Raw genomic sequence first — 57,671 nt, 5'->3', positions numbered from 1 at the left:
ATAAGATTCTGAAAAAAATGAAAATTTAAAAATCCGTTTAAGATATTTTATCGTATATAACCGAAACCCTTAATTAATAACTTAAAATATCTTAAAATGAAAACAGTTACTAAACTTTTTGCAACGACATTAACAGCTCTTGCAATTTTAACCACATCTAATTTAAAAGCACAAACAATGAGTTCTACCGAGCCTATGACGACAGGAAGTGGTATGGCTTTCAAAATTGGTGTAGGTGTAAACTATGGTATATTTCCTGATAAATCTGAAATGGATTACGGTTATGGTGCTGATGTTAAACTTCAGTATGATTTGAGCCCTTACGTAGCTGTTACAGCATCTGGTGGTTATACCCGCTTAAAATGGAAAGGAAGTCCACTTAAATTCGAATTTATTCCATTATTAGGTGGTGTAAGGGTATTCCCGATCGAAAGAATGTACCTTGCTACTGAATTAGGTTCTGGTTTAGCAATTAAAGACGGTGCTAACATGAACTTTATCTACACAGGTGGTTTAGGTTACGAATGGAAAAACGGTTTAGACCTTGGCGTGAAATATGAAGGTTATGTAAACAATAGCGCTTCAGATCTTTATTTCATGAAAACAGGACAATTTAACCTGAGGTTAGCTTATAATTTTAAATTATAATTAAAAGATCATATAATATTGAAGTCTCGATGAAAATCGGGACTTTTTTGTTTATTTACCATTTTAATTGCTAATTTGAGCCGAAAACCAAATACAATGAAAAGAATATTCGGAATAGCAATACTCACCATTTTAATGGCCTGCAATCAGGTTGATAAAAAATCCACAGTAAAAGATTCCACAAAAACAGATTCATTAACTGTTAAAAATGAGGTTTCGATAAAAGACAAGCAGAAATCTGAAATATTTAGCCAATATGTAACCTTAAAAGATGCATTGGTGAAATCAGATTCAGCCGCTGCCCAAAAATCTGCTTCTCATTTACAAACCAGCTTGGCTGCCTATAAAGGTTGCGAACCTACTGCTGGTGTAGCCAGTAAAATTGCAGCCAGTAATAACCTTGTTTCACAACGAAAAGATTTTACCGTTTTAAGTGCCGATTTAATTGCTTTGTTAAAAAATGCTGAAATCGAAAAAGGCACAATTTATGTTCAACACTGCCCGATGGCAAATAAAGGTGATGGAGGAGACTGGTTATCAACAGAAAAGGAAATCAGAAATCCTTATTACGGAAATGAAATGCTGGAGTGTGGTAGGGTTGCAGAAGAGATCAAGTCAAAATAGATAGCAGAAGCCGTTAAATTAAGCATGATTGTTACGTCATTTTGACCAATTATTCATATTAATTTAACAGATTTGTTATGCATGTATATTAATTTTATATAATTTAGAAGCTATAAACACAATACAATAATATGTCAGATATTGCAGAGATTAAAGTTGATGGTAAAACAATAGAATTGCCAGTAATTACAGGAACAGAAGATGAAAAAGCCATTGATATTTCAAAATTAAGAGATCTTACGGGCTTTGTAACTTTAGATACTGGTTTTAAAAATACTGGTTCTACAAAAAGTAAAATCACTTTTTTAGATGGTGAAAAAGGCATTTTAAAATATAGAGGTTATTCTATCGAAGAACTTGCCGCAAAATCAAGTTTCTTAGAAGTAATTTACCTGATCATTTATGGTGATCTTCCTACGCAACAACAATTGGAAGATTTACAGGCTGATATCAGCAAGCACACGTTGATCCATGAGGATATGAAGAAATTTTTTGATGGTTATCCATCAAGATCTCATCCAATGGGGCAACTTGGCTCGTTAATTTTCTCTTTATCTACTTTCTATCCAGAGTGTTTAAAGCCAAATCAAACTGCAGAAGAACAGGATTTAACCATTATTAAACTTTTGGCTAAATTCCCTACCATTGTATCTTTTGTTTATAAAAAATCATTAGGTCATCCGCTTATTTATCCAAAAAATAAATATGACTATGTAACCAATTTCCTTTGGATGACATTTGGACAACGTACAGAGGATTATGATGTAAATCCGATTGTTGTTAATGCGATGAACAAATTGCTTATTCTGCATGCAGATCACGAGCAAAACTGTTCAGCATCTACAGTCCGTATTGTAGGTTCTTCTGATTGTAATTTATATGCTTCTATCGCTGCAGGTATTGCTGCACTTTGGGGGCCATTACATGGTGGTGCTAACCAGGCTGTTATCGATATGCTTGAGCTAATTAAAGCAGATGGTGGTGATACAGAAAAATGGATTGCAAAGGCAAAAGATAAAAACGATCCTTTCCGTATGATGGGCTTTGGTCATCGTGTTTACAAAAACTTCGATCCAAGAGCAAAAATCATTAAAAAGGCTTGTGACGATATTTTAGAGAATTTAGGTATCGATGATCCAATTTTAGAAATTGCTAAAAAATTAGAGGAAGCAGCTTTAACTGATCAATATTTTATCGACCGTAAATTATATCCAAACGTAGATTTCTATTCAGGTATTATATACCGTGCTTTAGGTTTCCCTTCAGAAATGTTTACTGTTCTTTTTGCGCTAGGCCGTTTACCAGGATGGATTGCACAATGGAAAGAAATGCATGAAAACAAGGAACCGATTGGTCGTCCCCGTCAGATTTATGTTGGCGAAACGGATAGAGAATTTGTTGAATTGAAAGACAGAAAATAATACTGTAAAACATATAAAAAAACCACTCGGATATTTCGAGTGGTTTTTTTGTGTGTTATTTTTTATCAAGCGACCCTTATACTGATTTTATTTCTTGCTTAATCGCGCCTTGAATAAATCCAACGGTTACATAGGTTGAATATAAGAATTTATGTTGCTACATAATAAATCAGGTTGATCATCACCATTTCTGATAATTTGAAAGCAACCGCATAAAGGATCAATATCCAGAATATTTTAAAAATTGTACTCCATGTTTTACGCTGGTAGAAGACTGTAAGTGCCTTAAACATATACCAGAATAAGTATACAGTAACTGCAATTTCAATAATATTACTCATTAAAGAACTTTCACCAAACACATGTTTCATGATGGGTTGAGTAAAAATAGACACGATAAAGTAAACCATCATGCCATGAATGGTAAAAATCAGGTGATCAAGGTAATAGATATGGTTTTTCCTGAAATTGAGCATAATAAACCACGCCAATAGTGGCATCAGCAAGAAAAATTGTTTTGGCCGGTTGTGTTCCAAAGTTTCCTGAATTACTTCCGATTTTTCGCCAATTGTTATTGCTCTCTTTTTAATTAATTTCTCATACCAACCATCTTGTTCAGAAATCGGTAATTTCTTCTGTCTGGATAAATAAGCAGCATAAGTGCTATCATTCCTTTCGATATGGATATCATTGTATTCTTCAATAATATCCGCAAGTGAGTCTGATTTTAACTTTGCATTTTCTGCATGTAATCTGCTCAGTTCTTTTTCCTGATCAGTAAAACCAAGCTTTACAAATTCTTGCTTTTTAATGGCCTCATCTATTGTAGTTGTTGCTTTAGTAGCAATCTCTTTTGAGATTCCACTCAGTTTCAATGCTTTTTTTACACTATCGCTAACATTCCGGTCCTTTTTGTTTACAATATTGACGTGGTTTTCATCCGAATCTTTTGTTACATGCTTTGGAGAATAAACCACGAGAAAGTATACAATCGATACGAAAATATACATGCTCACCGGGTTAATGTACCGGGCTCTTTTACCAGCCAGGTAATCAAGTGTAACCTGCCCAGGTTTAGTTAAAAGAGGAGAGAGGGTTTGAAAAAATTTATTGTCGAAATGAAAATAATGCGCAATACTATGGCTGATAAAGCCCCAGAAACTCTCTTTTAATTCTAAATTTGGTTGGCCACAATCACTGCAATAATGTTTCTCAACGTGCGAACCGCAGTTTAAGCAATTGTGTTCTTTTCTATACTTACCGGCTGACATGGGATAAATCGATCTTATAAATGGTTAATGGCTTCTACTTCGGCTCGCGTATGTTTGTGTTTAAATATAATTACAAAAACTATTGCAATAACCAGTACATAAATGGTAAAAGACAACCAGATGTTGTGCCAGTCTTTTACATCCAAAGCGCGGCTTAAATCTCCATTTTGTAAAACACTTATCCCTTTATCATTTAAAAATTTAAGCAGGTGCACATTGTCTGCTTCGCTTTTAACATATTTTGATAATGAACCCATATTGCTGTAATAGGTGGTAAAATATTTATTAATCATCCATCCGGATACCAAGCTACCAAATACAGCACCAAAGCCATTGGTCATCATCATAAATAAACCTTGTGCTGATGATCGATTTTTAGGCGTAGTTGATGTTTCTACAAACAAAGAACCTGAAATATTAAAGAAATCGAAAGCCATACCATATACAATACATGAAGTAATTATCATCCATAAATTGGTAGAAGGATCGCCGAATGCAAACAAGCCAAAACGCAATACCCAGGCAAACATCGCGATTGCAATTACCCATTTAATCCCAAATCTTTTTAAGAAAAATGGAATTGCTAGAATAAACAATGTCTCAGAAATCTGGGAGATGGATAAAATAATTGTAGAATATTTAATTACAAATGATTCTGCAAAAACAGGAAAAAGTTTAAATTCATCTAAAAATACATCTCCATATGCATTGGTTAATTGCAAAGCCGCACCCAAAAACATCGAAAAGATAAAAAACAATGCCATTTTGTAATCAGAAAATAATTTAAAAGATTCTAATCCGAGTTTTTGTGCAAATGTTTTTTTCTCGCTAATTAAGTTAAGTGGCTTACATGCCGGAAGTGTAAATGAATATACACCTAAAAATAAGGCACTTATGCCGGCGATATAGAATTGATTTGCACTTGCTTTATTTCCTGTTAAATTGGTAAGCCACATGGCAGCAATAAAGCCTACTGTACCCCAAACGCGAATAGGAGGAAAATTCTTAACTACATCAAAATTACCATTTTTTAAGGTTGTATAGCTAATGGAATTGCTTAATGCTATGGTTGGCATATAGAAACACATGGCTACCAGCATTACCCAAAAGAAAGTATGCGGATTTTCTACCTGAGGCAAGTAGAACATGGTAGCAGCATATAGAATATGTAAAATGGCGTAAAGTTTTTCTGCGTTAATCCATTTATCGGCAAGAATACCGGTTATGGTTGGCATAAATAACGAAGCAATACCCATTGTAGAAAAGATGATTCCGAAATCTGCACCATCCCATTGTTTGGTTCCAAACCAGTAATTTGCAATCGTAATTAACCAGGCAGCCCACACAAAGAATTGCATGAAACTCATTATAGTTAAGCGAAACTTAACGTTCATAATAATAGTTTAGTTTGATTTATTGAAAGTAAAAGCTGAATATAGAACTATTTTGAATCATAATCCAAAATGAGCCCAAATTATTTTAAACAATTTGGGCTATTTTGAGATTTGGCTTTTTATTTAGTGATTTTTAGAAAAAATCTCATTGGATTTTGTAGAAAATGTCTTTTTTAGTCAGTTTAAGAAGTTCCGCGTTTGTTAAGTTCATCTCTTAGGCGTGCAGCTTTCTCATAAGCTTCATCAGCAATGGCTTCCTGTAATTTTTGCTGAAGTTCTTCTAAGGTAAGGTCACCGTAGCCTTGTTGTTTGGTAGAGGTTGGCAAACTATCGGCTTCAGGCTCTTTGGCAATAGAATCCATATTTTCGAGAAAAAGAAAGTCATTTCCTTCAATAACGATTCCGGCGGAAGCCAAAATAAATTCGTAGGTATAAATCATGGCATTAAAGCGAACTGCCAAAGCAATTGCATCAGATGTCCGGGCATCAACTTCATGTGTATTTTTACCATCGCTACAAATCAGTTTGGCATAAAACACACCATCAACGAGGTTGTAGATAATTATTTCCTGAATATTGATATGAAAAGTATCGGCCATAGATTTAAATAAATCATGTGTTAATGGCCTACTTGGAGTCATTTTCTCAATTTCTATAGCAATGGCCTGTGCTTCAAAGGCTCCAATGATGATTGGCAACCGGCGACGTCCATTTACTTCTCCTAAAACAAGGGCATAAGCACCAGATTGAGTCTGGCTGTAAGATAAACCTACAATATCTAATTTTACTTTTTTCATATCTGTTTTTCAAACCTCGCAGGTTTAATTCTGATGATAAGTCTCTTTTTCTAACTCATTGAAGGCTATCGCCATTTTAAAACTGCGAGATTTAAAGGTTTATTTTTATCCCTTATGCGCTTTTAATGCTTCAATTAATTTTGGTACAACTTCAAAAGCATCACCAACAATACCATAATCTGCCACTTTAAAGAAAGGTGCTTCCGGATCTTTATTGATCACTACAATAACTTTTGATGAACTTACACCCGCTAAATGCTGGATTGCTCCTGAAATACCAATGGCGATATACAAATTAGGACTGATTGAAATACCTGTTTGTCCTACGTGCTCTGAATGTGGTCTCCAATCAGCATCCGAAACTGGTTTTGAACAAGCGGTAGCTGCACCCAATAAACCTGCTAATTCTTCAATCATTCCCCAGTTTTCCGGTCCTTTAAGCCCTCTGCCTGCTGATACAACTAATTCTGCATCAGGTAACGATACCTTATCAGCTGCTCTTACAATATCTTTAATAACAGTACCCAGATCTGATTGTTTAATATCAGCTGTAAAGTTCTCTATTGTTGCATCAGTTGCATTTTCTTTAACGCCAAAAGCATTTGGGTTTAAGGCAATAACTTTATTTGCAGAGGTTAATTCAGTGATGGCAAATGCTTTACCTGAAAATGCGGTTTTCTTAACTGAAAATTTACCATCATTGCTAGGCAACTCAACTGCACCATCGGCTAAACCAGCTTTAAGTTTTACTGCAATGCGTGGAGCTAAACCTTTACCAGAAAATGAATTAGATAAAACAACGATATCAGCACCTTCTTTTTCAGCTGCTGAAGCAATAACACTTGCATACGCTTGATTTACAAAAGTTTTTAATTGCTCGGTACTTACATTTAAAACGTTTGATGCACCATATTTACCTAGTTCTTTTAATTCTGTTTCTGCAACATCACCAATAGAAATAGCGGTTAAATGAGTTGATTGCTGATCGGCAATGGCTTTGGCATAAGATACTGCTTCGAAAACAGATTTCTTAAATTTGCCCTCAGCTTGTTCTACATACACTAATACTGACATATATTTTATTCCCTAGATTCCCTTATATGGGAATTTACATTAAATTAATTCGATTAACTATCTCTTTTTTAACTGAAAACTCCGGGCTGCCAACTAAATTACCTTGGCTTCGCTGTGTAATAAGCTGACTAACTGTTCGGTTTGATCGGCAGCAATAAGCTTAACAGTTCCGCGTGGGGCAGGGGTTTCATACTTGGTTACCTTGGTTACTTCTTCTATAGAAACTGCTTCTACAACGTTTAAAGGTTTTGTTCTGGCACTCATGATTCCGCGCATATTCGGAATTTTTGGCTCCGCTACACCTTCTGCACAACTGGCAACAAATTTGCCAGAAACAGTTAAAACTTCTTTACCGCCTTCAATTTCTCTTTCTATTGTTGCAACATCACCATCAATTTCTAGTTTCTTAATGATTGAAACCGATGGAATGTCTAAGAATTCGCCAACCATAGCCGCAACCTGGTTACCATTATAATCAATAGATTCGCGACCAGTTAAAATCAGGTCAAAATCTTTATCTTTTGCGTATTCTGCAATTTGTTTCGCTACAAAATAAGCATCTCTAGGTACAGCATTTACCCTTACCGCATCATCGGCACCAATTGCGAGTGCCTTCCTGATGGTTGGATCGTTAGCCGCTTCGCCAACATTAATTACCGTTACCGTTCCCTTACCACCTTCAGTTAACTCAATTGCACGTGATAAAGCGATTTCATCGTATGGATTAACAATATATTGCACTCCTGACGTATTGAATTCGGTATTATCATTAGTAAAAGTTATTTTTGTCGTCGTGTCTGGCACGTTACTGATACAAACTAATATTTTCATATGTTAATAGTGGTTTTTATTGCTATGAACGATCTAGAACTGTAATTGTTTAGTTGTTGATCGGTTCATATATGATATCATTATTATATAAGGTCTTTCTGCAAATTTAATTAAAAAAGCAAGGAATTAAAATGTCATCCACCCGTTTAAGTAAGTTATTAGAATTTTTAGAGAGTGATCCTAACGATCCATTTATACTATATGCCTTAGCTACAGAGTATAACGCTCAAAATGATAAGGAAAAAGCCTATTCTTTTTACCTTCAGTTAACTGATAAACATCCAGATTATGTTGGAACTTACTATCATTTTGGCAAATTATTGGAAAAAGACGATCAAAAAGAGAAAGCAATTGAAATTTATCAAAAGGGAATGCAGGTAGCCAGAAATAAAAGAGATATGCATTCATTTTCAGAATTGCAGGGTGCATACAATTCTGCCACAGGATTGGATTACGAAGATGATTAATTCCATTTGCAGTTATCAATTTTCAGTTTGAACCCATGCAGACCAAACCCATTGCCGCTAAAAAACAGTGGCTGTTCATTAGAAACGTAGTCTTTTTTACCTTTACTTCTTTTGGCGGTGCGCAGGCCCATTTAGCCTTGTTGCATAAATATTTTGTTCATAACACTAAGTTTATTTCTGAGGAAGAACTTTTGGAACTTAATGCCCTTGCACAAGTACTGCCAGGGCCAGCCTCTACACAAACTTTGGTGGGTATAGCCTGGAAAGTAGGGAAACTGAAACTCGCCATTATTACTTTCCTCATCTGGATTTTACCTACTGCAGCTGTTATGACTTTTGCGGCCATAAGTTATGCATTGCTCGATCAGAAGCAAAAGTTTAATGATATTTTAGAATATATCCAGCCAATTGCATTGGGGATTGTGGCTTATGGTGCCTGGAAACTAGGCAAAAAGGTTTTATCATCCCAGGTTTCTATATTTTTAGCTATAGCCTCAGTTATTGCCACTTTGGTGTTAAGAAATGCTTATGTATTTCCATTATCCATATTAATCGGGGGTATGATTTCATCTGCCATAGAAACACCAAAAGAAGAAACGGAATTAAGGGTTAAACTTTTTTCAAACATCAACCCTAAAAAACTGATTTACTTTATTGGTGCCTTGTTGTTATTTGCTTTGGTGGGTGCAATTATTAACCGTACTTCTCCTTTCAGCTTACCTATCCGTTTGCTTGAAAATTTTTACCGTAACGGAATACTTGTTTTTGGAGGCGGACAAGTACTTGTACCATTGATGTTTACAGAGTTTGTAGAAATGAAACACTATTTGCCTTCATCAGGCTTTTTATCTGGTTTCGCACTGCAACAAGCTTTGCCTGGACCTACGTTTTCATTTACCAGCTATTTAGGGGCGTTGAGCATGAAAAATTTCGGTTATGGGATGTGGGGACAGATTTTAGGAGGATTAATTGGCGTAATCGGCATCAATTTACCTGGATTGATCCTCGTTTTGTTTATTGTTCCTTTTTGGGACGATCTTAAAAAGATTTCAAGAATCCGTCATAGTCTTTCGGGAATAAATGCAGTTAGTGTTGGTTTTATTATTGCTGCATTTGTATTGTTGTTAATCCCCATGGGCTTTAACTGGGTATTTTTAGGCATTATGCTGGCAACATTTTTATTGCTTAATTTCACTAAAGTAAGTCCGCCAATTATTGTACTTGCGGGAATTTTGATTGGGTATTTGTTTTAGTATTGCTTTTTAAATTACAATATAAATAATCAAGTAGCAGTTAAGGTTAATACAGTCCGCTGGCACCGCTTTTCCTATGAAAATAGTGTCATTTCGACCGTAGTGGAGAAATCTTTAAATTTGATTTTATAGTTTGCTTCAAAGATCTCTCCATTCCGTTGCACTCCAGTCGAGATGACGATCCTTAAATTAAAGACAGACCTTTTTGACAAAATGTTAGGTTGCGCGATATCGTCATTCCCAACACGATTGGGAATCGTAATGCATGCGCTTTAAGATTCCCGCCTACGCGGGAATGACGACCGTGCTAAAGGATTATATTTATGATAATTCGATTTTAATTGCTTGCTTCAAAGATCTCTCCATTCCGTTACACTTCAGTCGAGATGACGACCCTTAAATTAAAGACAGACCTTTTTGACAAAATGTTAGGTTGCGCGATATCGTCATTCCCAACTCGATTGGGAATCGTAATGCAAGCGCTTTAAGATTCCCGCCTANTAAAGACAGACCTTTTTGACAAAATGTTAGGTTGCGCGATATCGTCATTCCCAACTCGATTGGGAATCGTAATGCAAGCGCTTTAAGATTCCCGCCTATGCGGGAATGACGACCGTGCTAATGAATTCTATCTATGGTAATTCGATTTTAATTGTTTGCTTCAAAGATCTCTCCATTCCGTTACACTCCAGTCTAGATGACGATCCTTAAATTAAAGACAGACCTTTTTGACAAAATGTTAGGTTGCGCGATATCGTCATTCCCAACTCGATTGGGAATCGTAATGCAAGCGCTTTAAGATTCCCGCCTANTAAATTAAAGACAGACCTTTTTGACAAAATGTTAGGTTGCGCGATATCGTCATTCCCAACTCGATTGGGAATCGTAATGCAAGCGCTTTAAGATTCCCGCCTACGCGGGAATGACGACCGTGCTAATGGATTCAATCTATGGTAGCGTATTCTAAGACCTTTCCATAAATCGTCATTTCGACCGTAGTGGAGAAATCTTTAAATTTGATTTTATAGTTTTCTTCAAAGATCTCTCGATTCCGTTGCACTCCAGTCGAGATGACGATTCTTAAATTGTAGAATATATCGTTAAAGTTTATTGAAGGACAATAAAGCTGAAAACTTAGTAATTATTACTAAAAAGGTGGATCATCATCGCTATAATCGTCCATTTTTGAAGGACGGATAATTACGTTACTTTGTTTTTCAAAATCTTGAGATGGATACATACCTGCTGATGGATCTGCAGCAAATGAATTCGGCGGTGCATTAAAATCATCTTCCAAATCGACGAATTTCACAAATTTACCAACGAATTTAAGTGGTACAATTCCGGTTTCACCATTACGGTGTTTTGCAATAATAACTTCACCAATACCAGCCTGCGATCTTCCTTGTTCATCTTCGGTAATACCATAGTATTCGGGGCGGTAAAGAAACAATACCATATCCGCATCCTGCTCAATGGATCCCGATTCACGTAAATCGGATAACATTGGTCGTTTCCCTTGTAAACCTGGCCTGCTCTCAACCGCACGACTTAACTGCGATAGGGCCAATACAGGAACATCAAGTTCTTTCGCAACGGATTTTAATGCCCTCGAAATACTACCAATTTCCTGCTCACGGTTACCGCCACCTTTTCCTTCGCCTTTACCATGCATCAACTGCAAGTAATCGACAATTACAAGTTGTATATCGTATTGAGACTTTAATCTCCGGCATTTTGCCCTGAATTCGAATATATTTAGTGCAGGCGTATCATCAATTAATAGGGGAGCTTCGGTTAAACGGCCTATTTTACTGTGTAATTGCTGCCATTCCCACTCCTGTAAATTTCCTTTTCTGATTTTTTCCTGCTCAATTTCTGCTTCACCGGAAATTAAACGATTCACCAACTGTACAGATGACATCTCCAGTGAGAATACTACGGTTGGTTTAGCAAAATCTACGGTTGCATTTCTTGCACACGTTAGTACGAATGCTGTTTTTCCCATCGCCGGACGAGCTGCAATAATTACCAAATCCTGCTTTTGCCATCCACCGGTAATCCGATCCAACCCAGTAAAACCTGTTGGTACACCTGTTAAACCATCTGTTTTGGTACGAAGTTCTTCCAGGGTAGCTAAAGATTGCTTAATGATATCGTCCATCTTTTGTGTATCTCTACGCAAGTTATTCTGGGCAATTTCGAAAAGACCTTTTTCTGCCTGATCCAATAAATCAAAAATATCGGTTGTGTCTTCGTAGGCATTTGTGATAATTTCGGTTGAGATCCGAATTAACTCACGCTGAATATATTTCTGAGAAATAATACGGGCGTGAAACTCAATATTGGCTGCAGAGGCAACGCGGTTTGTTAAATTTGTAATGTAATAAGCACCACCAACAATTTCCAGCGAACCTAAGGTACGAAGCTCGGCTGTTACGGTCAAAATATCAACCGGTCTCGATTTCTGAAATAAAATATGGATCGCTTCAAAAATTTTTTGGTGGGCGATATTATAAAAAACTTCTGGTTTTAAAACGTCGATTACCGCCGAAAGGGCATCTTTTTCGAGCATTAATGCGCCTAAAACAGCTTCCTCAAGGTCTAAAGCCTGAGGTGGGATTTTACCCTGTGAACTAATCGTATTGCTTAATCTGCTTTTTCTAGCAGTCATACTGTTCTTTCCGCCTTGTTCATTATCGCTACTCATGCTACAAAAGTAATTAAATTTTGACGTGGTTGTTTGAATTAGTTACTAGGTGTTTGTTAACAAATTGAAGCATAATCAGATTAAATTTTATAGGATTTTAAAAATTCAGAGAATTTTTAAACAATTAAATGTTAATAAGGATGAATATAGATTAGGGCTAAAACATTTATTTGAATACTTTTGCCTAACAATTTCAAAACATGGATAATTTTAGAAGACCGCAACGCGCAAAAGAGAATAATGAGTTTGTATTTGGCATTAGAGCCGTAATAGAAGCCGTTAAAGCAGGAAGAGATATTGAAACAATTTATCAGCAACGCGGTCTGGGTGGTGAATTATTTTTAGAACTAAAGGCACTTTTAAAAGATACTTTAATCCCTTTAAATTCAGTTCCGATTGAGAAGCTGAACCGCATGTCACAAAAAAACCATCAAGGTGTAATTGCGGTAATTTCACCTATAACATATCAAAATATTGAAGATATTGTTCCTGCTGTTTTTGAAAAAGGAGAGGTACCCCTAATTTTGGTTTTAGATAGCGTAACAGATGTCCGTAATATGGGTGCAATTGCGCGCACCGCGGTCTGTGTTGGCGTTCATGCCATTGTTGTACCCTTAAAAAATGCTGCGCAAATTAATGCTGATGCCATCAAAACCTCGGCTGGTGCTTTATTCAGTATTCCAATCTGCAGACATGCCAATCTACATAAAACCTGTTTGTTTTTACAAGAAAGTGGTTTACAGATTGTTGCATGCACAGAAAAAACAAGCGACTTTATTTATGCTCCGGATTATACCATGCCAACCGCAATTGTGATGGGATCGGAAGATGAAGGGATATCAAACGATCTTTTAAGGGTGGCAGATCACTTGGCCAAAATACCAATGGCAGGTAAAATTGAGTCGTTAAATGTTTCTGTTGCTGCTGGTGTAATTTTATACGAAGCAGTTAGACAAAGAACTGTTTAATGAAAATAATACAGTTTTTTTTATAAAAAAAGGAAGATTCGTCTTCCTGAAAAATTTCATCCTACCAGAAAACTCGTCTTCCAGAAAAATTTCATCCCCCTAAAAAACTCGTCTTCCTGAACTTGTTTCAGGATCTTTTTAAAAAAAAATAATTTGAGATCTTAAAAAAATGGTCTAAAACAAAAATGGATGATTAAACAAGGTTTAATCATCCATTTTACTTTCTAAATTATTTGCATTATATAAACTTATTTCCAAATCTGGATTTAACTTCTGCAACAAATTCTTTAACTTTTTGCTCTTCATCGCGTGGACAAATCATCAGCATATTGTTATTTTCAACTACTATATAATCATGAAGCCCCTGGAGAATAACAAGTTTATCTTTTGGTACGTTTACCATGCAATTTGATGAATCGAACATAATTACCTGCTCTGATGGAATAACCGCATTACCAACATAATCTTTTTCGGCCATTTCATAAATAGATGCCCAGGTACCTAAATCAGACCAGCCAAAATCGGAAGGTAAAACGTAAACATTTTCTGCTTTTTCCATAATTCCAAAATCTATCGAAATATTTGTGCATTGGAAATAAGCATTATTGATGAATTCTTTTTCACCGGCATTATTTAATTCAGACCTACCAACATTAAATATTTCATACATATCAGGCAGGTGTTTTTCAAAAGCATTTAAAATTGATTTTGCCGACCAAATAAATATACCGGCATTCCATAGGAAATCACCACTCTGTAAAAATGATTTTGCCAGTTCAAGGTTTGGTTTTTCTGTAAAAGTTTTAACCTTATGCAGGTCGGTATCCGTATTGAGTACGTAATCGGTATGTTGTATGTAACCATAGCCAGTATCAGGACGATTTGGTTTAATCCCCAGCGTGATTAAACAATCGTTTTTAGATGCAGCCTCTAAAGATTGTTGAATAGATTCTACAAAACCGTCAATATTGGCAATAGTATGATCAGATGGTGCAACCACAATAGTGGCATTTGGATTTAACTCCGCAATTTTTAAACTACCGTAAGCCACACAAGGTGCTGTATTCCTCATTAAAGGTTCAGCCAGAATTTGATTATCTGTTAACTGGGGTAATTGCTCCTTAATTAGATCTGAATATATCTCGTTGGTAACAATAAATATGTTTTCAGGAGGGCAGATGTTCAAAAATCTTTCGTAGGTACTTTGAATCAGCGTTTTTCCAACACCAAAAAAGTCAATAAATTGTTTTGGGTATTCTGTTCTGCTTACTGGCCAAAAGCGGCTACCTACGCCGCCAGCCATAATTAATGCATAATAATTTTTGTTCATTTTTATTTTAAAAATTACACTATGCCTTCATTAAGGAGATCGTGTAAATGGATAATGCCAAAGTAAGTATTTTGTTCTAGAACTAACAACTGTGTAATGTTATTTTGTTTAATAATGTCTAATGCTTCAACTGCCAGGGCATCAAATTGTATGCTTTTTGGTGTTCTCCCCATTATATCTTGGGCTTTTAAATCAGAAATGGAATTATTGTTTTCCAACATTCTTCTAATATCGCCATCTGTAATTATGCCCAATACTTTATTTTCGTTATCAACAACAACCACAGCACCCAAACGGTTTTTACTAATTTCTATCAATACATCTTTTACCGGAGCAGAGGGGCTTATGGATGGTTTTTCGTTAGAAAGCGCTAAATCCCTTGCTTTTAAATAAAGTTTTTTACCCAATGATCCACCTGGATGAAATTTGGCAAAATCAGATTCGTTAAATTCCCTGCACTCAAGTAAGCAGATCGCCAATGCATCGCCCATGGCCAATTGTGCAGTAGTACTTGTAGTGGGGGCTAAATTATGCGGACAAGCTTCTTTTTCGAAAGATGTATTTAAAATTAGGTCAGCCTGTTCTGCTAAAAAAGAATTTAATTCGCCAACCATTCCAATTAAAAGATTATTGGCCGTTTTTAATAAGGGAACCAACACTTTAATTTCGGGCGTGTTTCCACTTTTAGATAGGCAAATAACAATATCATCCGTCTGGATCATTCCTAAATCACCATGAATGGCATCTGCAGCATGCATAAAAATTGCCGGTGTACCTGTAGAATTAAAGGTGGCCACAATTTTTTGTGCAATTATGGCACTTTTTCCAATGCCCGTAACAATTACCCGTCCTTTGCCATGTAAAATGCTCGATACGACTTTTTCAAAATCGTGATTAATATTCTTCGCAACATTTAATATTGCCGCTGCTTCAAGCTCTAAGGTGCTTACAGCCGATTGGATAATTGATTTTTTACTTTTCAAAGAGAAAATAATTGTCTGTTAATACTTGAAATTCTTGTAAAATTATGTTATTTTGGATACAAAAATAGCATCGCATATTTTATTACACAAAATGGACGTGAAAAAGTCGTTATTTGATAACCTACAAAATTTCTTCGGGTTTGATAATTTCAAGGGTGATCAGGAGTCGATCATTACAAATATTTTAGAAGGCAATAACACTTTTGTTATTATGCCAACAGGCGGAGGGAAGTCTATTTGCTATCAGTTGCCCGCTTTAATGAGCGAGGGAACGGCAATTGTAATTTCTCCGTTAATTGCATTGATGAAAAACCAGGTAGACCAATTAAGGGCTTTTGGTGGAAATGACAGTATTGCTCATTTTCTAAATTCATCTCTAAATAAATCTGAAATTACTCAAGTAAAATCTGATCTGTTAAGCGGACAGACTAAGTTATTGTATGTTGCGCCCGAATCTTTGGCGAAGCAAGACAATATTGAATTTTTAAATCTGATTAAAATCTCTTTCGTTGCTGTTGATGAAGCACATTGTATCTCTGAATGGGGACATGATTTTAGACCGGAATACCGTAAGATTAAACAAGTTATTGCTGGTTTAGGCAACAATATTCCAATTATTGCTTTAACCGCAACTGCCACACCAAAAGTGCAGCAGGATATCATGAAAAATCTTGGAATGACGGAAGCAACTTTGTTTAAATCTTCATTTAACAGGCCAAACCTGTTTTATGAAATCCGCCCGAAAAGAGATATTACTAAAGAAATCATAAAATATATTAAGTCTAATCCGGGAAAATCGGGTATTATTTATTGCTTGAGCCGTAAAAAGGTAGAGGAAGTTGCAGAAGCACTAAATCTTAACGGAATTAGTGCATTGCCCTATCACGCCGGCTTAGATCCAAAGGTGAGGGCAGAAACCCAAGACAGGTTCTTAATGGAGGATGCGGAGGTTATAGTAGCAACTATAGCCTTTGGTATGGGCATTGATAAACCAGATGTCCGTTTCGTTATTCACCATGATGTACCGAAAAGCATGGAAGGTTATTACCAGGAAACAGGTAGGGCAGGCCGTGATGGAGGCGAAGGTGTTTGTATTGCTTTTTACGCCCAAAAGGATGTAGATAAGCTGGCAAAGTTTATGAAAGATAAACCCGTTTCTGAACGCGAAATTGGCACACAAATATTAAAAGAAGTAATCGATTACGCCGAATCCGGCGTTTGCCGACGTAAGCAAATCCTTCATTATTTCGGTGAGAATTTTAACGAAACGGGCTGTAATTGCATGTGCGATAATTGCAAAAAGCCTAAAAAACAATTTGATGCAGAAAGTCAGTTATCAACCGTTTTAAAATTTATCGAAAAATCAGGCGAAAAGTTTGATGATGCTCACTTGCTTAACGTTTTCTTGGGTTTAGAAACCGCTCAAACCATTGCCTACGAACATAGTAAAATTCCTGAATTTGGAATTGGAAAAGAAGAAGGCGAACTGATGTGGAAATCAATTATCCGCCAGGCTGTTTTAAATAATTACCTGTATAAAGATATTGATAATTACGGCTTATTAAAGTTAACAAAGCAAGGCAGAGATTTTATCGTTAATCCTTACAGCCTTAAATTCATTTTAAATGAACCGATAGAAAGCGGCACAGATGATGATGATGACGATGTAAAACAAGGTACAGGTGCCTTGGATACGCATCTGCTCTCGTTACTTAAAGATCTGCGTAAAAAAATCGCCAAACAGAAAAGTGTACCCCCATTTGTGGTATTTCAAGATCCATCTTTAGAGGAGATGTGCACGCATTACCCAATTACGATGGAAGAACTTCGTCAGATTTCTGGTGTAGGTTCGGGAAAAGCGATGAAATTCGGCAATCCCTTTCTTGAATTAATCAAAAAATATGTTGAAGATAATGATATCGAACGTCCTATTGACCTGATTATTAAAACCCAGGCGAATAAATCGCAGATGAAAGTTTCCATAATCCAAAACATAGACAGACAAATTGGTTTGGAAGATATTGCAGATTCAAAGGGCATTACTTACGAAGAAATTCTGAAAGAAGTAGAGTCTATTGTAAACTCTGGCACAAAGCTTAACCTTAACTATTTTATCGATGAAGTAATTGATGACGATCGTCAGGATGAAGTTTTTGACTATTTCAGGGCTGCAGAAAGTGATTCTATTGATGAAGCACTTAATGAACTGGGTGAAACCGACTATACCCGTGAAGAAATTCAACTGATGCGGATAAAATTCATGTCAGAACTAGGAAATTAAAAATTAGATGAGAGACATGAGAAAAACTCAAATCTCTCATCTCAAATCGTAACTATGTTAAACTACTTAGATAAATTAAAAAATACAGATTCAGGAAATTTCTTTTTAATGGCAGGTCCATGCGCGATTGAAGGCGAAGACATTGCGATGAAAATTGCTGAAAAAATTATTACCATAACTGATAAACTTCAAATTCCATATATTTTTAAAGGCTCGTACCGTAAAGCAAACAGGAGTAAAGGAAGTTCTTTTACTGGCATTGGCGATGAAAAGGCTTTACGTATCCTGGAGCGTATAGGCAGAGAATTTGGCGTACCAACGGTAACTGATATCCACGAAAGTGGCGAGGCTGCAATGGCTGCTGCTTACGTAGACGTGTTGCAGATTCCTGCATTTTTATGTCGCCAAACAGATTTATTAATTGCTGCCGCAGAAACCGGAAAAGTGGTGAATGTTAAAAAAGGGCAATTTCTATCGGCAGGTTCGATGAAATTTGCTGTAGAAAAAGTAAAAGAAGCCGGAAACAATAAGATCATCTTAACAGATCGCGGCAATACTTTTGGTTACCAGGATTTAATTGTTGATTACCGTGGTTTACCAGAAATGCAAAGTTTTGGCGTTCCGGTAGTAATGGATTGTACCCATTCTTTACAGCAACCCAATCAAAGCAGCGGCGTTACAGGTGGCAAACCTGAATTGATATCTACCATTGCCAAAGCTGCGATTGCAGTAGGAGCGGATGGCTTATTTATCGAAACACACCCTGACCCTGCAAATGCAAAATCAGATGGGGCTAACATGTTGCATTTAGATTTACTGGAAGAAACATTAACCAAGCTGATCAGAATCAGACAAGCAATACTATAATTTTGAATAACTCCAAAGTGTTTCTCACAGCCGAATGGCGCAAACTTGCTTTGGCACAGTACGCTGTACCGCAAGAAATACTTTCAAAATACCTGCCTCCGAATACAGTACTCGACGATTGGCAAGGCAAATATTATGTCAGCTTAGTCGGGTTTATGTTTCTTGATGTTAAACTGCGTGGTTTTAATATCCCCTTTCATACCAATTTTGAAGAGGTGAATCTGAGGTTTTATGTAAAGTTTAAAGAGGGGAATATCTGGAAGCGTGGAGTGGTATTTATAAAAGAAATTGTGCCTAAACCTGCAATTACTTTTGTTGCCAATACACTTTATAAAGAAAATTACCAAACATTGCCAATGAAACATCTCTGGGTTGAACAAGAGCACCAGTTGGAGGTGAATTATTATTGGAAAAATAAAAATTGGCATAACTTTTCAGTCACGGCAGATCCGGAAGCAAAGGAAATTTTAATAGACAGTGAGGAAGAATTTATTACCGAACATTATTGGGGTTACACAAAAATCGGTTTAAACCGCACCTCTGAATATGGTGTTGAGCACCCACGCTGGGAAGCTTACCCGGTGAGAGATTATACCATCAATGTTGATTTTGGTATTAATTACGGAGCGGATTTTACTTTCCTCAACCAAGCAAAACCAGATTCTGTAATGCTGGCAGAAGGTTCGGAAATAAGGGTGTTAAAAGGGAAGAAGTTTTAAGATTGTAAACTTTTTTTTCTTACTTCTAAAAATTATAAGGGCATTTAGGAGCAAAATTATATTCTATGGTAATCTCCACGCCAATTTTTAATGGCTTTTTTTATTTCGTCGGAAGATAAATTTTCTGAAACAGCTCTATCTGTCAAAGCTAAAAACTCTTCATCACTTGCAAAACGTAAAGCTAAAATCTGACTCAATTTAATACTGCCGGGAAATGGTTTTTGAGCAAGGATAAAATAACGAAGACTTTCTTCAGCACGTATTGCCCTATCTTGTGCTTTTAAAGCAAATGTTCTCGCCATAATTGCAACGATGGTTATTAATAGAAATGCAAAGAAAATTAAACCCAAAAAAGGATTTTGAGTGGTTTTACACAAATAAAGTGTAAAAATTAAAGCTAAAAAAGCCAACGGTATTGTGAAGTAATGAAATAATGGATAAAACCTTTTATGATTTTTATAATCTTGAGACATTGTTATTTTAATTAATCTTTAATATGAGTTTTCTAGTAAGGTCTTGATGTCAATCTAATCAATCCGACTTGAAACCTTCAATTCTAATTTTAAATATGTTTGTTACATTTTAGTAATCACAAATGATGTTCTACGGTTGTTTTTTCTTCCAAGTTCAGTTTTATTGTCGGCAATTGGTTTACTGGCTCCAAAACCTTTAAACGTTAGCCTTTTTCCATCAATACTATTTTTAATAAGGTATTCGTAAACTGCATTTGCACGATTAAATGATAACTTTTCATTCAGCTTATCGTCTCCAACGTTATCAGTATGCCCTTGAATTTCAATTTGAACGTTTTCATTTTGATGTAGAAATTCAATCAACAAATCCAACTCACGTATAGAAGCTGGCAAAAGGTTAAATTTATTGGTATCGAAAAAGATGTTTCTTAAGGTAACATTACCACCCTGCTTAATTTTTTCGATGTAAACCTCTACCTGATAGGGTTTATTGATATCACCGGCCTTAAGTTCAAAATTTTCAGAATAGAACATGTAACCTTCAGCATTAACATTAAACAAATAATTACTGCCAACAGGCATTACAGCGAGAAATTGACCTGTTTCGGGATCAGTATAATCGTCGAAAACTGTTTTATTGGTTTTTAAGTCAACCACCTGTACGTTACTTTCAATCGTTTTTTTACTATCCTTATCCCTTACAATTCCTTTCACGTATGAAACTTTCATAGGCTTTGCCGCCTCAGGAATGCCAAAACTGTAAATATCCTGCATGCCAAATCCACCTTTTAAATTGGAAGAAAAAAGACCATAATTTCCATCAGCACTAACCACCAAACCGCTTTCATCTTCAAAAGAATTTATCGGATAACCCATATTGATAGGTTTTTGCCATTTGCCATCAATTTCCTGCCTGCTATAATAAATGTCTTTATTTCCGAAACCTGGCCAACCGTCAGACGAGAAATACAAGGTTCTGCCATCAGCATGCATAAATGGTGTATTTTCATCGAAAGCGGTATTGATATCCGGACCTAAATTAATTGCCGGTCCCCATTTGGCATCATCTGTAATGGTGCTTTTCCAAATATCATAACCTCCGGATCCGCCGGGCCTGTTGCTGATAAAATATAAAGTTCTTCCATCTGGACTGATTGCAGGTTGCGACTCCCAAAATTCGGAATTAATGGGTTTACCAACATTGTAAGGTTCGCCCCAGTCTTTTCCTTCACGATGTGAAACATAAATATCACATCGCCCTAAACCATCTGGACGGTTACAACCTGTAAAAAACAAATATTTTCCGTCAGGTGAAATTGTTTGTGCGCCTTCATTGTAACGTGTTGTATTTATTTTAGTAGATAAAGGGGTGGCAGTTTCCCATTTATTATTTTTGAGCTGAGCGGTCCAAAAATCTTCATTTCCATTTACCTGACGGGTAAATACCATTGTTTCTCCATCAGCTGTTAATGCAGGGAAATATTCTGCATCAGCCGTATTCACGCCTTCACCTAAATTTACAGGACTGTATTTTACAGGTTTTGCAATTGCAGGAAGTGCAAAATCGCAATCCAAAAGATATTTTTTTGATTTTTTCGCCCTTTCTGAAGAAGCATCCAACGATAAAAATTCTTCAAAATGTTGCTTTGCTTTTGTATAATCCTGCGTGGCAAATTCCATTTCAGCAAGGCCATAAATTACTGCGGGAGTTACAGATTTATTGATCAGAATTGCTTTTTCATAAGCAGCTTTAGCATCAGGATATTTCTTTTGTGCTTTTTGAACATTAGCAAGTGCAATGTAAGCGCCCTGAAATAACGGATCGGCATCAACCGCGCTTTTTAAAGCCATTTCTGCCGCTGCATAATCGAGTTTTTCAATCAGCGGACCTGCTTTTTCGAAAAAAGATTGTGCTTTTTTATTGGATGAGCTTTGCCCAAAGCAATAAAAGCTCATTATGCTAAAGATGAGGAAGAGACGAAATTTCATTACATTAACATTTGGTTATAAAGCTAATGTATTATTTTTAAGGAATATTTAAAAATTTATGCGTTTGTAAAGAAATTTCCCATTTAGGATTAGCCATTACGTATTCAATAATTAAAGGTGTGATTTCTTTTGATTTAGACCATTCGGGCTGAAGATAGAGTTTACAGGTAGGCGAAACCATTGCTGCATATTCTTCTGCCCATTTAAAATCACTTTTATTAAAAACGATCACCTTTAATTCGTGTGCAAAAGGCGTAATATCTGGTCTGGGTGCTTTAAATTTCTTTGGAGATAAGCAGATCCAGTCCCAATTGCCCGATAGCGGATAAGCTCCAGAAGTTTCTATAAAAGTTAAAATACCTCTTTCTTTTAATTTACTTGTCAAATAATCCAGATTGTAGATTAAAGGTTCACCACCAGTAATTACAACAGCTTTGCCCGGAAATTTATCTGCATTTTGCACAATAACATCTGATGGGGTAAGCGGATGCATCTCAGCATCCCAGCTTTCTTTAACATCGCACCAGTGGCAACCTACATCGCAGCCCCCTAAACGGATAAAATACGCTGCTTTACCAGTATTAAATCCTTCGCCTTGTATGGTGTAAAACTCTTCCATTAAAGGAAGTAATGTGCCGTCTTCTGGTATGTCTTGTTTCATTTTTGAGGATGCAAATATCTTAAAAAAATATGGTGAAGCAGTTTCTCTTTTGAAATTTAATGTAAAGATGAAATAAGAGTGATATTTATTTGCTGTATTTTAGCAACATGAAGTGGTTTAAGGCACTAAATAATAATCAGATTCCCCATCCGGAGACTATCAAAACCATTGAAGTTGCCGGGAAGCAGATCTGTCTGATTAATAATGAAAACAAGATTATTGCAACACAATCGCATTGCCCTCATGCAGGCGGTCATTTTAGTGGTGCTTGGTGCAAAAATGGAAACTTGGTTTGCCCGATCCATCGGTACGAGTACAGTTTAAGCACAGGAAGAGGTGCAGAAGGGCAAGGAGATTATATTAATATCTACCCAACAGAATTGCGCGAAGATGGATTATATATCGGTTTTGAAGAAAGCTGGTGGAGTAAACTGTGGGGATAAATATAAAAAGCTATTGCACATTTAATTAAACACTGAGCAACTAATTGAGTAAGAATCTTTTAAAAAAATCCTGACAATTTAAAACTTCTATTTCTGAAAAATAAAAATCCTTTATGTCTTCAGTTACAATACACATACTGCCAACTGTTTTAGCGGCATAATATTCTAAACCATCCTCAAAATCATGTATTGATTTATTCTTCAAGGTATTTGAAACCCCTTCAGAAGCGTTGGGAGCAATTTTAATATATCGGCAAAGTAAATCTATTTTCTGTTTTGCAAGTTGTGCATTGTGCTTCTTTTCTGCGAAATAAAATGCAATAGCCAAACAAAGCGGAGAGGTATATACTTCAAATTTTGGGTGAGATGCTAAACTTAAAATTCTGGAGGAGTAGGTATAAAGTGGATATTCCTTATTTAATACTGAAACTAAAACATTAGCATCTAAAAAGATCTTCATATGTTATTTCTTAGATGCAAAAAATTCATCTTTCGAATCCTGACGAGTTTTTTTTGGTGATTTTTTATACTCAACTTCACCTTCAGCAACCATACTTACCCAATCTGCAATAGGATAATCCTCTAAAGATTTGTATTCTTTGGCGGTTACCTGCGTTAATAAATGCTCTATTAAACGCGATAAACTAATGTTGTTATCGGCAGCATATTTTTTTGCCTTTGCTACAACATCCTGATCAAAACTTAAAGTTAATTTGGTATCCATATTATAATGTTCTTATTCAAATTTAAACATTCTACGTGATAATAAAAAATTTCATACGTAAAAAAAGCGGTTCAATTTATTGAACCGCTTTAATATTTTTATGGGCAATGGCTTTAACTTCAAGCCCTAATGATTCTAACTTAAGAATAGATCTCTTTCCTTGCAGATGCCAGTGTATTTTTCAATAAACCCACAATGGTCATCAAACCAACTCCTCCAGGAACAGGCGTAATGTAAGAAGCCTTAGGTGCAACGTTTTCGAAATCTACATCACCATATAACTTAAATCCAGATTTCGTTTCGGTAGAAGTTTCACGGTTAATGCCTACATCAATTATAATTGCCCCGGTTTTAACCATATCAGCAGTAACAAAATTCTTTTTACCAATAGCTGCAATCACAATATCAGCCTGAAGAATTTGCTCTTTCAAATCCTTTGTACGCGAGTGGGTGAGTGTTACCGTACAATTGCCGGGATTAGCATTACGAGCCATTAAAATACTCATTGGGCTACCTACAATATTACTTCTTCCCACTACAACACAATGCTTTCCGCTTGTATCAATACCATATTCTTGCAACATCAGTAAAATGCCATAGGGCGTTGCCGGAATAAAGCATGGAAGATTGCGCATCATCCTACCTAAATTTACAGGGTGGAAACCATCCACATCTTTTCGGTGATCGATCGTTTCGGTTACTTTCTCCGGATCAATATGTTTTGGCAAAGGCAATTGAACAATTAAGCCATCCACATCATCATCCTGATTAATTTCTTCAATTTTTGCCAGCAATTCTGCTTCAGTTACTGAATTATCATAGCGGTGCAATGAAGATTTAAAACCGACTTTTTCGCAGTTTTTCATTTTACTCGCTACGTAAGTTTCACTACCGCCGTCATTACCTACTAAAATGGCAACTAAGTGTGGTTTGCGGCCACTTTTATTCAAAAATTCTGCAGCTTCTTCTGCAATCTGAACTTTAACTTTTTCTGATACGTATTTACCGTCTAATAATACCACTAAATCCCCTGAAGGGGACTTTGAATTTGTATCGCTCATATAACTTGCTTCGTTATAATTTTATAATTTAAGATTTAACTTAATAAAACTCACCAATAATTCCCCCCTTCAGGGGGCTAGGGGTTAATCTAATTTTAAAACCGCCATAAATGCACTTTGTGGAATTTCTACATTTCCAACCTGGCGCATACGTTTTTTACCTTTTTTCTGCTTTTCCAGTAATTTACGTTTACGGGAAATATCACCTCCATAACATTTGGCGGTTACATCTTTACGTAAGGCACTCAATGTTTCGCGCGCAATAACTTTCGCACCGATAGAGGCTTGTATTTTAATCTCGAACTGTTGACGAGGGATTAATTCTCTTAATTTTTCGCAAATTTTCTTTCCGAAATCGTAAGCATTGCTTCTGTGGATTAATGAGGAAAGAGCATCAACCGGCTCATCATTTATTAACATATCTAAACGAACCAAATCTGATTTACGGTAACCGATCTGATGATAATCGAATGATGCGTAGCCTTTTGAAATTGTTTTTAATTTATCATAAAAATCGAATACAATTTCGCCCATTGGCATTTCAAAAACCAACTCAACACGGTCAGATGTTAAATAGGATTGATTTACAATTGTTCCTCTTTTCTGAATACAAAGTGACATTACAGGGCCAACAAAATCGGCTTTTGTAATAATGTTGGCTTTGATAAATGGTTCTTCAACAGAATCTAATTTACTTGGATCAGGTAAATCAGATGGATTATTTACAAAAATTTCATCACCTTTAGTGGTGTGCGCAATGTAAGATACGTTGGGAACGGTAGTAATTACCGTCATGTCGAATTCGCGCTCCAAACGTTCCTGAATAATCTCCATGTGCAACATGCCCAGGAATCCGCAACGGAAACCAAAACCTAGTGCTGCAGAGCTTTCAGGTTCGAAAACGATAGATGCATCATTGAGTTGCAACTTGTGCATTGCCTCGCGAAGTTCTTCAAATTCATCAGTATCAACAGGATAAATACCTGCAAAAACCATTGGTTTTACCTCTTCAAATCCTTGTATTGCATCCAGTGACGGTCTTGCTGTAGTTGTAATTGTATCACCAACTTTTACTTCTCTGGCTTCTTTAATCCCGGAAATAATGTAACCCACATCTCCGGTTTTAACCACATTACGTGGTGCCATATCCAGTTTTAAAATACCTACTTCATCAGCTAAATATTCTTTCCCTGTATTGATAAATTTTACTTTATCACCTTTTTTAATCTCGCCATTAACAACCTTGTAGTAAGCAATAATCCCCCTAAAAGAGTTAAAAACTGAATCGAAAATCAATGCTTGTAATGGTGCTTCCGGATTGCCAACAGGTGCAGGAACGCGGTCTACAATAGCTTGGATAATATCAGGAATACCCAATCCGGTTTTACCAGATGCTGGAATAATATCTTCCCGCTTACATCCGATCAAGTCAATAATCTGGTCTTTTACTTCTTCAGGCATTGCCCCCGGTAAATCCATTTTATTTAAAATCGGAATAATTTCAAGGTCGTGCTCTAAAGCTAAATATAAGTTGGAAATCGTTTGTGCCTGAATACCTTGCGAAGCATCTACAATTAAGAGTGCCCCCTCGCAGGCAGCAATCGAACGGGAAACTTCGTAAGAAAAATCTACGTGGCCGGGTGTATCAATAAGGTTGAAATTATATTCAATATCACCAACTTTATAGTTCATTTGTATGGCATGACTTTTAATCGTTATGCCTCTCTCACGCTCTAAATCCATGTTATCGAGCAATTGTGCCTGCGCTTCGCGCTTGGAAATTGTCTCGGTGTATTCTAATAACCTATCAGCCAAAGTACTTTTACCATGGTCGATATGTGCAATAATGCAAAAATTACGTATATGCTTCATCTTTGCGCAAAGATATGTTTTTTAAGGTAATTTTTAATCTAGAAAATATTGCTGCAAAACACTTTGATTTGAAAAGCAAATACAGTGACTTTTCTGTTATCGAAGAGATGGTTTGTAAAATACATTTTGAGTGAGTACCATCCCTTGCGTGTGCTTAAAGATTGCTTCTTGCCTCGCAAAGGCGAACTTTTATGAAGTTTTTTTTATTTATTCCATAAAAAATTTAAACCATTTTTTTCTTCCATTTACCTTTTTTAAACAGGATATAAGCAGCTATTGCAATACCTGCCTCGGCGGTTGGAATGGCAATAAAAACACCTGTTGGGCCCATATCTAAAAATTTAGCTAAAAAATAAGCCAATGGAATCTGGAAAAGCCAGAATGCAAAAATATTAATTTTGGTGGGCGTCCAGGTATCACCAGCACCATTAAATGCGCTACTAAATACCATTGCGGCTCCGTAAATTACAAAACCAATGCTTAAAATTTTTAACGCTCTACTTGCTATGGCAATTACCTTTTCATCGGAAGTGAAAAACGCAGCAAAAAGATGCCCGCAGGTAAGAAAAAGTACACTTACAACTGCCATAAATATCAAAATATACTTTAAGGTTTGGAAAACTGATTTTTCAGCACGGTCTACAAGGCCTGCACCTAAATTCTGACCTACCAATGTTGCAGCTGCATTACTTAATCCCCAGGCGGGCAACATAAAAAACATCATTAGGCGCAATGCAGTTTGGTAACCTGCAGAACCTTCGTCACCACCCGTAGTAGCAACCAGCTCCGCTAAAAATACCCAGCTACAACTCGCAATCACAAACTGGAAAATAGCTGGGGCAGCAATCTTTATAATGGCTTTAATTTGTGTAAAATCAGGTACAAAATGACTGATGCGTATTTTTAATGTATTTTTTCCACTGAACAGACTATAAACCTGGTAGATAACACCAAAGCCTCGTCCGATTGTGGTGGCAATTGCAGCACCTGTTAAACCAAAAGCCGGGATAGGTCCGAAACCGTTAATAAAAATAGGGCAGAGGATGATGTTTGCAATGTTGGCAATCCATAAACTCCGCATCGCAATTGCTGCGTTGCCTGCACCACGAAAAATCCCATTGATTAGGAATAAAAGTACAATAATAATACTTCCACCCATCATTATCTGAACGAAAGTGGTGCCATGATTTGCCGTTTCAGTTGAAGCGCCCATTAGCAGTAAGATATCCTTTGCGTAAATTAATCCTAAAATGCTGATTAAAATATTTACAAAAACTGCAATCAATATGGTCTGCATGCCAGCCTTTGATGCTGCTTCTGGATTTTTTTCACCTATTCTCCGGGCAACTACCGCAGTTGCAGCCATACTTAAACCAATGGCAAGAGAGTAAATAATGGTCAAAACTGATTCTGTTAAACCAACGGTTTGTATTGCATAACTGCTATTTTCTAAATGGCCAACAAAATATAAATCAACTAATGCAAAAACTGATTCCATAGCCATTTCCAACATCATCGGAATGGCCAATAAAATAATTGCACGTTTAATACTGATTGAAGTTAAATCAACCTCATGACCTTTTAAAGATTGCAGGAGAATATCGAAAAAAGACGAAAGTTTGCCCTGTGTCTTTGTAGACTGTGACATATAATATATAATAAAGTATAATGTATAAAACCGATGATACGCATTAGGCGCACATACTTAAAATTGAAATGGGAGGGAATCCTCGGTTATTTAGAACCTCAAACGGATTGCAGATACTATCATGGCTCTGGTCTTTTTGATTCAACAAAGATAGCTAAAATTTTGAATTGTCAAGTTTTCATGACTAATTTTCAAGGGAGTGATTAAATTTTGCGACTTCTTTTTGCCACAGAAACACAGAATCCTCAGAATTATAATCTGCTTAATGAGTATTAAATACTGTAGGCTTTAATCATTTCCTCTGAAACCTTTGTTCCACGGCCTGTATTCAAATCAATTAAAACATAATCAAAAATACCATCAGATGCCACTTTGCCTGTTTTTTGGTTAATAATTTCGAATTGAACAGCGCAACCTTTATCATTCATTGTTAAAATTCCGGTCCTGATTAGCATTAAATCGTTCATCAGAAGTGGTCGTTTAAAGTTAATATCGACACGACTTACTACCCAGCCTAAGCCTTGTTTAGTAAAATATTCCCAAGGCATGCCATAAAACTTTTCCATTTGTTCGTAACGTGCAGCCAGTACATAATCCAGGTATTTGCTATTATGTACATGATTAAACATATCGATATCGTCCGGGCGGACACGTAATTCGCTTTCGAAAATACTGTATTGATTTTTTTCCAAGGGTAAATGTCTTTTTTTGCAAAAGTAAGCTTTTGATGGCTTTATATAAAGATGTATTGATGTAAAGATATATCATCTATTTTTCGTATTTTCGATATGAAATGGGAAAGCTCACTTTATATGATATTACAATTCCGCGCGAAACAATCATTGAAGAGCGTGATAGTATTTATTTGAGCGGTACCCCTGAGCAACGCTTCTTTTGCGTTTTCAACTTAACCACATTTCTGTTGCCATGAACGGCGGCAGACCATTAAAATTTCCACAAGGAAAGGATATTATAATCCGCAAACCAAACATATAATTTTTATATGTCGTTCGATAAAGGACAATCCGGAAATGCTCTTGTTATTGGAAACATTTCAGCAATTTGATGTCGTTAATTTTATCGTTAATTAAACACTTGCTTATAATTAAAAATTGCCTTATCTTTGCGCCACAATTAATTAATTTTTATTGCTTTAATATTATTCAAGAATGTATTTAAGTCCAGAGAAAAAAGCTGTAATCTTCAAAGAGCACGGCGAGGTAGAAACCAACACGGGTTCTGCAGAAGGTCAAGTAGCGTTATTTACATACCGTATTGCGCACTTAACAGAACACTTAAAGAAAAATCGTAAAGATTTCTCTACTCAGTTGTCACTTCAAAAATTGGTAGGTAAACGCCGCGGTATTTTGGCATACTTATACAAAAAAGATATTGAGCGCTATCGTGCTATCATCAAAGCTTTATCGCTTCGTGATATCATCAAACAAAAATAAGCGCAAGTTTATCACTAAAAGCCATTCTTCAGGGAATGGCTTTTTAATTCCCTGTTAATTTTTTTAACGGGTTTTATTATAGATAGGCTTTTTTAATACTATCTTCGTTTGCAAAAACAAAACATATATAAACAACGGTGTGTAGAAAGAGGAAAACACACCATAATTCTAATTAAATGAATGTAATAAAAAAATCGTTCGATTTGGGCGATGGCAGAATTGTAGAAATTGAAACTGGTAAATTGGCTAAACAGGCTGATGGTTCGGTTGTAGTAAAAATGGGTGATACGATGTTGCTTGCAACTGTAGTTTCAACTGTTGGTGCTAAACCAGGTACTGATTTTTTACCATTATCGGTTGATTATCAGGAAAAATATGCGGCTACTGGCCGTATTCCAGGTGGCTTTTTACGTCGTGAAGCTAGATTATCTGATTACGAAGTATTAATTTCACGTTTGGTAGATAGAGCTTTACGTCCAATGTTTCCAAGTGATTATCACTCTGATACACAGGTGATGATTTCTTTAATCTCTGCTGATAAAGATATTATGCCAGATTGTTTGGCAGGTTTAGCAGCTTCAGCTGCATTATCAGTATCTGATATTCCTTTCAACGGTCCGATTTCAGAAGTACGTGTTGCAAAAATTGATGGCAAATTGGTAATCAATCCATTAGCTAGCCAATTAGAGCGTGCAACTTTAGAGTTCATGGTTGCCGGATCAGCAAATGATATAGGCATGGTTGAAGGTGAGTGTGATGAAATTCAGGAAGATGAAATGGTTGAGGCTTTAAAATTTGCACACGATGCAATTAAAGTTCAATGTGCTATTCAGGTTGAATTAACTGAAGCTACAGGCAAAACCGTTAAACGTGAATATAACCACGAAGACCACGATGCTGATTTGAAAGCTAAAGTTTATGCTGATACTTATGATAAAGTTTATGCTGTAGCTAAAGCTGGTGGCAATAAAGATGTTCGTAAAGAAGGTTTTACTGCAATTATTAACGAATTCTTCGAGGCAATGCCAGAAGATACTGCAGATTTAACCAAAGCAATGGCTAAACATTATTACCATGATGTTCAATACGATGCCATCAGAAACTTATTGTTAGATGAAGGTATCCGTTTAGATGGTCGTAAAACAACTGAAATCCGTCCGATCTGGAGTGAAGTTGGTTATTTACCTGCTGCTCACGGTTCGGCTGTATTTACACGTGGCGAAACACAATCATTAACATCAGTTACTTTAGGTAGCAAAGATGATGAGCAAATGATTGATGGTGCTTTCTTTAATGGTTACAATAAATTCTTATTGCACTATAATTTCCCTGGTTTCTCAACTGGTGAGGTTAGACCAAACAGAGGTGCTGGCCGTCGCGAAATTGGCCACGGTGCTTTAGCGCAACGTTCACTTAAGAAAGTATTGCCTCAGGGCGAAGCAAATCCATATACAATCCGTATCGTTTCTGATATTTTGGAATCAAACGGTTCATCATCAATGGCAACAGTTTGTGCTGGTACATTGGCACTTATGGATGCAGGTATTAAAATCAAATCTCCAGTTTCTGGGATTGCAATGGGTTTAATTACTGATGAGAAAACTGGTAAATATGCAATTCTATCTGATATTTTAGGTGATGAAGATCACTTGGGTGATATGGACTTTAAAGTAACTGGTACTGAACACGGTATTGTTGCTTGTCAAATGGACTTAAAAATCAATGGTTTATCTTACGAAGTTTTAACAAAAGCTTTGTTACAAGCCAAAGAAGGTCGTTTACACATCTTAAACGAGATGAAGAAAACGATCAGTTCACCTAATGAGGATTACAAACCGCATGCTCCACGTATTGTTTCTTTAACTATTGAGAAAGAATTTATTGGTGCAATTATCGGCCCTGGAGGTAAAATTATTCAGGAAATGCAACGCGAAACCGGTGCTTCAATCTCTATTGAAGAAGTTGAGGGCAAAGGTATTGTAGAAGTATTTGCTGATAATAAAGCAGCTATTGATGCAGCAGTTACCCGTATCCGTAACATCGTAGCTAAGCCAGAAATTGGTGAAGTTTACCAAGGTAAGGTAAAATCAATTATGCCATTTGGCGCATTTGTTGAAGTTATGCCAGGTAAAGATGGTTTATTACACATCTCTGAAATTTCATGGGAACGTTTAGAGACTATGGATGGTGTGTTAAAAGAAGGTGATAAAATCGAGGTTAAATTATTAGACATCGATAAACAAGGTAAAATGAAACTTTCGCGCAAAGTTTTATTGCCAAGACCAGAAAAACCAGCTGCTCCGCAAGCATAAAACAGACCGGATTAGGAACTCCGAAGTCGGGAGATATAGCAAACCCTTTCAGTTTTACTGGAAGGGTTTTTTATTTTATAAATGGAATTAATTTGCGTACTTCAGCTGAATTTATTTCAGCATCTTTGTTTCTAATTTAAAAATTTTCACAGTTCTTTTGTAACTTGCAACATACTGTTATGCTGATTTGATAGCTATCGGATTTATTTCAGCATCTTACCCAATCATAAGTCCCTGAAATGAATTCAGGGTGACGGTCGTTTTAAAATGTTACTTTAATACTAAGAGATCATTAAATGAAATACATCATTGCCCCATCCATACTTTCTGCCGATTTCGGCAATTTACAACGCGATATTGAAATAATTAATCATAGTGATGCCGATTGGTTTCATGTTGATGTGATGGATGGTGTTTTTGTTCCCAATATATCCTTCGGTTTCCCTATAATGGCCGCAGTAAAAAAACATGCTATTAAACCGCTGGATGTTCATTTAATGATTGTTGAGCCAGATAAATACGTAGAGGAATTTGCCAAAGCAGGAGCGGATAGGATTACCGTGCATTACGAGGCTTGTACTCATCTGCACAGAACTATCCAGTTAATCAAAGCAACTGGATGCAAAGCGGGTGTAGCACTAAATCCGCATACTCCGGTAACTTTACTCCAGGATGTTATTGAAGATTTAGACCTGGTACTGATTATGTCAGTTAATCCGGGTTTTGGTGGCCAGGCATTCATCCACAATACTTACAAAAAAATAAAGGATTTAAAAGCATTGATTCAAGGCGTAAACGAAAACTTAATTATCGAGGTTGATGGTGGTGTTGGTTTACAAAATATTGCTACATTAGTATCCGCAGGTGCTAACGCTTTTGTAGCTGGAAATGCAATTTTCGCGACAGAAAATCCAACGGAAACCATTTCTAAAATGAAAAGCTTAACTACCACAAGCCTAAACGCATAAATTTTAAACACAGATATTAGTGCTAAAGCATGCTTTAAGCCATTTATTTTGGTTCAAATTAATCTTTTACTATATTTTGAGTAAAATAATTGTGTTTATCTGTGTTTATCTGTAGCTAATTAACCAAATCTCTACGCGTAATCCATGCTCAAATTTCGGCTAATCCTGTTCCTATTAATTGCCGGTTGCAGTTTTGCTGTTGCTCAGCCATTAGTTAGGGTTTCGGGGATAGTTTATAGTGATGAAAAATTACCCTTAGCACAAGTTACGATAATTGTTTTAGGGCAGGCACAATCAACTGTAACAGATGAATTCGGGGTTTATACGGTTTACTCCAAATCGAAAAATTTTAGCATTAAGTATTCCCTCTTAGGCTATCAGCCGCAGACATTAAAATTTAGTGAACGTTCGGGGGCAAGAATTATCAAACAAGTAAATTTGACAGCCAATATCAACGAACTAGAACAAGTAAATATTACAAATAAACAAAATCAGTTAAGCAATACTACTACGATTAACATTGCTGATGTTGCTGCAATGCCCTTGGTTTCTGGCAATTTTGAAACCATGCTCAAAACGCTTCCCGGGGTATCTACAAATAATGAATTAAGTGCTCAATATAGTGTTAGAGGTGGTAATTTCGACGAAAACTTAATTTACATCAATGATGTAGAAATCAATCGGCCGGTTTTGATCCGCAATGGGCAGCAGGAGGGATTAAGTTTCATCAATTCAGATCTGGTGAGTAAAGCTAAATTCTCTGCCGGAGGTTTTGAGGCAAAATATGGCGATAAACTTTCTTCTATTTTAGATATTAAATACGACAAACCGGATAGCAATCAAACTATTTTCAGCACAAGCCTCTTAAATACTTCATTAAGTACCAAAAAAATATTTAAAAATAGTTTTCTATTGGCTGGGTTACGCTATAAAAACAATTCCAGCGTATTAATCAAACAAGACGAGAAAGGCAGTTACAGTCCAAATTTTGCCGATGCGCAACTACTTTACCAATATGATTTTTCTTCAAAATTCAATATCAGTTTCCTGGGTAGTTTTAATCTTGGCCAATTTAAGCTGGTGCCCACCAACAGGGAAACGCAGTTCGGAACTTTAAGTACTACACTAAGGTTAAATGTTGATTATACTGGCCAGGAGATTGATGATTATCAAACGCTGGGAAGTGCGGTTACAGCTACCTATTCGCCCAAACCAAACCTCGTAATTAAGTTTATTAACAGTTATTTCAATACTATTGAGAGAGAGCGTTTCGATATTAACGGCACTTATATTTTTGACGAGATAGACAATACTTTTCCGGGAGAAAATTTTGGCGTAATCAATAAAAACAGAGGTCTTGGCAGCTATTATAACTATGGAAGAAATAGCCTTGATACGAAGATTTTTGCTTCAGAAATTAAGGTAGATCAGAATTTCGACAACCATGTTTTTTCTTGGGGTTTAAAATTTGACAATTCCAAATACAATGATCAGTTGAATGAATATAACTATACGGATTCTGCCGGTTTTATTCTTCCAAACAATTCAAAAAATATCACATTGCAAAATGTTATAAATGTCCAAAATAATTTAGACATTAAAAACTTTAGTGCTTATATACAAGATAGTTATTCCCTTTCAAATTCTGCTGATTTACAGCTTGGTGCTCGTGCTAGTTACAGTTCATTAAGTAAGCAGTTATTAATCAGTCCGAGGATGCTAATTGCCTACAGGCCGAACTCCAACAACAAAATATTAAGATTTTCAGCTGGCGTTTACAAACAGCCACCATCATACCGCACCATTCGTGATTTTTCTGGAATTTTGAATACCGATCAGAAAGCGCAAAGTTCTTACAACACCTCTTTGGGTTACGAATATGCTTTTGATGCTTTTGGTACGCGGTTAAAATTCACATCTGAGGCTTATTTTAAATATTCTGATCGTTTAATTCCTTATAAAATCGATAATTTAAGAATCAAATATCTGGCTAACGAAGTTTCCAGAGGTTATGCTTATGGTGCAGATTTCAGTATAGGAGGGGAGTTTGTTAAGGATCTGGTATCTTATTTCAGAATGTCGGTAATGCATGCCAATGAGGATATTATCGGCGATAACTATGTTCAGAGTGGTACAACAATTTATCCGGGTTATTTAAAAAGACCAACTGATCAGCGTTTAAATTTTTCCATATTTTTTCAGGATAGGTTATTGAATAGTCCCACCTATAAAGTACACCTCAATGCACTTTATGGTTCAAGATTACCCATTGGGCCATCGCAAACCCCAAGATATTTGGACAAATTTTTTATTCCATCTTATAAACGTGTAGATATTGGTTTTTCTAAAGATTTTCTGGATGATGCTGCATTGCATAAACCTAAATTTTTAGATAAAAATTTCAGCTCTGTTATTCTGTTTATTGAAGTTTTTAATATGCTTAATATCGACAATACGGTTTCTTATCTATGGCTAAAAGATGTAGATAACGTACAATATGCAATTCCTAATTATTTAACAGGCAGGCAGTTTAACTTAAAACTGATCGTGAAGTTGAAGAACAAGCCGTAGTTTTTAGATTTTGAATTTTTAAGATCTTTTATTGCGAACCATCCAGGCCGAAAAATCTATGAGTTTGGATGTGTAAATCGATAAAGCCGGGGCTATAACCTTTCAAAAATCAAAAGAAATGCAAGTTTTCTAGTTAAACGTTTTAATTGCAAAAACTTCAATAAATCCTATGAATTCCGGGCTTTTTTTAACAAAATTTAATTTTTTATGATACGATTTTATAGGCATAACTGCTTTAAAAATTTTACATTTACGGCCATAAAACATTATATAATAAGATGAAGCATAATTTTGGCGCAGGCCCTTGTATTTTACCTCAAGAAGTGTTTAAACAAGCAGCTCAGGCTGTTTTAGATTTTAACGATGGATTATCAATTTTAGAAATTTCGCATAGAACAACCGAATTTGAGGCAGTTGTTGCTGAAGCTGAGAAGTTGGTAAAGGAATTATTAAATGTGCCGTCGGGTTATTCCGTTTTATTTTTACAAGGTGGTGCAAGTTTACAGTTTGCAATGGTTCCAATGAATTTATTGGGAGACGGACAAACAGCAAGTTACTTAGATTCTGGTGTTTGGGCAACCAAAGCATTAAAAGAGGCTAAATTTGTTGGCAATGTAAACGTTGTAGCTTCTTCAAAAGATGCAAACTACACATTCATTCCAAAAGATTTCGAAATTCCGGCTGATAGTGCTTATTTCCACTATACCTCGAATAACACCATTTATGGAACTGAACTTTTTGAAGTACCAAAAACGGATGTACCTGTTGTTTGCGATATGTCATCTGATATCATGAGCCGCGTAATTGATGTTTCCCAATTTGATTTAATCTATGCAGGAGCACAAAAAAATGTAGGTCCGGCGGGTTTAACTATCGTTATTGTTAAAAATGATGCTTTAGGTAAAATTGACCGTAAAATTCCTTCAATGTTGAACTATCAATCTCATATTGATAATGATTCAATGTACAATACACCTCCTGTTTTTTCAATTTATGTGGCTTTGTTAAATCTTCGCTGGTTAAAATCTAAAGGTGGTGTTGCTGAAATTGAAAAAGAAAATAAACAGAAAGCAGAAGCACTTTACAGAGAAATTGATCGCAATCCATTATTTAAAGGAACTTGCGCAGTTGAAAACCGTTCCAGAATGAATATCTGTTTCGTAATGGAAAATGCAGAATTAGAAAAACCATTCTTGAAATATGCTGAAGAGCAAGGTATAGTGGGTATTAAAGGACACAGAAGTGTTGGCGGTTTCCGAGCATCAATGTATAATGCTTTACCGATTACCAGTGTACATGCATTAATTGATGCCATGCAACTATTTGAAGAACAACAAGCAAAAGCAAATTAATTTAAATTTTAACCACAGATAATTACTGCGATTTTTAGTCGAAGTAATCAACTAACGCTGTGCAATCATAGATAAAATGATTAAAATATTAGCAAACGATGGGATTGATCCGATCGGAAAAGAATTATTAGAGAAAGCCGGTTTTCAGGTTGATACTGAAACCGTTCCTCAAGATAAATTAGCAGAAGCTTTAAAAAACTACGACGCAATTACTGTTCGTAGTGCAACAAAAGTTAGGAAAGAGTTGATTGATGCCGTTCCAAATATTAAATTAATTGGAAGAGGTGGAGTTGGTATGGATAATATTGATGTGGAATATGCACGCAGTCAAGGTGTTAATGTGGTAAATACTCCAGCTGCATCATCATTATCAGTTGCTGAATTGGTATTTTCACACTTGTTTACAGGGATTAGATTCTTACAGGATGCTAACCGTAAAATGCCTGTAGAAGGTTCAACACAATTTAACAACCTCAAAAAAGCCTATGCCAAAGGAACTGAGCTAAGTGGTAAAACCATTGGTATTATCGGTTTCGGTCGTATCGGTCGCGCTACTGCAAAAGTGGCTTTAGGCTTAGGTATGAATGTTTTGGCTTACGATTTATATCCTTCAGAATCTGAAATTACATTAGAGTTTCAAGGCGGAAAATCAGTAAGTATTCCAATTAAAACTGTTTCGTTAGACGAGGTAATTGCAGGTAGTGATTTCTTTAGTTTGCACACCCCATTTGCGGATAAACCAATTTTAGGTGCAGAAGAATTTGCTAAAATGAAAAACGGAGTAGGTATTGTAAACTGTTCTCGTGGAGGAACAATTGATGAGCCTGCTTTAATCGAAGCTTTAAATTCTGGTAAAGTTTCTTTTGCTGGTTTAGATGTTTTCGATAACGAACCAACTCCATTGGCAGAAATTTTAACACATCCTAAAATCTCATTGACACCCCATATTGGTGCATCAACCAACGAAGCACAAGAACGTATTGGTACGGAATTGGCTACATTGATTATTGAGCATTTTAAGAAATAATAATATTTTAACCCCTCACAGGTTTTAAAACGGCGCAGCTCTTAGTGAGGCCGTTGAAAAATAAATACCTACGAATTAAACCTGTGAGGGTTTTTTAAATTAGTCCAACGCGTTTGTTGTAACCCAATACCGATAGCCTAAAATCGCTTTCTGAAAAGTAGTAAGCTTATTCGGGTCTTTTTTATACAAGCTTGGCAGAACAGCCTTGTTTATCTTTGCCAAGATTTTAAACAGTCCTTTTTTCATACCTCTGTAGTTTTCTATTGAAAAAATAAAACCCACTTGCCATTACTAAAACTAAAAAAGCAATAATATAGGTTGATAAGCCGCCTTTATTTTTTTTGTCTAAATCTTCTTTAAGCTGTGCATTTTGATCCTGCAATTTTTTAATAGTTTGCATATAACGTTCAATGCGTTCTTGCGAATGATCAGCTACCGCTACTTTTTGTTGATTTTGCAAATCCTTATAATCCATCAAGGTCTTCAGTTCCTTAAAAATATTATTATCGGTTAACACTACCTGACGGAGTATCTCATTTGAATTTTTGATATCCCTTTTTGTTTGCCAGCCAAATATGCCTGTACGTTGATTTAAACTTTCATCATATTGTCCAAATCTTGTACTCCTTTCCGTTAATAAAGAATTTACTTTTGCGCGTTGAGCTGCATAAGCAACTGTATCTTGCTGTGCAAAAGCCTGAAAACTAAAAAAGATAACCGAGAGCAGATAAAAATATTTCTTCATGTGGATATAAACGCGAAAAGGGTAGAAGTTGTTTTATTGGTTAATTGGCTCAGGAAAATGATCGTCTCGGACGGTAGCGATAGCAGAACGAATTATCTATTTAGAAAGCTTTCTCGACTATGTAGCTTAAGATCGCTATTGCATCCAATCAAATGACGGCAATTGGAGAAATTTCCTTTTTTTAATATTTTCTTTGGTTTTTTACCTTTGGGGTTTCAGCTTGTTAAGGATGAAACTCAACCCGTACAATATCACCTAAATGTAAACCCAATAATCCACTGGCTTTTCCTTTATTAATGGCAATTTCCAAATGGTTACTTATACCAAAAAGGCAAAGTTTTTCACCTTCCTGCACTTCGTTGTAATGCCAGCTCAACTGGGTGATGGTTTCACTCTTTCTAAAGTACAAAGTAAAATCCCTGTTTTTTTGAATCTTAGTAAAAAGATCTTTCGTAATGTTCGTAATTACGTTGCAAAAAGTATCTATATAAACCACACTTCCACGGATCACATCGCGCTCAATAACAGGGTGTAAAAGCATCTTCTGCTCAATCTCTGCTACAGGTAAACCTATATCTTTCAGCTTTCCGCCTTTGGCAAGATGTGTGGCTGCTTTAACGAAAATATCAACCAACGGAAAGTGTAAATATTTCAGATCCTGCATAATATTCAGCTCTACTACATCTTCTGGAATGTCATCAAATAGCAGTGAAAAAATACCATTATCGGCACCTACAAAATAATGATCCCGGTGCTTTACGGCAATATATTTAGTATTTTCGCTGTAAACAGAATCGATACCGATTAAATGTACCGTATTTTTTGGAAAGTAGGGATATGCGTTTTTTAATACGAATGCCGCGTATGAAATATTGAAAGATGGAACCTCATGGGTAATATCAACTAAATTAACATTAGGCATAAGACTCAACAGACTACCTTTAAGGGCACTCTGGTAAAAATCTTTCGAACCTAAATCTGTTGTTAAAGTAATTATCCCCATTAAAAATTCATTATTATTGCTTATTCTTGTGTACAGGCCTAAGCGTCTGCAAATATTCAAATTTTAATTAATATACCCCGATAACTTTTTAAAATACTACAGTTTGAACGAATTAAAATTAACCCTGGATACCGTAAATCCCGCTCACTTTTGGGGCCCGAATAACGAGAATTACGAAATGATTAAAGGTGCTTTCGCGAAGTTGAAACTGGTAGCGAGAGGAAGTGATGTTAAGGTTCTCGGTGATGAACAGGAACTTAAGGCTTTCGAGGATAAGTTTAACCAGCTTATTGCACACCTCGAAAAATATAGCTCACTTACCAATAATGATGTAGAATCTATACTTGGTGCAAAAGCAGCCGGTGTAGTAAAAAAAGATGTAGAACAACCTACCGGAGGCGGTGGAGAAGTTATTGTTTTTGGTACAAATGGTCTTTTAGTTAAGGCAAGAACAGCAAATCAGCGTAAAATGGTGAGCAGTATTGCCAAAAACGATATCTTATTTGCCATTGGTCCTGCCGGAACAGGAAAAACATATACCGCAGTAGCTTTAGCCGTGAGGGCTTTAAAAAACAAGGAAATTAAACGCATCATTTTAACCCGTCCGGCTGTTGAAGCAGGAGAGAACCTTGGTTTTTTACCTGGTGATTTAAAAGAAAAAATTGATCCCTATTTACGCCCGCTTTACGATGCATTGGATGATATGATCCCTGCTGAGAAATTGAAATTCTACATCGAAAACCGTACAATTGAAATTGCACCGCTTGCATTTATGCGTGGCCGTACTTTAGACAATTGCTTTGTGATTTTGGATGAAGCCCAAAACGCAACAGACATGCAGCTAAAAATGTTTTTAACACGTATGGGCCCAACCGCTAAGTTTATTGTAACTGGAGATGTTACCCAGATTGATTTACCTAAGAAACAAATGTCGGGCTTATTTAATGGTCTTAGAATTTTAGAAGATATTAAAGGTATAGATATTATCTATTTAAGTGGAGAAGATGTGGTAAGGCATAAACTGGTAAAAGATATCCTGAAAGCTTACGGTGATATTCAGTAAATGGGAAATGTAAGATGGATCATGTAAAACGGGAAAGATTGAAGTCTTTTAAAAACATCATCTATCTTACATCAATACATCTTACATCATAATTATGGAAAGTATTAATTTAGAAAATAATTTGAAGCTTTCTTTTGAAAAATTGCCTCATACCATAAGGCTGATCATTTCAAAAACTGATGAAGAATGGGTTTGTAAAAAGGAGACACTTAAAAAGCTGTTCGAATTTGTTAATATTGATCAGGCACACGTCTTTAGAGGAAGGCTTCAGTTGATTAAAATTGATGATCGTATTACAATTCAGATCAAGAATGAAAATATCAGCACCATTTCAGCGAAAACTTTTAAAGAGGTATTGAATAAATTAAAATAATCAACCCCCCGTAGCTTATTAACTGCGGGGGTTTTTAATAAATTATATCTTCGGACTTCTTACCTTGGTCTTCGGACTTTCGTACTTTTTTCCTATTTTTATCCCCTCATGAAAGCACTAAAAGAAACCCATTTTAATTTCCCAAATCAAAGTAATTTTTACAAAGGTAAAGTTCGGGATGTATATACTATAGCCGATCAATTTATGGTTATGGTAGTATCAGATCGCATTTCTGCTTTTGATGTTGTATTGCCCGAAGCCATTCCATTTAAAGGACAGGTATTAAACCAAATTGCAGCTAAATTTTTAGCAGCCACTCAAGATATCGTTCCCAACTGGGTTTTAGCTGTTCCAGATCCGATGGTTACCATTGGCCGTATTTGCGAACCATTTAAGGTAGAAATGGTTATCAGAGGTTATTTAGCCGGACATGCGTGGAGAGAATACAGTGCTGGAAAACGTTCGGTTTGCGGCGTTGCCTTACCAGATGGCTTAAAAGAAAACGACAAATTGCCTCAGCCGATTATTACCCCAACAACAAAGGCTTCAGTAGGGCATGATGAAGATATATCAAAAGAAGATATTTTGGCAAAGGGTATAGTTTCTATTACCGATTACGAGAAATTAGAAGATTATACCTATGCATTGTATCAACGTGGAACTGAGATTGCTGCAAAAAGTGGATTGATATTGGTAGACACAAAATATGAGTTTGGAGTTGCTGATGGTGTAATCTACTTGATAGATGAGATTCATACCCCGGATTCATCGCGGTATTTTTATGAAGAAGGATACCAGGATCGCCAAAATAGTAATGAGCCTCAGAAACAACTTTCGAAAGAATTTGTAAGAAAATGGCTGATAGAAAATGGTTTTCAGGGAAAAGATGGTCAGGTTGTGCCAGAAATGACACCAGAAATTGTTAATTCAATTTCAGAAAGATACATTGAACTTTACGAACAAATTGTAGGAGAAACATTTATAAAAGCTGATGCTGATGCCATTTCAAGCCGTATTGGAGCGAATGTTTTAAAGGCTTTAGAAACACTTTAAATTCGAAAGAAATTTATACATTAGTAAAATAAAGATCAGAGAGATGAAATTTTCAGTAGATAAACACGATAAATATGTAACCTTAAAGTTAGAAGAAACTAAGTTTACAAACGATAATGCACCCGGCTTAAAATCCGAATTCTATTTACTTAATGCAGAAGGATTTCAGAATATTATCGTTGATTTAAGTCATGTTACCGAGTGTAATGATGCGCAGGATTTAAGCTGCTTATTGGTTGGTGATCGACTTTGTAAATCAGCCGGAGGTTTATTTATTGTAACCGGAATTAACGACGAGCTTGCATCAATTATAGAATTATCAAACATATTCCAGTCTGTAACGTTTGTTAATACATTAGAGGAAGCAACAGATTTCATTTTTATGGATGAGTTGGAGAAAGAGTTCAGAGGCGCTAAATAACTATAGTTTACATAACATTCTAGCCTCGTAGTTTATAAAAATCTACGAGGCTTTTTATATCTTACCATGATGAAATTTGAAGTTACAATTTTAGGAAGCAGTTCTGCTACACCTGTATTCAACAGGAACCCATCGGCACAGCTGCTAAATTGTAATGAAAAATATTACCTGATTGATTGTGGGGAAGGCACACAGCAACAATTAACCAAATACAACCTAAAGGCTACCCGGATTGACTATATTTTTATCAGTCATTTACATGGCGACCATTATTTTGGATTAATCGGGTTATTATCAAGCCTGCATTTAAACGGCCGGACCAAGCCCATGCAGATATTTGGACCTAAACCGTTGTTGGAAATTCTTGAAGTTCAATTCAAATATTCCGATACCATATTGAGGTATCCAATCGAGTTTTTTCCAATCGAAGCAGATCAACCGGTACAAATTTTCGAGAATAGTGATTTAACAGTTAAAACAATTGTTTTAAATCATCGTATTCCTACCACGGGCTTCATTTTTCAGCAAAAAAAACGTCAACGTAAGCTAATTAAAGAAAAAACATACGATGTACCCGTTGCTTATTACACGGCCTTAAAAAAAGGAGTGGATGTAGAACTGCCAAATGGAGAGATCCTGCGAAGTGCAGATTATACCACAGATGCTGATCCACCGAGATGTTATGCCTACTGTTCTGATACTTTGTTTGACGAAAGTTATTTTTCTTCTATAAAAAACTGCGATACGTTATATCATGAAGCAACGTTTCTACACGAGCTTTTAGATCGAGCTAATGAAACACACCATACTACCGCTTTGCAGGCAGGAGAAGTGGCTAAAATCAACGGGGTAAAGAAATTACTCATCGGACATTTTTCTTCGCGTTATAAAACCTTACAAATGCTTTTGGAAGAAGCACAATCTGTTTTTGAGAATACGGAGTTGGCGGTTGAAGGCAGGACTTTCCAGTTATAATTTTTTACCACAAAGTTTACAGAGGAATGCACAGAGGATGGAAGGCAATTAGTCATAATGATCTTTTTGCGTGACCTAATATCGTCTTCATTCTCGCGCATGCGGGAATCCTAGTGCTTTTGATTTTTATAAAATAAATTGGCGTTTAGAGTGATACTTTTCTCCGATAATTATCCTTCGACTCCGCTACCATTAACAGGCTTCAGTAAAGCGGTCGTCACTGCCAGGTACGAAGCAATCTTTAATGTTAGTGAGCCTTGCCATAAAGATTGCTTCGTCGGCTGAAAAAGCCTTCTCGCAATGACGATTTAACTTATATTTGCTTAAGCGAAGCGGGAGATTTATTTAAACGCATTTCTTGACTACGTTTTATTCAGTATCATAAACAAATTTATCTAACAAAGTCGTCATTCTCGCGCAGGCGGGAATCCTAATGCTTTTGATTTTTATAAAACAAATTAGCATTTAGAGTAATACTTTTCTCCAATAATTATCTTTCGATTCCGCTCAGGATGGCACTTGAGAATTCCACATTTCTTAGTATTCCTGTCCTTCAAGACTGAAGCAAACGGAATTAAAAGCGCATAAAAAAAGCCTTACAATTTAAAAATGTAAGGCTTTTTCATAAATTAAAAATTTACTATTTATCTTTTTTATTTCCACCACCAAATACAGAGAAGTGAACGTAACGTTTAGGATTAGCTTTTAAATCAATCATCAACTCATCAAGATTTTTTGAAGCGTTGTTTAAATTCTGATACATTTTATCATCATTTAACAATAAACCTAAACTTCCTTTTCCATCTTTAATACCCGAAATTACACTTTGCAAATCAGCAATTGCATTGTTTGCGTTATCCAAAGTTTGTTTAAAGTTGGCGGCTGCAAATTTATCGGTAACCGTATTAATATTAGTTAAAATATCGCTTATTTTCTGATTGTTATTATTTAAGTTGGCAGTTATCCCTTCAACATTTCTAAAAATAGCTTCTATACGTTTACTTTCTGAACCAACCAAACCATCAACTTTTTTCGAAGTGGTTTCTAATGAAGCCAGTGTACCCGCGATGCTGTTAAAACTTTTATCTACATTTTTCTGGAAATTGGGATTAAGAATGGAATTCACACTGCTTAAAATAGAGTCCATTTTACCAATAATCAATTCAGCTTTCTTTTGAACTGGCTGAACCTGCTCCATTAATCCTTTTTCAACGTTTGCATTTAAGGTATAACCATCTTCAGCCATCTTTTTTGAATCGCCTAACGACATTACAATAGCTTTGCTACCTAAAAGATCAGTACCTTCTAAACGGGCAATACTATTTTCCGGAATTTCGTATTTACTGTTTACACTTAAAGTTGCAATTACAGTACCGTCCTGTTGTAATTCTAGTTTTGCAACACGGCCAATCTGGTAACCGTTAATAAGTATAGGTTTTGATACTGTTAAACCATCAACACGGGTATATTTTGCATATAATGTTGTTTCGCTTGAAAAAATGGAGTTCCCTTTTAAAAAATTATATCCAATAATCAATAAAGCAATGGCAAATGCAGCTAAAATACCTACTTTGGTTTCGTTCTTAATCTTCATGAGTGTTTTATTTTATGGCTGCAGATTTTAAAGCATTTTTAAAACCTGCTAGAGCGTAATTCTTTTTCAATGTTAAACTTTATAAATACACAAAGCTTACATTAATTGTTTGGTATCTGTTTTATATTTTCTGTAAAGGTAAAATAACTATCATTTATAATGCCACTTATTTAACCTCAATATTTTTTTTATACGTTTTTATTGCTTCAAAAATAGAATTCGCAATCTCACTTTGTCCTTTTTGCGAATTAATATACTTTTCTTCTTCAGTATTTGATATAAAACCAACTTCTGTTAATACAGCAGGCATACCACATCTTTGCAATACCAAAACCCCCTGTTCTTTAACTCCACGACTAAATCTATCGTCTCTGTTAACATAGCTGTTCTGAATTAATTTCGCGAATTTAATGCTTTTATCCCGAAAGGTATTTTTTAGCAATGATAAAAGAATGAAACTACTGGGGTTATTGGGGTCGTAACCATCGTATTTGCTTTTGTAATTCTTTTCTAATTTAATATCGGCATTCTCCCTGATGGCTGCATCCTGTTCTTTTAACCGATGGGAGCCAGCAACCAGAGTTTCTACTCCTTTAATGTGTTTATTTCCGGGCGGCATAGAATTGCAGTGCACAGATATGAAAAGATCTGCATTGGCATCATTGGCTATTTCTGCCCGCCTGTATAAATCAACATCAATATCAGTTTTACGCGTAAAAATTACTTTAATATCCGGCAATTCTTCTTTGATAATTTCACCAAGTTTTAAGGCAACTTTTAATGATATATCTTTTTCTTTTGAAAAGCTGCCGGAAGCACCTGGTTTTCTACCACCGTGACCGGGATCAATTACTATGGTTTTAATTTTGTATCCCTGGGCAAACGATTGATTGACAATGGTTAATGAAAATAAAATCAGTATAATCAGAAGTTTAATCTTCATTTATAAAATATTAGAATGAGGTTTCGGCAATGCGCCTGTAATTTTTAATTGCCTTAATGATGCCGTTCACAATTTCTTTTTGCCCATCTTCCGAATTCATGTAATCTTCGTCTTCAGGATTACTCACAAAACCAATTTCAGTTAGTACTGCCGGCATGGCTGCTCGCGCCAATACAGCAAGGCTTTTTTCCTGTACGCCACGATTAGTCCTCCCGGCATTTACATATTCTTGTTGCAACATAGAAGCAAACTTTAAACTCCTATCTCTGTTGGTTTGTTTCATTAGCGACAACATAATATCGCTTTCAGGCGTATTTGCGATAAAACCTTCATAATTTTTCTGGTAATTATCCTCTAAAAACATCGAAGCATTTTCCCTTTTAATTACCTCATCCTGTTCACCCAAGCGGCCTGTTCCTGATACAAAGGTTTCAGTTCCTCTTGTTGATGTACTTTTTGAAGTAACCGTTCTATAGACAGGAACTTTCCGTCCGCGAACTTTTTTATAATAATCCACCACTCTCGAAACACGAACCGGCATATCATTTAAGTGGATAGAGATAAATAAATCCGCTTTGGCGTTATTTGCAATATTTATACGTTCATATAAAGGAATAAAAACATCAGTTTGCCTGGTGAAAATCACTTTTATGTCTTTTAAGCTGTCTTGAAGTGCGCGGCCCAAATTTAAAGCAGTTTTTAATGCTACATCTTTTTCTTTGGAATACACGCCATGTGTTGCACCATCTTTACCACCGTGACCAGCATCGATCACAATTGTTTTGATTTTATATTCTTGCGCAAACACCTGATTATCAACTGAATTTGACAGTACTAGATAAATAATAAATGTTAAAATGGATTTAAGATACATCAATGGTATATTTTTCACTAATTTTGAACGTTTTTGATTAAACATTTGTGCAAAAATAACATTCAAATACGAATTTGAAACTTCTTAAGAGCTCTATTTTACTAATTTCTGTCATTTTATTAACACTTGTTGTTGGTAAAGCTAACGCATTTTCTCATTTTTCATTGCAACAAATCATTCAGCAAGACACAACCAAAAAGGATACTACTAAAAAGACAGGTAAAAATAATAGTAGCATTGATCAGAAAGTTGAGTACAAAGCGGACGACTCCGTTAAAATGAGTGCCGATAAAAGCATTGTTTATTTATATGGCAATGCCAGAGTTACCTATGGTGATTTTGAGCTAGATGCAAGTTATATTAAGTATGATAAAAAGCAAAATACCATATTTGCAAGAGGAATAAAAGATCCTAAAACAGGAAGATACACTGGCAGGCCGATTTTTAAATCAGGAACAGATGGTACCGCAATTGCGGATTCGATTTTTTACAATTCTGAAACAACTCGTGCGAAAGTTTATGGCGTTTTTTCTGAACAAGAGGGAGGATTCTTTTCCGGTGGACAAAGTAAAAAGCAAATAGATGATGAGCTGCACATCAAAAATGTAATGTACAGTACCTGTAATCTTCCTCACCCGCACTTTGGATTAATGATATCGAAAGGAGTGGTTACCGAAAAACAGATTATCACAGGTCCGGTTTACATGATTATTGAGGATGTACCAACAATTTTCGGGCTTCCATTTGCATTTTTTCCAAAGCCGAATAAAAGAACATCGGGCGTAATTTTACCAACTCCCGGTGAGGATGCCACCAGGGGATTTTTTCTTCAGAACGGCGGTTATTATCTCGGTTTGAACGATTATTGGGATGCCAAATTGATGGGATCTATTTATACCAATGGCTCATATGAAACGAGTGTATTAAGTAATTACACTAAACGATACAAATACAATGGTAACATCAATTTAGCTTATTCCAGCTTTAAAGATGGTTTGGAAGGTACCCAGGCATTCGCTAACCCTACAAAAAACTTTAGTATTAACTGGAGCCATAGCCAAAATGCCAATGCCAACCCCGGTACTACCTTTAGTGCAAGCGTTAGATTGGTATCAACCGCAAGCAAAGGCTACTACAAAAATACAGCAGCTGGTACTACTTATGATATTAATACCATTGCAACCAACTCAACAAGTAGTAGTATAAGTTATGCCAAATCCTATTCCAATGGAATGAACTTCTCTTTGGCGGCATCAAGTGATCAAACTTTAAGTACCAGGGCAATATCGCTCAGGTTGCCAGAGATGACTTTTAACGTGCCTACATTTAATCCGTTTAAAGCAAAAGATGCCGTGGGGGATCAAAAGTGGTATCAAAAAATTACCGTTGGTTACAGCTTACAAGGAACAAACCGGATTGATACTTTTGATAGTTTATTGTTCCAAAATGATGGTTTAAAGCGCTTAAGAAGTGGTTTTTCTCATAGTATACCTGTAAATATGTCATTTACCGCCTTAAAGTACCTAAATTTCAGTGTAGGTGGTACTTACAACGAGGTTTGGAATTTCCAGAGTGTGAATAGAAGATACACTGAATATGCTGATAATACTTTTAGCTTTAGAGAAGATACCTTAAGCGGTTTCAAAAGGGCTGGTAGTTATAGCTTATCAACCAGTTTATCAACCAAAATATACGGAAGAAGAGATTTTAATCCACAGGGGAAAATTCAGGCATTGAGGCACGTAATGACACCCAATGTTTCATTCTCTTACTCACCAGATTTTACCAAAGCAGGGTCAGGGCCTTACAGACCGGCAATAAACCAAAATGGAGATCCGATTTTAACCAATGGACTACCGCTTAAATATTCCATTTTTGACGGTATGGCTCAACCGGGCTCTTTTGGTGGGCCAAATGCCTCGATTGGCTTTGGATTAGACAATACCGTCGAATTAAAAGTGAGGAATAAAAACGACACCACAGGAACGGGTTCAAAGAAAATACCGATTATTCAAGGCTTGAGCTTTAGCGGATCTTATAATTTCCTGGCAACATCTTATAAACTATCAACCATTGGTTTTAGCGGACGATCACAGTTTACCGACAAACTGGGTATAAACTATAATGGAACATTAGATCCTTATTCTCTTGCTGCCGATACGATACCAGGTTCTACAAGAAGGATCAGGCAGGACCGTTATTTCTGGCAAAGTGGTAAATTTTTACCCCGCCTGGCCAATTTTGGATTCTCATTTGATTATAGTTTAAATCCAGAAGCTTTAAAACGTAAGAACGAAGCCAATGATAAAATGGGCGAAGCAGCCAATAAAAAAGGTTTAACCGATATTCAATCCGAACAACTGGCAGCAATCAGCCGCGATCCAAATGCATTTGTCGATTTTAATATTCCGTGGAATTTCTCATTTTCTTATAGTTTTCAATATACGAACGATGGAAATACCACAACAACTTCAAATACTTTAAACTTTAATGGCGATGTTAATTTAACCCCAAAATGGAAGGTTACTTTTAACTCAGGTTATGATTTTAAAAATAACGGTTTAACACCAATGAATCTGGCAATTTATCGCGATTTGCACTGTTGGGATATGAGTGTAAACTGGGTGCCGTACGGTGCTTACAAAAGTTACTCTGTAACCATTAAAGTTAAAGCATCGATATTGCAAGATTTGAAATTGAGTAAAAGACAAGGTTTTTACAGCACATACCAATAAATTATGCTAGCCGAAATTATTACCATTGGCGATGAGATTCTCATTGGCCAGATCGTTGATACCAACTCAGCCTGGATGGCCAAACAGTTAAATCTAATTGGTGTTTCAGTTAAACAAATCACTTCTGTTTCGGATGATGAACAACACATTATCCAAGCGCTTAGTGAGGCAGAAAAACGTGCAGATATTATTTTAATTACAGGTGGCTTAGGACCAACAAAAGACGACATCACCAAAAAAACCTTGGCGAAATATTTCAACATGGGTTTCCGAAATGATGCAGGTGCACTCGAGATGGTCCGCCAGATATTTGAAAAATACAAACGCCCGTTGTTGGATATCAATATTCAGCAAGCAGATGTTCCTGATGGTTGCGAAGTAATTGTAAATAAAAATGGAACTGCTCCTTGCATGTGGTTCGAGCAAAAAGAGAAAATTTTTGTTTCGATGCCTGGTGTTCCTTACGAGATGATGTACCTCATGGACGACGAAATTTTACCGAGAATTACCGGCAGATTTAAGCTTCCATCAATTGTTCATAAAACCATTCTTACCGCCAACATTGGAGAATCATTTCTGGCAAAGGAAATTGAAGATATTGAAGATAGTTTGCCGCCACACATCAAATTAGCCTATTTACCAAAGCTAGGTCAGGTAAGATTGCGTTTATCAGCTAAGGGCGACAATGAAGCCACCTTAAAGGCAGAAGTGGAGGATTACGCACAACAGATTATTTCAAAAGTTAATAATTTTGTGGTAATTGATGAAGATATTCCGCTCGAAAAAGCAATACTGAATATCATGAAAGCCAGAGGCTTAACTTTATCTACAGCCGAAAGTTGTACAGGAGGCTACATTGCCCATCTTATTACTCAGCATCCTGGTTGTTCTTCAGTCTATTGGGGCGGGGCTGTAGCCTATGCTTACGAATTAAAGGAATCAATCCTCGGCGTAAAAGAAAATACCTTATCTGCCTTTGGTGCTGTAAGTGAACAAACCGTGACTGAAATGGCCGAAGGTGCAATAAAACACTTTAAAACAGATTACGCAATTGCAGTAAGCGGAATAGCTGGTCCTGATGGTGGAACGGAAGATAAACCAGTGGGCACGGTGTGGATAGCCATATCTTCTAAAGATAAAACAGTGGCTAAGGTGTTTAATTTCAGCAACAAACGCATTCAAAACATCGAACGGTCTGCAGCCTCGGCATTAACCATGTTGTTAAATCTACTTAAAGAAACAGTTTAGAAAGAATAAAAACTGTATTTTTGTGGCGTTACCAAGATAAAATACTGTAATTTAATATGGCTCAATACGAACTATTGTTACCAAAAATGGGTGAAAGTGTTGCGGAAGCAACAGTGATTAAATGGGTAAAACAACCTGGTGATTCTATTGAGTTAGATGATACCATTTTAGAAATCGCCACCGATAAGGTAGATTCTGAAGTGCCTTCTCCTGTTGCTGGTAAATTGGTAAAACAGTTATTCGCAGCCGATGAGGTTGCCCAGGTTGGCGATGTAATTGCAATTATAGAAACTGAAGGTGGAGATATCTCAAAAGATGAAACTCCGGTTGTAGAAAAGCCAGTAGCAGAAGAAAAAACTGAAACAATACCTGGAATTGAACAACTTCCAATAGCAAACCAACCTGCAGCAACAACTGATTTCAGTACCTCTGAGCGCTTTTATTCTCCATTGGTTAAAAGTATAGCCGCACAGGAAAATATTTCAATTGCTGAGCTGGATGCAATTAAAGGTTCTGGTGCGGATGGGCGCTTAAATAAAGATGATCTGTTGGATTATATTGCCAGGAAAAATGGCGACGTGGTAAAAACGGCCACAGTTATAATAACGCCACCTGTTCCGCCGGTTAACGAAGTTGCAGCACATAAAACAGAAGCAACCAACCAGGCTCCGATTGCAAATAAACCATCTACAACAAGCGTTAATGGCGCTGACGAAATTATAGAGATGGATAGAATGCGTAAACTTATTGCCGATCATATGGTAATGAGTAAAACAACTTCTCCACACGTAACTTCGTTTGTAGAGGCCGATGTTACCAATATGGTATTGTGGCGCAACAAGGTTAAAAACAGCTTTGAAAAACGCGAAAACGAAAAGATAACTTTTACCCCAATATTTGTGGAGGCAGTTGCGAAGGCAATAAAGGATTTTCCGATGATTAACGTTTCTGTAAACGGAACCCAGATTATCAAAAAAGGGAATATCAATATCGGTATGGCAGCGGCTTTACCTAGTGGAAATTTAATCGTTCCGGTAATAAGAAATGCCGATCAGTTAAATCTGGTTGGTTTAACAAAAGCGGTTAACGATTTGGCAGGCAGAGCTAGAAACTCCAAGTTAAAACCAGATGAAACGCAAGGTGGTACTTTTACGTTAACCAACGTGGGTAGCTTTGGAAATGTAATGGGTACACCAATTATTAATCAACCACAGGTGGCTATTTTAGCAGTTGGTGCCATTAAAAAGAAACCAGCTGTTTTAGAAACCGAACATGGCGATGTGATTGCGATCAGGCACATGATGTTTTTGTCTTTATCGTACGATCATAGGGTAGTAGATGGTTCATTAGGTGGAATGTTTGTACGTAGAGTTGCAGATTATTTAGAAGGTTGGGACCTGAACAGGGAAATCTAGTCTGTTTGCAATTAAAAGTTGGGTTAATGCCAACAATTAAACAATTTATAAGTTTAATAATTAAGAATGTTAGCTTCAAATTTAAAATCAATCGTTTCAGATAATGTATTGCATGCCAAGTGGTTAAATACATTGTCTTATATGGAAAATGCAGGTGCAAAGAAGATTTCAGCTTCAGAGCACAAAGAGACTGTAAATCTGATTATTCTTAAACATGCTGCTGAAGAGCATCGCCATGCTTATTATTTAAAAAAGCAGATTTCGAAAATTGATGAGGCACTTTGTAAAACTTATTCCAATGCCGAATTATTATCTCCAAACCATACAAAATATTATCTGCATGCTTTAGATATTGCAGTTTGCCGTTATTTAAAGGCTGAATTTAATCTATCTGGTTACGAATTAAAATTCGCAGCCTATCTATTTGTTACTTATGCCATTGAAGTTCGTGCTGATGAATTGTATCCAATTTATCAGGCTGCTTTGGATGAAGCAAAAAGCAAAGTAAATGTAAAGTCGATTATCCTTGAAGAAGAGGGCCATTTGGAAGAAATGATGAACCAATTGGTAAGTTTTTCTGACGATTGGGAAAATCATGCGGCCGAGGTGATAAAAATCGAAAAAGCATTGTTTCAGGATTGGGTTACTGCCTTAGCTGCTGAATTGCCTGTGAGTGCTTAATCTCTCATAGTCGTTATTGCGAGAAGGTTATTTTCAGCAGACTAATTTTAGTTAAACCAATCTAATTCTTTGTTGTTTCTATATAAACACAAATATCATGGCTAAATTTTCAGAATTAATTAACGGCGATAAACCTGTTTTGGTCGATTTTTTTGCTGAATGGTGTGGTCCCTGTAAAATGATGAAACCAATTTTGGAACAATTAAAATCGCAGGTGGGTGATTCAGTTTCTATTATTAAAGTAGATATCGATAAAAATCAGCCAGCTGCATCTTCATTTAATGTTCAGAGCGTTCCCACCTTAATTCTTTTCAAAAAAGGTAAACAAGTGTGGAGGCAAAGCGGTGTTTTGCAAGCTGCACAGTTAAAACAGGTAATTGATAACCATTCCTAAACTTCTAAAACACTTTTGGGCGTTACAGCAAAAATACGTTCACTAGTTTTTGGGTAAATGTTATAAAGTCCGGTAAATAAGCTAAACGCAGGCAAAACAGCATATTCTTTACCGAAATAAAAACATGGAAATTTTAACCTTTGTTTTGCTTTTCCAACAATAGTAACTCCGGGGTGTACGTGTCCACTAATTGGGTATAATTCTTCTTCAGTACAGTTAGGTGCATCGTGGATAAAACAAAACGGACCTAAACAAAAACTTGGTTCGTGTATTTCGATATTCATTGCAGCATAATTTGCATCCGAAAGTCGATCATGATTGCCTTTTACCAATAAAAAATTAAGCTCCTGGTATTGCTTTCTCCAGTCAGAAAATTCATCAATATCCGTATTAAGTCCATGGTGAAACATGTCGCCATTGATTAACAATGTTTTAGGCTTGTAATGTTTAATCAACAAACTTAAACGTTGTAGATCAGTTTGGGCAATGGTGGCCGGTACTTGTAATCCCGCCTGACGGAAATGAGCCGATTTCCCTAAATGGAGGTCACTTATGGCTAAAAGTTGATGTTTTGGTAAAAACAAAGCCCTTTCTTTATCTAAAATCAATTCTTCACCCTGGCTTGTAATGGTCATTTATTTTAATTATTGTTTTTTTTGAGCTTTCCGAAATATTTATTCGAAAGCTTCAAATCTCTATTTAAATTTTTCAGATTCGGCTTTCATCCTTGCAATCCGTTGTTCCAATTCTTCCGAACTCATGTTTTCACGTAAGCTATCTACTTTAATTGGAAAGGATAATGGTGTAAAACTTTTTGGGTTGGTAATCACAATCGCACCATCCTGTATCCGGTTTAACGCTGCTGCCAACCTTGGCTCTTCCAGCTGCTGATAAAATACCTCATCGTAAGCCTGACGCAAAAGTAAATTTTGTTTGTCATAATCGCTAAAAACATTGAAAAACAAACCTGCCGATGACTGGAGATGTTTATTTGCGACATATTTACCAGGATAACCCTGAAACACAAGTCCGGAAATACAAGCAATATCCCTGAATTTACGTCGGGCCATCTCAGTGGAATTTATACTTAAAGTAATGTCTTCAGTTAAATTTTTTGGTGAAAAAACTTCATATGCAATTGATTCATCCATAGGGATTTCTGTTTCGCTAAGTAGTTCAAAACCATAGTCGTTCATGGCAATTGAAAAACTGATTGGTAAAAGTTTACTTAAACGATAGGCTACCAATGCTGCTAAAACCTCGTGTACCAACCGGCCTTCAAAGGGATAAGCAAATAGGTGAAAACCTTCTTTGTTATTAATCAGCTCAATTAATAACTCATCGTTTCTGGGTACATGCGAGCGTTCCTCCTGCAGAAGAAACAAAGGATAAATAACATCCAACTCTTCATCCTGGTGCGTTTTATCTAATGCTTCATTGTATTTTTTCCGCAAAACCGACCCCAGGTTAGAGGATAAGGGCAAACGGCCACCATTCCAGCTTGGCGAAACTGCATTTTTTTGCTTGCTCACCCTCACCACAACTGTCATATCTTTAACCTGGATAAATTCTAAAACCCTGCCTGCCAAACGGAAATTATCCCCGGCTTTTAAACGGGTAACAAAATATTCTTCCACCATGCCAATGTAACCGCCAGAAATGAATTTAACTTTCAGCATTGCATCACTTACAATTGTGCCGATATGCAACCTGTGCCGCATAGCCAACTGCCTGCTTTTGACTTTCCAAAGCCCGTCTTCGTCTTTTACTACCTTTTTAAATTCCGTATAGGCACTTAAACTATCACCACCTGAGGTAATAAATTGCATTACCCAGGTCCATTCTTCTGGTAAGATAAGTTTGAAAGCGTGTGTATTTTTAATTTCTTCAAATATAATTTTATCATCAAATCCATCACCTATGGCCAATGTAACCAGATATTGAACCAGGGTATCAAAAACCATAATAAAGGGCTCACGACTCTCTATATTGTTAGTTTTGGCCGCTTCTTTAATCGCAGCAGCTTCTACCAATTCCAAAGCATGAGTAGGTAGAAAATATATTTTCGAAGTTTCATGCGGGGAGTGACCAGAGCGGCCAGCCCTTTGCAAAAAACGGGCAACCCCTTTTGGCGAACCCACCTGAACAACAGTATCAACAGGCTTAAAATCTACACCTAAATCTAACGATGAGGTTGCAATAACCGCTTTAAGCTGCCCGGTATGTAACGCGTCCTCAATCCAGTTTCGAAGCTCAAAATCAATAGATCCATGGTGTATGGCAATCCTTCCGGCAAGTTCGGGTTCGATATTCAACAAATGTTGATACCACATTTCTGATTGTCCACGGGTATTGATAAAAATTAGGGTTGTTTTACTTTTCTCAATGATAGGCAGGAGTTTATAAGCGAGTTTTAAACCTAAATGGCCTGCCCATGGCAATGTTTCAATATCATCAGGTAAAATTGATTTAATTACAATTTTCTTTTCTAAATCGGCCTTTACAATGATGCGTTTAGCCTCTAAATTGGGTTCTAATACATCCAGAGCCTCATCAATGTTACCAATTGTGGCAGAAATGCCCCAAATTCTTAAAAACTGATTTTTTTCTAGTTTTTGTAAACCTTTTATCCGAGATACCGCAAGTTCTACCAGTACGCCGCGTTTACTCCCTAAAAGTTCATGCCATTCATCAGCTACAATACATTTAAGGTTTCTGAACAAAGTTGATGAACCTTTTTGTGCGAGTAATAAATGCATGCTTTCGGGGGTAATCAACAAAATTTCCGGCATCGACTTTTTCTGCTGTAATTTTTCTGACTGAGAAGTATCGCCATTACGTACACCAACATGCCAATCCAGTTCCAACTCCAATAAGGTTTCGCGCATTGCCCTTGCAATGTCTTTTGCTAAGGAGCGGAGAGGGGTAATCCAAATTAACTGTAAACGGTCTTTCGCTTTTTTATTATTCGCTTCTGATGCGTTTAATGCTTCAATAACCACTGCCAAAAATAAAGAAAAGGTTTTACCGAAACCTGTAGGTGCATTTACCAAACCACTATAACCATTAAGATAATATTGCCAGGCATCTTCCTGAAATTGAAATGGCTTACGTTTTTTAGTCTTTAGCCAGGTTTTTATCTTTTTATAACCTTTGGTTTTGGTTTGGTCCATGATTAAATACTGTTTCTTATAGTTATATTCCTCGGTCTGGGTAATCACAGACCGAAATTTTCAACTTTCGACTAATAGGTCCGTATAGACACAGGCCATGAAAAAACGAATTATAGAGTAGATTGCAGCAACTGCCTTAAATCTTCCAAAGTATTAATTTCATCGGCTTTTTTATCTTTTCTCCACCGCAATATACGTGGAAAGCGCAAAGCCAAACCTGCTTTATGCCTTTTACTTTCAGCAATTCCTTCAAATGCAATTTCAAAAACCAGTTCGGGTTTTACTGTGCGTACAGGTCCAAATTTTTCAATTGCATTTCGGGTTACGAACGAATTTACTTCTTTAATTTCTTTATCTGTTAAACCCGAGTAAGCTTTAGCAATCGTCACGAGGTTTTCGCCATCACGAACTGCAAAAGTATAATCTGTAAAGAAATTCGCCCTTCTGCCACTTCCTTTTTGTGCGTATATCATTACGGCATCAACCGTATATGGATTAATCTTCCACTTCCACCAATCGCCACGTTTTCTGCCACTATGATAATGGGAAGTTAGCTTTTTAAGCATAATTCCCTCACTATTAATTGATCTCGAAGTTTGCCTTAATTCGGCAAGTTCTTCCCAGGAACTGCATTTAATTGCAGGAGATATTATTACGGGGCTTTCAGCTAAGCCACCGATTAACTTTTCAAGTATTTTCCGTCTTTCACTCAAAGGTTCCTCTCTGGCATCTTTGGCTTCAAATTCTAAAATATCATAAACAAAAAATCCAATAGGTGCATCTTCCAG

At 36.3% G+C, this 57,671-nt stretch carries 51 protein-coding genes (1 of these 51 running past the window's edge); 26 read left to right on the top strand and 25 right to left on the bottom strand.

The window, feature by feature from the left end:
• Nucleotides 1–96: 96 nt before the first annotated feature.
• The 3 genes from ASE74_RS21720 to ASE74_RS21710 all read left to right on the top strand — a co-directional run bounded on the left by ASE74_RS21720 (nucleotide 97) and on the right by ASE74_RS21710 (nucleotide 2,693).
• The gene (locus ASE74_RS21720; RefSeq protein WP_055913976.1) at nucleotides 97–648 is read left to right on the top strand and encodes a hypothetical protein; all 552 of its coding nucleotides are present in this window, start codon (nucleotides 97–99) and stop codon (nucleotides 646–648) included.
• Nucleotides 649–744: 96 nt separating this feature from the next.
• Nucleotides 745–1,272: a DUF3347 domain-containing protein gene (locus ASE74_RS21715; RefSeq protein WP_055913971.1), complete on the top strand. Its 528-nt coding sequence runs from the start codon at nucleotides 745–747 to the stop codon at nucleotides 1,270–1,272.
• 131 nt (nucleotides 1,273–1,403) lie between these two features.
• Complete coding sequence (locus tag ASE74_RS21710; RefSeq protein ID WP_055913968.1) at nucleotides 1,404–2,693, top strand: citrate synthase; 1,290 nt, start codon at nucleotides 1,404–1,406, stop codon at nucleotides 2,691–2,693.
• Between the two features lie 149 nt (nucleotides 2,694–2,842).
• Here the strand turns inward: ASE74_RS21710 and ASE74_RS21705 are convergent, their stop codons facing one another.
• The 5 genes from ASE74_RS21705 to ASE74_RS21685 form a co-directional block, all read right to left on the bottom strand.
• Nucleotides 2,843–3,964, bottom strand: a complete 1,122-nt coding sequence (locus ASE74_RS21705; protein ID WP_055913965.1) for a DUF3667 domain-containing protein — start codon at nucleotides 3,962–3,964, stop codon at nucleotides 2,843–2,845.
• Nucleotides 3,965–3,978: 14 nt separating this feature from the next.
• On the bottom strand, nucleotides 3,979–5,358 hold the full coding sequence (locus ASE74_RS21700) for a nucleoside permease (RefSeq protein ID WP_055913961.1): 1,380 nt from the start codon (nucleotides 5,356–5,358) through the stop codon (nucleotides 3,979–3,981).
• Between the two features lie 182 nt (nucleotides 5,359–5,540).
• On the bottom strand, nucleotides 5,541–6,155 hold the full coding sequence (locus ASE74_RS21695; RefSeq protein ID WP_055913958.1) for a bifunctional nuclease family protein: 615 nt from the start codon (nucleotides 6,153–6,155) through the stop codon (nucleotides 5,541–5,543).
• Nucleotides 6,156–6,260: 105 nt separating this feature from the next.
• Nucleotides 6,261–7,229, bottom strand: coding sequence for an electron transfer flavoprotein subunit alpha/FixB family protein (locus ASE74_RS21690; RefSeq protein WP_055913955.1), 969 nt, complete (start codon nucleotides 7,227–7,229; stop codon nucleotides 6,261–6,263).
• Between the two features lie 93 nt (nucleotides 7,230–7,322).
• Nucleotides 7,323–8,060 carry an electron transfer flavoprotein subunit beta/FixA family protein gene (locus ASE74_RS21685; protein ID WP_055913952.1) on the bottom strand — a complete coding sequence of 246 codons (738 nt, stop codon included), beginning with the start codon at nucleotides 8,058–8,060 and terminating at the stop codon, nucleotides 7,323–7,325.
• Nucleotides 8,061–8,191: 131 nt separating this feature from the next.
• Here ASE74_RS21685 and ASE74_RS21680 point away from each other — a divergent pair, with 131 nt between their 5' ends.
• Both ASE74_RS21680 and chrA read left to right on the top strand, forming a co-directional pair.
• Nucleotides 8,192–8,527 (top strand): hypothetical protein, encoded by a 336-nt coding sequence (locus ASE74_RS21680; protein WP_055913949.1) that lies wholly within the window; start codon nucleotides 8,192–8,194, stop codon nucleotides 8,525–8,527.
• Between the two features lie 35 nt (nucleotides 8,528–8,562).
• Nucleotides 8,563–9,780, top strand: a complete 1,218-nt coding sequence (gene chrA, locus ASE74_RS21675; RefSeq protein WP_055913946.1) for a chromate efflux transporter — start codon at nucleotides 8,563–8,565, stop codon at nucleotides 9,778–9,780.
• A 1,147-nt stretch (nucleotides 9,781–10,927) separates the two neighbouring features.
• On the opposite strand, the gene dnaB is transcribed toward chrA, so the two are convergent.
• A complete protein-coding gene (gene dnaB / locus ASE74_RS21670) occupies nucleotides 10,928–12,490 on the bottom strand; it encodes a replicative DNA helicase (protein ID WP_055913943.1) in 1,563 nt (520 codons plus the stop codon).
• Nucleotides 12,491–12,690: 200 nt separating this feature from the next.
• On the opposite strand from dnaB, the gene rlmB reads away from it, so the two are divergent.
• Nucleotides 12,691–13,458, top strand: a complete 768-nt coding sequence (gene rlmB / locus ASE74_RS21665; RefSeq protein ID WP_055913941.1) for a 23S rRNA (guanosine(2251)-2'-O)-methyltransferase RlmB — start codon at nucleotides 12,691–12,693, stop codon at nucleotides 13,456–13,458.
• A 238-nt stretch (nucleotides 13,459–13,696) separates the two neighbouring features.
• On the opposite strand, the gene ASE74_RS21660 is transcribed toward rlmB, so the two are convergent.
• The gene (locus ASE74_RS21660) at nucleotides 13,697–14,788 is read right to left on the bottom strand and encodes a mannose-1-phosphate guanylyltransferase (protein WP_055913938.1); all 1,092 of its coding nucleotides are present in this window, start codon (nucleotides 14,786–14,788) and stop codon (nucleotides 13,697–13,699) included.
• Nucleotides 14,789–14,802: 14 nt separating this feature from the next.
• Nucleotides 14,803–15,771 (bottom strand): SIS domain-containing protein, encoded by a 969-nt coding sequence (locus tag ASE74_RS21655; RefSeq protein ID WP_055913935.1) that lies wholly within the window; start codon nucleotides 15,769–15,771, stop codon nucleotides 14,803–14,805.
• Between the two features lie 91 nt (nucleotides 15,772–15,862).
• On the opposite strand from ASE74_RS21655, the gene recQ reads away from it, so the two are divergent.
• The 3 genes from recQ to ASE74_RS21640 are packed head-to-tail and all read left to right on the top strand — an operon-like array spanning nucleotide 15,863 to nucleotide 19,638.
• Complete coding sequence (gene recQ, locus ASE74_RS21650) at nucleotides 15,863–18,052, top strand: DNA helicase RecQ (protein ID WP_055913931.1); 2,190 nt, start codon at nucleotides 15,863–15,865, stop codon at nucleotides 18,050–18,052.
• A gap of 54 nt (nucleotides 18,053–18,106) precedes the next feature.
• The gene (kdsA, locus tag ASE74_RS21645) at nucleotides 18,107–18,919 is read left to right on the top strand and encodes a 3-deoxy-8-phosphooctulonate synthase (protein ID WP_055913927.1); all 813 of its coding nucleotides are present in this window, start codon (nucleotides 18,107–18,109) and stop codon (nucleotides 18,917–18,919) included.
• 2 nt (nucleotides 18,920–18,921) lie between these two features.
• On the top strand, nucleotides 18,922–19,638 hold the full coding sequence (locus tag ASE74_RS21640; protein WP_082458885.1) for a YqjF family protein: 717 nt from the start codon (nucleotides 18,922–18,924) through the stop codon (nucleotides 19,636–19,638).
• 56 nt (nucleotides 19,639–19,694) lie between these two features.
• Here the strand turns inward: ASE74_RS21640 and ASE74_RS21635 are convergent, their stop codons facing one another.
• The 3 genes from ASE74_RS21635 to ASE74_RS21625 form a co-directional block, all read right to left on the bottom strand.
• Nucleotides 19,695–20,111, bottom strand: coding sequence for a DUF6526 family protein (locus ASE74_RS21635; RefSeq protein WP_055913923.1), 417 nt, complete (start codon nucleotides 20,109–20,111; stop codon nucleotides 19,695–19,697).
• A 102-nt stretch (nucleotides 20,112–20,213) separates the two neighbouring features.
• Complete coding sequence (locus ASE74_RS21630; protein WP_235526195.1) at nucleotides 20,214–22,067, bottom strand: OmpA family protein; 1,854 nt, start codon at nucleotides 22,065–22,067, stop codon at nucleotides 20,214–20,216.
• Nucleotides 22,068–22,137: 70 nt separating this feature from the next.
• Complete coding sequence (locus ASE74_RS21625; RefSeq protein WP_055913917.1) at nucleotides 22,138–22,761, bottom strand: 7-carboxy-7-deazaguanine synthase QueE; 624 nt, start codon at nucleotides 22,759–22,761, stop codon at nucleotides 22,138–22,140.
• Nucleotides 22,762–22,868: 107 nt separating this feature from the next.
• On the opposite strand from ASE74_RS21625, the gene ASE74_RS21620 reads away from it, so the two are divergent.
• Nucleotides 22,869–23,204 carry a Rieske 2Fe-2S domain-containing protein gene (locus ASE74_RS21620; protein WP_055913915.1) on the top strand — a complete coding sequence of 112 codons (336 nt, stop codon included), beginning with the start codon at nucleotides 22,869–22,871 and terminating at the stop codon, nucleotides 23,202–23,204.
• A gap of 40 nt (nucleotides 23,205–23,244) precedes the next feature.
• Here the strand turns inward: ASE74_RS21620 and ASE74_RS21615 are convergent, their stop codons facing one another.
• The 6 genes from ASE74_RS21615 to ASE74_RS21590 all read right to left on the bottom strand — a co-directional run bounded on the left by ASE74_RS21615 (nucleotide 23,245) and on the right by ASE74_RS21590 (nucleotide 29,201).
• Nucleotides 23,245–23,664, bottom strand: coding sequence for a PIN domain-containing protein (locus tag ASE74_RS21615; RefSeq protein WP_055913913.1), 420 nt, complete (start codon nucleotides 23,662–23,664; stop codon nucleotides 23,245–23,247).
• Nucleotides 23,665–23,667: 3 nt separating this feature from the next.
• Nucleotides 23,668–23,928: a DUF6364 family protein gene (locus ASE74_RS21610; RefSeq protein ID WP_055913911.1), complete on the bottom strand. Its 261-nt coding sequence runs from the start codon at nucleotides 23,926–23,928 to the stop codon at nucleotides 23,668–23,670.
• Nucleotides 23,929–24,068: 140 nt separating this feature from the next.
• Nucleotides 24,069–24,950: a bifunctional 5,10-methylenetetrahydrofolate dehydrogenase/5,10-methenyltetrahydrofolate cyclohydrolase gene (locus tag ASE74_RS21605; protein WP_055914034.1), complete on the bottom strand. Its 882-nt coding sequence runs from the start codon at nucleotides 24,948–24,950 to the stop codon at nucleotides 24,069–24,071.
• Nucleotides 24,951–25,073: 123 nt separating this feature from the next.
• Nucleotides 25,074–26,861, bottom strand: a complete 1,788-nt coding sequence (lepA, locus tag ASE74_RS21600) for a translation elongation factor 4 (protein ID WP_055913908.1) — start codon at nucleotides 26,859–26,861, stop codon at nucleotides 25,074–25,076.
• Between the two features lie 223 nt (nucleotides 26,862–27,084).
• Nucleotides 27,085–28,509, bottom strand: coding sequence for an MATE family efflux transporter (locus ASE74_RS21595; RefSeq protein ID WP_055913904.1), 1,425 nt, complete (start codon nucleotides 28,507–28,509; stop codon nucleotides 27,085–27,087).
• A gap of 272 nt (nucleotides 28,510–28,781) precedes the next feature.
• Nucleotides 28,782–29,201, bottom strand: a complete 420-nt coding sequence (locus tag ASE74_RS21590) for a thioesterase family protein (RefSeq protein WP_055913901.1) — start codon at nucleotides 29,199–29,201, stop codon at nucleotides 28,782–28,784.
• Nucleotides 29,202–29,678: 477 nt separating this feature from the next.
• Here ASE74_RS21590 and rpsO point away from each other — a divergent pair, with 477 nt between their 5' ends.
• The 6 genes from rpsO (at nucleotide 29,679) to ASE74_RS21560 (ending at nucleotide 38,193) form a co-directional block, all read left to right on the top strand.
• Nucleotides 29,679–29,963 carry a 30S ribosomal protein S15 gene (gene rpsO / locus ASE74_RS21585; RefSeq protein WP_055913898.1) on the top strand — a complete coding sequence of 95 codons (285 nt, stop codon included), beginning with the start codon at nucleotides 29,679–29,681 and terminating at the stop codon, nucleotides 29,961–29,963.
• A 176-nt stretch (nucleotides 29,964–30,139) separates the two neighbouring features.
• Nucleotides 30,140–32,275 carry a polyribonucleotide nucleotidyltransferase gene (pnp, locus tag ASE74_RS21580; protein ID WP_055913896.1) on the top strand — a complete coding sequence of 712 codons (2,136 nt, stop codon included), beginning with the start codon at nucleotides 30,140–30,142 and terminating at the stop codon, nucleotides 32,273–32,275.
• Between the two features lie 296 nt (nucleotides 32,276–32,571).
• The gene (rpe, locus tag ASE74_RS21575; protein ID WP_055913893.1) at nucleotides 32,572–33,243 is read left to right on the top strand and encodes a ribulose-phosphate 3-epimerase; all 672 of its coding nucleotides are present in this window, start codon (nucleotides 32,572–32,574) and stop codon (nucleotides 33,241–33,243) included.
• A gap of 144 nt (nucleotides 33,244–33,387) precedes the next feature.
• Nucleotides 33,388–35,814 carry a TonB-dependent receptor gene (locus ASE74_RS21570; protein WP_055913884.1) on the top strand — a complete coding sequence of 809 codons (2,427 nt, stop codon included), beginning with the start codon at nucleotides 33,388–33,390 and terminating at the stop codon, nucleotides 35,812–35,814.
• 278 nt (nucleotides 35,815–36,092) lie between these two features.
• On the top strand, nucleotides 36,093–37,166 hold the full coding sequence (gene serC / locus ASE74_RS21565; RefSeq protein WP_055913881.1) for a 3-phosphoserine/phosphohydroxythreonine transaminase: 1,074 nt from the start codon (nucleotides 36,093–36,095) through the stop codon (nucleotides 37,164–37,166).
• A gap of 76 nt (nucleotides 37,167–37,242) precedes the next feature.
• On the top strand, nucleotides 37,243–38,193 hold the full coding sequence (locus ASE74_RS21560; protein ID WP_200912343.1) for a D-2-hydroxyacid dehydrogenase: 951 nt from the start codon (nucleotides 37,243–37,245) through the stop codon (nucleotides 38,191–38,193).
• A 226-nt stretch (nucleotides 38,194–38,419) separates the two neighbouring features.
• Here ASE74_RS21560 and ASE74_RS21555 read toward each other — a convergent pair whose 3' ends face one another.
• Together ASE74_RS21555 and ASE74_RS21550 are read right to left on the bottom strand one after the other, a co-directional pair.
• Entirely contained in the window at nucleotides 38,420–38,938 is a 519-nt protein-coding gene (locus tag ASE74_RS21555; protein ID WP_055913879.1) for a hypothetical protein, read from the bottom strand.
• A gap of 223 nt (nucleotides 38,939–39,161) precedes the next feature.
• Complete coding sequence (locus ASE74_RS21550) at nucleotides 39,162–39,941, bottom strand: S-adenosyl-l-methionine hydroxide adenosyltransferase family protein (RefSeq protein ID WP_055913876.1); 780 nt, start codon at nucleotides 39,939–39,941, stop codon at nucleotides 39,162–39,164.
• Nucleotides 39,942–40,044: 103 nt separating this feature from the next.
• On the opposite strand from ASE74_RS21550, the gene ASE74_RS21545 reads away from it, so the two are divergent.
• From ASE74_RS21545 to ASE74_RS21525, 5 genes are all read left to right on the top strand, one after another.
• Complete coding sequence (locus ASE74_RS21545) at nucleotides 40,045–41,004, top strand: PhoH family protein (protein ID WP_029275135.1); 960 nt, start codon at nucleotides 40,045–40,047, stop codon at nucleotides 41,002–41,004.
• Between the two features lie 94 nt (nucleotides 41,005–41,098).
• Complete coding sequence (locus ASE74_RS21540; RefSeq protein WP_055913874.1) at nucleotides 41,099–41,377, top strand: hypothetical protein; 279 nt, start codon at nucleotides 41,099–41,101, stop codon at nucleotides 41,375–41,377.
• Nucleotides 41,378–41,485: 108 nt separating this feature from the next.
• The gene (locus ASE74_RS21535; protein ID WP_055913868.1) at nucleotides 41,486–42,430 is read left to right on the top strand and encodes a phosphoribosylaminoimidazolesuccinocarboxamide synthase; all 945 of its coding nucleotides are present in this window, start codon (nucleotides 41,486–41,488) and stop codon (nucleotides 42,428–42,430) included.
• 43 nt (nucleotides 42,431–42,473) lie between these two features.
• Nucleotides 42,474–42,851, top strand: coding sequence for an STAS domain-containing protein (locus ASE74_RS21530; RefSeq protein WP_055913865.1), 378 nt, complete (start codon nucleotides 42,474–42,476; stop codon nucleotides 42,849–42,851).
• A gap of 69 nt (nucleotides 42,852–42,920) precedes the next feature.
• Entirely contained in the window at nucleotides 42,921–43,826 is a 906-nt protein-coding gene (locus tag ASE74_RS21525; RefSeq protein WP_055913862.1) for a ribonuclease Z, read from the top strand.
• 640 nt (nucleotides 43,827–44,466) lie between these two features.
• Here the strand turns inward: ASE74_RS21525 and ASE74_RS21520 are convergent.
• From ASE74_RS21520 to ASE74_RS21510, 3 genes are all read right to left on the bottom strand, one after another.
• Nucleotides 44,467–45,420: an MlaD family protein gene (locus tag ASE74_RS21520; protein ID WP_055913860.1), complete on the bottom strand. Its 954-nt coding sequence runs from the start codon at nucleotides 45,418–45,420 to the stop codon at nucleotides 44,467–44,469.
• Between the two features lie 166 nt (nucleotides 45,421–45,586).
• Nucleotides 45,587–46,363, bottom strand: coding sequence for an N-acetylmuramoyl-L-alanine amidase (locus ASE74_RS21515; RefSeq protein ID WP_055913858.1), 777 nt, complete (start codon nucleotides 46,361–46,363; stop codon nucleotides 45,587–45,589).
• 10 nt (nucleotides 46,364–46,373) lie between these two features.
• The gene (locus tag ASE74_RS21510) at nucleotides 46,374–47,282 is read right to left on the bottom strand and encodes an N-acetylmuramoyl-L-alanine amidase (RefSeq protein ID WP_235526194.1); all 909 of its coding nucleotides are present in this window, start codon (nucleotides 47,280–47,282) and stop codon (nucleotides 46,374–46,376) included.
• A gap of 29 nt (nucleotides 47,283–47,311) precedes the next feature.
• On the opposite strand from ASE74_RS21510, the gene ASE74_RS21505 reads away from it, so the two are divergent.
• From ASE74_RS21505 to trxA, 5 genes are all read left to right on the top strand, one after another.
• On the top strand, nucleotides 47,312–49,972 hold the full coding sequence (locus tag ASE74_RS21505) for a putative LPS assembly protein LptD (protein ID WP_055913856.1): 2,661 nt from the start codon (nucleotides 47,312–47,314) through the stop codon (nucleotides 49,970–49,972).
• 3 nt (nucleotides 49,973–49,975) lie between these two features.
• Nucleotides 49,976–51,220 (top strand): competence/damage-inducible protein A, encoded by a 1,245-nt coding sequence (locus ASE74_RS21500; protein WP_055913853.1) that lies wholly within the window; start codon nucleotides 49,976–49,978, stop codon nucleotides 51,218–51,220.
• Nucleotides 51,221–51,276: 56 nt separating this feature from the next.
• Nucleotides 51,277–52,635: a dihydrolipoamide acetyltransferase family protein gene (locus ASE74_RS21495; protein ID WP_055913850.1), complete on the top strand. Its 1,359-nt coding sequence runs from the start codon at nucleotides 51,277–51,279 to the stop codon at nucleotides 52,633–52,635.
• A gap of 66 nt (nucleotides 52,636–52,701) precedes the next feature.
• Entirely contained in the window at nucleotides 52,702–53,316 is a 615-nt protein-coding gene (locus tag ASE74_RS21490) for a hypothetical protein (RefSeq protein WP_055913847.1), read from the top strand.
• Nucleotides 53,317–53,413: 97 nt separating this feature from the next.
• Nucleotides 53,414–53,710, top strand: coding sequence for a thioredoxin (gene trxA / locus ASE74_RS21485; protein WP_055913845.1), 297 nt, complete (start codon nucleotides 53,414–53,416; stop codon nucleotides 53,708–53,710).
• Here the strand turns inward: trxA and pdeM are convergent.
• From pdeM to ASE74_RS21470, 3 genes are all read right to left on the bottom strand, one after another.
• Nucleotides 53,707–54,345 (bottom strand): ligase-associated DNA damage response endonuclease PdeM, encoded by a 639-nt coding sequence (pdeM, locus tag ASE74_RS21480; RefSeq protein ID WP_055913842.1) that lies wholly within the window; start codon nucleotides 54,343–54,345, stop codon nucleotides 53,707–53,709. The genes trxA and pdeM overlap by 4 nt on opposite strands.
• A 60-nt stretch (nucleotides 54,346–54,405) precedes the next feature.
• The gene (locus ASE74_RS21475) at nucleotides 54,406–56,883 is read right to left on the bottom strand and encodes a ligase-associated DNA damage response DEXH box helicase (protein ID WP_055913839.1); all 2,478 of its coding nucleotides are present in this window, start codon (nucleotides 56,881–56,883) and stop codon (nucleotides 54,406–54,408) included.
• Between the two features lie 110 nt (nucleotides 56,884–56,993).
• Nucleotides 56,994–57,671: the 3' portion of an ATP-dependent DNA ligase gene (locus ASE74_RS21470; protein WP_055913837.1), read on the bottom strand. Its footprint extends 912 nt past the window's final position; only the last 678 of its 1,590 coding nucleotides appear in the window; its start codon lies off the right edge, out of view; it ends in the stop codon at nucleotides 56,994–56,996.

Source organism: Pedobacter sp. Leaf216 (assembly GCF_001421515.1).
Taxonomy (GTDB): domain Bacteria; phylum Bacteroidota; class Bacteroidia; order Sphingobacteriales; family Sphingobacteriaceae; genus Pedobacter.
The sequence above is the reverse complement of the archived record's forward strand: the minus strand, read 5'-3'. Positions and strand labels throughout refer to the sequence as shown.

Coding starts and splice junctions, on each gene's coding strand:
- ASE74_RS21720 (WP_055913976.1), top strand. CDS start 97: ATGAAAACAGTTACTAAACTTTTTGCAACGACATTAACAGCTCTTGCA.
- ASE74_RS21715 (WP_055913971.1), top strand. CDS start 745: ATGAAAAGAATATTCGGAATAGCAATACTCACCATTTTAATGGCCTGC.
- ASE74_RS21710 (WP_055913968.1), top strand. CDS start 1,404: ATGTCAGATATTGCAGAGATTAAAGTTGATGGTAAAACAATAGAATTG.
- ASE74_RS21705 (WP_055913965.1), bottom strand. CDS start 3,964: ATGTCAGCCGGTAAGTATAGAAAAGAACACAATTGCTTAAACTGCGGT.
- ASE74_RS21700 (WP_055913961.1), bottom strand. CDS start 5,358: ATGAACGTTAAGTTTCGCTTAACTATAATGAGTTTCATGCAATTCTTT.
- ASE74_RS21695 (WP_055913958.1), bottom strand. CDS start 6,155: ATGAAAAAAGTAAAATTAGATATTGTAGGTTTATCTTACAGCCAGACT.
- ASE74_RS21690 (WP_055913955.1), bottom strand. CDS start 7,229: ATGTCAGTATTAGTGTATGTAGAACAAGCTGAGGGCAAATTTAAGAAA.
- ASE74_RS21685 (WP_055913952.1), bottom strand. CDS start 8,060: ATGAAAATATTAGTTTGTATCAGTAACGTGCCAGACACGACGACAAAA.
- ASE74_RS21680 (WP_055913949.1), top strand. CDS start 8,192: ATGTCATCCACCCGTTTAAGTAAGTTATTAGAATTTTTAGAGAGTGAT.
- chrA (WP_055913946.1), top strand. CDS start 8,563: ATGCAGACCAAACCCATTGCCGCTAAAAAACAGTGGCTGTTCATTAGA.
- dnaB (WP_055913943.1), bottom strand. CDS start 12,490: ATGAGTAGCGATAATGAACAAGGCGGAAAGAACAGTATGACTGCTAGA.
- rlmB (WP_055913941.1), top strand. CDS start 12,691: ATGGATAATTTTAGAAGACCGCAACGCGCAAAAGAGAATAATGAGTTT.
- ASE74_RS21660 (WP_055913938.1), bottom strand. CDS start 14,788: ATGAACAAAAATTATTATGCATTAATTATGGCTGGCGGCGTAGGTAGC.
- recQ (WP_055913931.1), top strand. CDS start 15,863: ATGGACGTGAAAAAGTCGTTATTTGATAACCTACAAAATTTCTTCGGG.
- kdsA (WP_055913927.1), top strand. CDS start 18,107: ATGTTAAACTACTTAGATAAATTAAAAAATACAGATTCAGGAAATTTC.
- ASE74_RS21635 (WP_055913923.1), bottom strand. CDS start 20,111: ATGTCTCAAGATTATAAAAATCATAAAAGGTTTTATCCATTATTTCAT.
- ASE74_RS21630 (WP_235526195.1), bottom strand. CDS start 22,067: ATGAGCTTTTATTGCTTTGGGCAAAGCTCATCCAATAAAAAAGCACAA.
- ASE74_RS21625 (WP_055913917.1), bottom strand. CDS start 22,761: ATGAAACAAGACATACCAGAAGACGGCACATTACTTCCTTTAATGGAA.
- ASE74_RS21620 (WP_055913915.1), top strand. CDS start 22,869: ATGAAGTGGTTTAAGGCACTAAATAATAATCAGATTCCCCATCCGGAG.
- ASE74_RS21615 (WP_055913913.1), bottom strand. CDS start 23,664: ATGAAGATCTTTTTAGATGCTAATGTTTTAGTTTCAGTATTAAATAAG.
- ASE74_RS21610 (WP_055913911.1), bottom strand. CDS start 23,928: ATGGATACCAAATTAACTTTAAGTTTTGATCAGGATGTTGTAGCAAAG.
- lepA (WP_055913908.1), bottom strand. CDS start 26,861: ATGAAGCATATACGTAATTTTTGCATTATTGCACATATCGACCATGGT.
- ASE74_RS21595 (WP_055913904.1), bottom strand. CDS start 28,509: ATGTCACAGTCTACAAAGACACAGGGCAAACTTTCGTCTTTTTTCGAT.
- rpsO (WP_055913898.1), top strand. CDS start 29,679: ATGTATTTAAGTCCAGAGAAAAAAGCTGTAATCTTCAAAGAGCACGGC.
- pnp (WP_055913896.1), top strand. CDS start 30,140: ATGAATGTAATAAAAAAATCGTTCGATTTGGGCGATGGCAGAATTGTA.
- rpe (WP_055913893.1), top strand. CDS start 32,572: ATGAAATACATCATTGCCCCATCCATACTTTCTGCCGATTTCGGCAAT.
- ASE74_RS21570 (WP_055913884.1), top strand. CDS start 33,388: ATGCTCAAATTTCGGCTAATCCTGTTCCTATTAATTGCCGGTTGCAGT.
- serC (WP_055913881.1), top strand. CDS start 36,093: ATGAAGCATAATTTTGGCGCAGGCCCTTGTATTTTACCTCAAGAAGTG.
- ASE74_RS21560 (WP_200912343.1), top strand. CDS start 37,243: ATGATTAAAATATTAGCAAACGATGGGATTGATCCGATCGGAAAAGAA.
- ASE74_RS21555 (WP_055913879.1), bottom strand. CDS start 38,938: ATGAAGAAATATTTTTATCTGCTCTCGGTTATCTTTTTTAGTTTTCAG.
- ASE74_RS21550 (WP_055913876.1), bottom strand. CDS start 39,941: ATGGGGATAATTACTTTAACAACAGATTTAGGTTCGAAAGATTTTTAC.
- ASE74_RS21540 (WP_055913874.1), top strand. CDS start 41,099: ATGGAAAGTATTAATTTAGAAAATAATTTGAAGCTTTCTTTTGAAAAA.
- ASE74_RS21535 (WP_055913868.1), top strand. CDS start 41,486: ATGAAAGCACTAAAAGAAACCCATTTTAATTTCCCAAATCAAAGTAAT.
- ASE74_RS21530 (WP_055913865.1), top strand. CDS start 42,474: ATGAAATTTTCAGTAGATAAACACGATAAATATGTAACCTTAAAGTTA.
- ASE74_RS21525 (WP_055913862.1), top strand. CDS start 42,921: ATGAAATTTGAAGTTACAATTTTAGGAAGCAGTTCTGCTACACCTGTA.
- ASE74_RS21520 (WP_055913860.1), bottom strand. CDS start 45,420: ATGAAGATTAAGAACGAAACCAAAGTAGGTATTTTAGCTGCATTTGCC.
- ASE74_RS21515 (WP_055913858.1), bottom strand. CDS start 46,363: ATGAAGATTAAACTTCTGATTATACTGATTTTATTTTCATTAACCATT.
- ASE74_RS21510 (WP_235526194.1), bottom strand. CDS start 47,282: ATGTTTAATCAAAAACGTTCAAAATTAGTGAAAAATATACCATTGATG.
- ASE74_RS21500 (WP_055913853.1), top strand. CDS start 49,976: ATGCTAGCCGAAATTATTACCATTGGCGATGAGATTCTCATTGGCCAG.
- ASE74_RS21495 (WP_055913850.1), top strand. CDS start 51,277: ATGGCTCAATACGAACTATTGTTACCAAAAATGGGTGAAAGTGTTGCG.
- ASE74_RS21490 (WP_055913847.1), top strand. CDS start 52,702: ATGTTAGCTTCAAATTTAAAATCAATCGTTTCAGATAATGTATTGCAT.
- trxA (WP_055913845.1), top strand. CDS start 53,414: ATGGCTAAATTTTCAGAATTAATTAACGGCGATAAACCTGTTTTGGTC.
- pdeM (WP_055913842.1), bottom strand. CDS start 54,345: ATGACCATTACAAGCCAGGGTGAAGAATTGATTTTAGATAAAGAAAGG.
- ASE74_RS21475 (WP_055913839.1), bottom strand. CDS start 56,883: ATGGACCAAACCAAAACCAAAGGTTATAAAAAGATAAAAACCTGGCTA.